The organism is Microcoleus asticus IPMA8, from assembly GCF_013179805.1.
GTDB classification, from domain to species: Bacteria; Cyanobacteriota; Cyanobacteriia; order Cyanobacteriales; family Microcoleaceae; genus Microcoleus; species Microcoleus asticus.
Genome location: NZ_SRRZ01000051.1, coordinates 1 through 46,549 on the forward strand (window position 1 = coordinate 1; position 46,549 = coordinate 46,549).

The window sequence follows — 46,549 nt, forward strand, 5'->3', positions numbered from 1 at the left end:
TAATCTTTGGCGTCATGTGTCCTATTTTATGACACTTTGTGTACTCTGCTTATTTTTTTTTCTGTGCTACCGCTACTTATTGAGCGGATACCTCAAACTTTTACCCTGGGCCCAAGCTTGAGCATTTTTCAAGGCTTGTCCGCGCAACAGTCGGGATTTATCTGTCTGCTGGGAAGTTATCCAAGCATCAAAGGCTTGAGAGTATGGACGCAAGGAAGCGAGATTTTTTTCTACCCATTTTTTGTTAAATACTTCTTGATAAATCTGGTTTCTTACCTGTAAAAAACCCTGGTATTTTACTACCAAACCAGACAGCAATAGTTCTACCTGTTCTCGCGAGTCATCGGTTGGTACTTCCACTCCTTGTAAAATTTTTTGATAGATGCCTAATAGTCTTCCTGCACGTTGCTCATTTCTCAGGATGCGATCGCGGATCGTCTTTAAATGTTCTGGTTCGTCTTGAGATTCCCAATTTTGGATGATGTGCGATCGCACAACCGATTCCACAAAAAATTCTTCTGTTCCCGGTGGAATTATCAGCACGTCAGTGTGAGATTCTCGCGTCGCTCTTACTATCAATTGACACAGCTTTTGGCTCAGAAATGGTTGCCCCGAAGTCCAAGCTAATATTGATTTGATAATTGCCTCGGCATTACTAACTACACTCTCTAACCCTTGAGTTAAAGGAGAGGCTTCTTCCCAGGAAAAACCGTGCAAATCTACTGCTTGTCCGATATTAAAAGGTGTCCGATTTTTATCAGCGATTAAATCGCTGGGTGTAGCTACTCCGAAAATTGCGAAGGTAATTCGGTTGTAGGCGGGATTAATGGCTCGTTGGTTGTAACAATAACGAATCAAGGCGAAAAAGTCATCAACGGGAAAATCTAAGCTTAATATACTATCAATCTCATCGACAAATATAAAAATTCGCTCCTGCGGAAATTTTACTAATAAAATCTCTTCAATAAATTGACTCAATCTTTGCAGGAGAGAAACTTCTTCTTGTTCTTTCCACCAAGTTTTTAAGTTAAGTTGCCCTAAAAGATGGAAGCCGCGCCATAAATCCCCAACGATTCCTTTGTACCACTGTAAGGGAGTAATGTTTTCGCTGCCGATGCGGGTCATGTCGATGGTGCAGCATTGAAATCCTTCAGCTTGCAATCGGTGCAAGGTGCGGACTAAGAGAGAAGATTTGCCCATTTGCCGCGAGTTGAGGACGTAACAAAATTCGCCAGCTTTTAATGCTTCGTAGAGTTCGGCATCGGCTGCTCTTACTACATAGGTAGGCGCATTATTGGCGAGACTGCCACCAATTTGGTATGTAAGCTTGGTCATGCCGTTTATGGGTGGTTTTAAAGGTGAGTATGTAGTAAATTTATTTAAAGGTGAGGATGTGGTAATGGAGCTTGATTGTAATAAAAATTATGCCAATTTTGGGCTAATTACCGCCTTTTTTTATTTAGTCCGCCGACGCGGACTTTGTTTGTATAGCAGCGATTTATCATCGCCAGGACAAGTCTAGTTTTCAAGAATAATTTTGTATGGCGCAAAAAAACAGTAAACCCCCGCTCTAAAGAAAGTTGTGCGAACCAAAATACAGGCGGTACAACTCGCAGCTTAGCGTATAGCGGTTGTTATCGATATGAACCAGCCCCATACTCATTAATTTAGAACCTAATATCGGATCTAATTCCACGCCCCGCTCAGATTTTACCACTTGTTTAAGTGCAACCGCAAGTTCGGGATACTCTTGCAATGTCACCCAAAAATTCTGCAAGTAATCTTTATAAATTCCCGCCAGTGTGGGAGCTTCTTGTAGTAGCGTATCTAGCGTTACAGCGTTTTGACAGAGGTGGTAAAAAGCGAGCCGCACCAGATAAGGATGTCCCCCCACCATTGCCATCAGTCGATCGGCATCGGGGCTATCTTTCCAATCCAGTCCGTGACGCTGCGCTAAAGCAAGTATCTGCTCTTTTGTAAAATAGGGTAATTGCAGCGGCAAACCGACATTAAAAGGCGATTCATTCAGCTTAAAAGGAATATAAACTTCTGTGGAGTGAAGTACGATTAACCGCAGTTTTCCAAAAGTTTCTATCCGCTTTGCTTCTTCATGCCAGCTTCGCAGCAGTGGCAAAAATTCTCTGGCAATTTTTGGATACTCTAAAATTCTATTGACTTCATTTAAAGCTAAGACAATAGGGCTCCTTATTTCGGCTAATACATATTGTTGCAAATAAACGGTGCAGCTTACTTTGCTACCCATATCTTCATCCCAATAATCATCTAATAGAGGTGGCAATTTTAGGTGACGGCTGATGTTGGCACAAAACCAGCGTAAAAATTTATCCAAGTTGTCTAAAACAGCTTCCTCAGCTTGCTGAAAATCCAAACTTACGGTTTGGTAGCCAAGAGAATTAGCGCGCTCTAAAATCCGTAGCAGCAGGGAACTTTTTCCCATCTTCCGGGGAGCTTTAATCCGCAGAACACTTCCAGGTTTGTCAATCTGTCGGTACGCGAGTTCCTCAATTAGCGGGTGATGGATATAAAATGGCGAACCGAGGGGTACTGGAGAGCCGGGATAATCTAAAGGTGTTGCTAGGCATTGGCTGCGGGTAAATTCTTCTATTAATTTTCGTTCCTCTGCTGTCAGGGAACGCGATTCTAGAGAGGATCTAAAATTTGATTTACTAATAGGTATCTGCAAGATATCAGAGAGAGATTGCCACAATGACGAGGCGATGTTTCTCAGGTAATGCTCTCCGTAATGAGAGGCTGATGCTATACTTGTATAAGTCTTTCCTTCCCAAACTTGGCGCAGTATTATTTCTTGTACGGGATATAAATTTTTTTTAAATCGGGTACGAGTTAGCTGTATGACCTCATCTATTGTCATAATTTGCAATTATTCCGTAAGTGTATCGTTGATTTTATCTCTTTTGATTGATTGTAAAGCCCTGAGCGATCGCCTATTGAATTGCGACGCGAGGCGGAAGTAATATTTCTCAGGGGGTAACAGGTAAAATCCGTTAAATGTCACCGAACCCTTCTTTATTCTACTCCCTACGGCGTAATCCCTACGCTCGTCGGCCAAAATGTCATGCAGGTGTCACAGTGAGTAGTAAAGCCACAATTATAAATGTGACACTTGACCTTGATAAATTTTAGTTAATTGATGTTAATTTAATCAGATGTAGTTTCATAGAGTTCTGGTGACTATCGGGTGATTGATATGGCTTAAATTTTTCCGGGCAAGGGTTTCAGCGATTTTATTTAGAAAAATTTGTGTTTCTAAATAAAGTTGAGCCACAAATGTTACGCCACAAATCCAAGAGATCCTTTCATATCGCTGCATCTATTCATCACAATTGTGACAATTGTTAAGTCCAAAAGCCTAATTATTCTTTTTGTGTTAGCAGGTTTTTAAATTTTCCTGTAATCCCCTCTAAAAAATAGTAGCAGATAACCGAGTTGATTTGATGCAAATGGTTCATAAAATGTTTTCTAATTATTTTATTCCTCACGGTCATTGCTACTTGTGGAAGCCTGGATTAGTGGGGCTGCACATTTTGTCCGATGCTTTGATTGCCGTGGCTTATTTTTTGATACCCATCACGCTGATTTATATTGTCAACAAGCGGAAAGACGTGCCTTTTGACTGGGTTTTCATGCTGTTTAGCTCTTTTATTATCTGCTGCGGTATTACCCATATTATGGAAATATGGACGCTGTGGCATCCTAATTATTGGTTCTCTGGTTTTCTTAAAGGGATTACGGCCCTGATATCGCTATCTACAGCAGCAGTGCTGGTGGAACTAATCCCAAAAATCTTGGCTATCCCCAGTCCCGATCAATTGGCGGTGGCAAATGTGGCTTTACAAAATGAGATTGGCGATCGCAAACAAGCTCAGGAAGCACTCTCAGAATTAATGCTGGAATTGGAAAAACGGGTTATTGAGAGGACGATCGCTTTAGAATCCACCAATGAACTTTTGTTACAGGAAAATCGCGATCGCTCCTTGGCTGAAAATTCATTGCGGCGCTCTGAAGCTAAACTGCTTGAACGAACTCAGCAGCTAGAGAAAACTCTGCAACAACTTAAAGGCACCCAAGCTCAACTCGTACAAAATGAAAAAATGTCCTCTTTGGGGCAAATGGTAGCTGGCGTTGCTCACGAAATCAATAACCCTGTTAACTTCATTTATGGCAATCTGATTCCGGCTGAGGAATACATTAAAGACCTTTTGGAACTGATTAAGGTATATCAAATTTATTACCCCACTCCTGCGCCGGAAATTGCAGACAAGATTAAAACCATCGAGCTCGATTTTGTTTTAGAAGACCTGCAAAAACTTTTTAGTTCGATGAAGATAGGAGCAGAGCGGATTAGGGAGATCGTTAAATCTTTACGCACTTTCTCCCGGTTAGACGAAGAGGACATGAAAAAAGTAAATATCCATGAAGGTATCGACAGCACTTTAATGATTTTGCAGCACCGCTTGAAAGAACAACCAAAACGTCCGGCTATCCAAGTTATTAAAGAGTATGGAGATTTACCACAGTTAGAATGCTACGCTGGACAGCTCAACCAAGTATTTATGAATATTTTTTCTAATGCTATTGATGCTTTAGAACAGAGGGCACAGCAGGGACATTCGACCAAAGGCTATTGGGAAAATAATTTCGATGAACACTTACACAACACCCATTGCCAACTGCTAAAAATTCGCATCTGCACGCTTTTGGTTGAGGGCAATTGGGTGCAGATTCGCATTGCGGATAATGGCACTGGTATAGATTCTGACGCGATCGCTAAAATTTACGATCCCTTTTATACGACGAAACCTATCGGTTATGGTACGGGCCTGGGTTTGGCGATTTCTTATCAGATTATTAAAAGCCATGAAGGTTATTTGCGTTGTGTTTCCGAGCTTGAGAGGGGTACAGAGTTTATCATTGAAATTCCCTTGAAATCTCAAAATCCGCAACAGGCAACTTGCTCAAAAAAAGTTTTTGTAAAGCTGTAATTTTTGGTTCATCCCGTTTTGGTGAAGCAACTTGTGGGGTGGGCAGAAAAACCCGCACTAACTCAAATATAGGCCAGGCTCTTGGGTCTAACTCATAAGAAAAATAGGGTAGGCTATTCGACATACTATACAACAAGAAGAGCATTTTAATTAATATTATCTGCAATCAAACATTATGTGGCAAATAGTCAAAAGTATCTTTTCTCCAAGTCAGTATATGCCTCACGGTCACTGCTATCTGTGGCAAACACCTTTGGTATGGCTGCACATCACCGGCGACTTTTTAATCGCGATCGCCTACTATTCAATTCCGGCGATGCTGATTTATTTTATCCTCAAGCGGCGCGATATCCCTTTTTTAGGAATATTTGCTTTATTTGGTGCATTTATTATTCTCTGCGGCACGGGTCACTTGTTAGACATTTGGACGCTGTGGCATTCCGCTTATTGGCTGTCGGGAATTGAGAAAGGAATTACTGCAATTGTTTCCTGCTTCACTGCTGGACAGATGGTAACACTATTGCCACAGTTTTTATCTTTAAAAACCCCCCAAGAATTAGAGGCAATAAATCGCAAGTTGCAGAGTGAGATTGCTGTCCGTGAAGATGCAGAATTAGCGCTGCGACACGCTTATGATGACTTAGAAATTAAAGTCGAAGAGCGCACCGCAGAGTTGAGAGAAACCAACGGTTATTTAGAAGCAGAAATTAGAGAAAGAATAGCCGCTGAATCGGCTTTACGCGAACGAGAGCTTAGGTTAACAGAACAACAAAGTGCCTTGCTAGAATTAGCACAAAATTCTAGTATCTACGAGGGAAATCTTAGCGAGGCGTTGAGAGAGATGACACAAATGGCAACCCGTACTCTGAATGTTGAGCGGGGAAGTGTTTGGTTTTATAAGGAAAATAAATCAGCAATGTGCTGTGCCGATCTTTACGAATTGACAGCCAATCAACACAGCGGGGGTGCAGAACTGAAAGTTGCTGACTATCCTAGCTATTTCCAAGCTTTGAAGACAGAACAGGCGATCGCAGCGGTTGATGCCAAAACCGATCCGCGCACCCAAGAATTTAGAGAATCTTATTTGATTCCTTTAAACATCTCGTCAATGCTAGATATACCTATTACCCATCAAGGACGAATTGCGGGTGTAATTTGTTTGGAACATTTGGGCACGCCGAGGAAGTGGACGCTCGACGAACAAAGCTTCGCTAGCTATTTGGCACAGATGACAGCTTTAGCAATGGAAGCTCGCGATCGCAAGCAAGCCGAGTTAAATTTGCGCTCTGTCACCGAACGCTTGCAATATTTGCTTGCGACTACTCCGGCGGTGATTTTTAGCTGCCAATTAGGAGGAAATTATGACGTAACATTTGTTAGCGAGAACGTTATTTCAATGATCGGCTACGAAGCGCGAGAATTTGTTGATGGTTCTCTTGATTGGCATAGCATCGTTCACCCAGAAGATCGAGAGGTTGTTAATACTTCATTCGCTCAGATATTGGAAAAAGGATCGATTTCCTATGAATACCGCGAACGGCACAAAGACGGTAGTTATCGCTGGATATACGATGAGGTTAAGTTGGTCAAAAATGCTGCTGGCAAACCTGTGGAGTGCGTTGGTTATGCAGTAGATATTACTGCACGCAAACAAGCGGAAATAGCCTTGCAGCAACAACTAAAAAGGGAGCGGCTCGTAAATTCCATTCAAGAGCGGATTCGTTCTTCTCTTAACCTAGAAGAAGTGATGACAATGGCTGTGGAAGAAGTGCGCCAGTTTTTGTCAACTGACAGGACAGTTATTTACCGTTTTAATCCAGATTACAGTGGATTTATAGCTGTCGAGTCGGTAGCAGCCAATACGATGCCGATTTTGGGAATTGATATTAACGATCCTTGCTTTCAGGAACACTACGTCTCTGTTTACGAGCAGGGACACCTTCGCGCGATCGACAATATTTACACGGCAGGTATTTCAGAGTGCCACATTAATTTACTGAGCCAGTTTGAAATTAAAGCTAACCTCGTGGTTCCCATTTTGCAAGGTGAAAAATTATGGGGCCTAGTCATTGCTCATCACTGCCGCAGTCAAAGACATTGGAACTCTTCTGAGATAGAATCTCTCAAGCAAATTTCCGTGCAGCTAGCAATTGCCATCCAGCAATCCACGCTTTTTGAACAAGCCAAAACAGAAATTTCCGAACGCAAATTAGCAGAGACAGCATTACAAAAAGCTGTCGTCGTTGCTGATAAAGCTAACCGCGCCAAGAGCGAATTTCTTTCTTCTATGAGCCACGAACTGCGGACTCCCCTGAATGCCATTCTGGGGTTTAGTCAGGTGATGGTGCGCGATTCATCTTTAAACAATCAACACCAGCAGCACCTAGAAATTATTAATCGCGCTGGCGAACACTTGCTTTCCCTAATTAATGACATTTTGGAAATGTCTAAAATTGAAGCGGGCAGAAGTCAGCTTAATGAAAGCAGTTTTAATTTAATGCGCCTGCTAGAAACCTTAAAAGAAATGTTTCGATTAAAAGCTAAAGCTAAGAAATTGCAGCTCAATTTTGAAGTTGTTGACGGCGTACCGCAATTTCTTAATGGAGATGAAGGTAAATTGCGCCAAATTTTGATTAATATTGTAGGAAATGCGATCAAGTTTACAGAGACGGGTAGCGTTACGTTGCAAGTGAAAAAGAAGGTAGAAGAAAGTTTGGCTGTTGAAACCGCAGAGTTTACGGGTACACAAACAAAACCTGCCTCGGCGGGTTCAGAACATTCCTCGCAGGCGGACTTTGATGGTGTAGAGGCGAATGACCTTCGCCGGGTATTTTTACGCCTTCAGTTTGAAATTGAAGATACCGGCCCTGGTATTGCCGCAGAAGAGATGAATAGGTTATTTGAACCATTCGAGCAAACAAAAACAGGTCAACAATCTCAACAGGGTACTGGATTAGGTTTACCAATTAGCCGCAAATTTGTACAAATGATGGGAGGGGATATTGCTGTCAGCAGTACGCCTGGTGTGGGAAGTAAGTTTGCATTTGACATTGAAATCAGGCTTGCCGATCCAACCGAGATGAAAATGCTTAAACCGCAGAAAAAAGTAATTGGTTTAGCACCGAATCAAGCAGAATACCGGATTTTGGTAGTTGACGATCGCGCCGATAACTGCCTAGTCATAGAGAGATTACTGTCACCGTTAGGCATCATCGTGCGAGAAGCTAGAGATGGTCAAGAAGCTATTGCTGTATGGGAGGATTGGCAACCGCACCTGATCTGGATGGATATGCAGATGCCTGTCATGGATGGCTATGAAGCCACCAGAAAAATTAAAGCTCATCCTCTCGGAAAACAAACTGTAATAGTTGCTCTTACTGCTAGCGCTTTTGAAGAAGAACGACATACTATTTTAGGAGCAGGGTGCGATGATTTCATGCGTAAACCATTTGAGGCAAAGATATTATTTGCCAAAATGGAAGAACTTTTAGGAATGCGCTACATTTACGAGGAATCTGTTGATGCACAACAAGAAAATGAAAGCGAAATTAGCGGAGCGACCAGCAATCAATCTGTAGTAGAATCACAAATCGGTCAAATGCCTGTTGAGTGGGTGGAGAAGATATATGATGCTGCTCATGAATGTTGCGACGATAAAATTGTCAAGTTGATTGAGGAAATGCCTAGACAATTTGCTGTAGCCGCACAAGTTTTAACTACTTTAGTGCATGATTTCCTCTTTGATGATATTATAGAGCTAGCGAAATCCGCAGTTACGGCACGTCAGTGTTAATATCTTTAGATCTTAAAAGAATACCGTGAGCGATCGCATGGACAGCAATGAATATCCTACAATTCAAGCCAACATTTTAGTAGTTGATGATAAGCCAGATAACGTGCGGCTTTTATCTACAATTTTGACGGCACAAGGGTATCAGGTTCGTAAAGCGCTGAATGGGCAAAGGGCGATCGCTACCGTGCAAGAGTTTCCGCCGACTCTAATCCTGCTGGACGTGATGATGCCTGAGATGAATGGATATCAGGTGTGTGCAAAGTTGAAAGCTTCACCACAAACCAGTTCCATTCCCGTGATTTTCTTAAGCGCCTTAGATGACGTTGTAGATAAGGTGAAAGCCTTTGATGTGGGAGCAGTTGACTATATTACTAAACCTTTTAACAGTAAAGAAGTATTGGCACGAGTGGCAAATCAGTTAACAATTCAAAGTCAGCAACAGTTACTTCAAGAGCAAACGAAGCAATTAGAAGAAGTTGTGAAACGTTTGCAAAACGAAATTAAAGAGCGACAGGGGGTGGAAGTAGCTTTGCGCCTTTCTCAAAAAAAATCAGATCATTTATTGTTAAATATTTTACCCGCAGCGATTGTTGAAAATTTGAAAAAAGGCCAGGGTTCTGCTGCCGATAGGTTTGACTCAGCAACAGTCCTATTTGCCGATATTGTTGGTTTTACGTCTCTTGCTGCCAGAATTTCACCTCTGGAATTGGTAAATTTGCTAAACAAGATTTTTTCAAAGTTTGACCAATTAACTGAAAAACACGATTTGGAGAAAATTAAAACGAGTGGGGATGCTTATATGGTAGCAGGGGGGGTGCCGGTGCCGAGGCCAGACCATGCTGAAGCGATCGCGGATATGGCATTGGATATGCAGGAAGCGATCGCAGATTTTCAAACTGACACAGGCGAACCGTTTCAAATTCGGATTGGCATTAATACAGGGCCAGTAGTTGCTGGCGTAATTGGCACTAAAAAATTCATCTATGATTTGTGGGGAGATACCGTTAATGTTGCTTCTCGGATGGAATCTCAAGGATTACCGGGATATATTCAAGTTACTGCTGCTATTTACGAGCTGTTAAAAGATCGGTATTTATTTGAGGAAAGAGGCGCGATCCCGGTAAAAGGTAAAGGAGATATGATCGCCTATTGGCTAAAGGGTAAAAAAGTTAGTTCAAGCTAATTGGTAAGTTATAGCCGAACTAATTATTAAAAAATGAAAATAATTTGCAGTTTCCAACTTTCATTCTCGTGTACTATCTCAATGCGATCGATAAACTCTCGAAAATAGAACCTGCGTTCCGATTCCGACAAGTCCAGCCAAAATTGTGGAAGAGAAACAGTTTGAGCAGTTTCTCGCAAATTCACTGGCGGCAGTTGCGCTAATTTGCTTCGCTGTTCGGCAATTTCCGTGCGGATTTTGTATGCTCTCAACTCTGCCGTTTCAGTGTCTAAAATGCCGCTTTCCATCAGGGCGGGAAGTTGGTCTAGGATTTCTTGTTTCGAGGCGATCGCCCTTTCAATTCTTGCTTTAATTCCGTTGATATCTGGCATTTGCAGCGCGGCGACAGCAGCGGGCAAATCCCGACAGATTCCTTCAATAGTTGATTGCAATATTTCTTGGTAGGAAAAGCCACTGCATTTAGGCTGAGACAGACACTTAATGGGCCGCAAATAAAGGTATTCTCTATCTTTGCGGTAGGAGGTGACTTTGGCAACTGTCATGGGCGATTTGCATTCCGCACAAATTGCTAAACCTGCGAGGGAACGGGGGGCGCTGGCGCTGCGGGGAGAAAGGCGGCCGTTGCGGCGCAGCAATCTGTCTATTTGGGCGGCTTCTTCTCTGGAAATAATCGCGACGTGGGTGTTAGAAATTACTTGGCCGTTTTGATATTCCAAATCGCCTCGGTAGGCGGGATTTGTCAGCCAGCGGCGGCCTGTGCTGACGGAGATTTTTTTGCTGTATTTCTTTGCTAAATACCGCACGGAACCGCGCAAAGACCCGTAGATTAGAAAGTGTTCAAAAAAGTCTTTGACGGCGGCGGCAGCCGATCGCTCGATCGTGTAGCGCTCTTTGCCGCGCCGGTAGCCGTAGGGAGCTTTACCCGGTGGAATCCGGGATTTGATGCGGTTGCGGGCGTGTCCTTTGCGAATGCTCCGGCTGTGTTGGCTGCGCTGGAGTTCTGCGAGGATTTGCAGCAAGTTTTTGCGGTTTCGCGGTTCTGTTTCTGCTTGTACGATGATTTCGACGCCGAGGTTTTCGAGTTGGGCGAGGTGCGAACACACTTGCTGTAATGTGTCGCCGAGTTCTTCAAAGCGCTGAATTAGCAGGTATTTGACGGGTTCTGTTTGGCAGTCTTTGAGGAGTTGTTGCAGTTGTTGCCGCCCTCCTAAGTCTTGATATATTCGATCGACCTCTTGGCCCCAAATTTCGGCTGCCGGCGCAGGTTCTAGCAGCGGTTCGCTGTAAGAGTAGGCAATGATTTTCATCTTTTACTCGCTCAGTTCAATTATATTTCCGTCGGGGTCTTGGGTAAATAATGCCGATCGACCTGACGCGCTCATTTGAAACGGGCAATTGTGAGCAATTAATTGCTCTCTGGCTGCTGCTAAGTTAGCAACAGAAAATGCTAAATGTCGGTTGCGCCCCCATTTGTCATTGTCTGCGGCATCTGGGATAATCGTTGCAACTACAATTAGGTGTATCTGGAAATTGCCGACTTGATACCAGATACCGGAAAATTTTAATTGTCTATCTATTTTTGACAGTCCTAATATGCTGCTGTAAAATTGTTCTGATTTTTCGAGGTTGGAAACCAGTATGGCGGCGTGGAGGGCTTGAGTAATTTGCATTTTTTTGGGGATTTATTTTTTTATTTTAACCGCTGATGCAGGCAGAGGAGCGCTGATGAACGCAGATTGGCTGATGTTTATTCCGTTTTTGATATAATCATAACATTGTCAGTCGTTATTAACATATCTACTGAGCTAGAAGCGAGGCAGCAATTCCAGTTTGTGGCAGCATTTAAAAACTTCTTGATATCATGCTATGGCCTCCACCCTTTGCCAATTCCGCCTCCGCACCGCCCTCGCAGTTTCCTTCCTGCTGCAAATCTTTGCAGCCGTTGGTTTAGTTGGCTATCTTTCCTTCCGCAATGGACAAAAAGCGGTAACAGATTTGGCTAACAAGTTAATGACTGAGGTGAGCAATAAAACCGATCGGCACCTAGATAACTATTTCTCAACCCCTCACCATATTAATCAGATCGACATCGATGCGATCGCAACAGGATTGCTGAATCTAGATGACTTAGACCTTGCTGGACGCTATTTTTGAAAGCAAGTGCAAGCATTCGATCATCTTGGCTCGATCTCCTATGCACTTTCAGACGGACGCTTTATTGGTGCTGGGCCAGTCAGACCGGGGAAAGGCGTCACTATTGACGAGCTTTCAGCAAGGACAAACCGGAAAATTTACGGCTACACAACCGACAACCAGGGGAATCGAACTAAAGTAGTGCAGGTTGCTGCATTTGATACGGTGACAGCAGAATGGTAAACTCAGGCGGCTAAAGCGGGTAAACCCATCTGGACTTCTGTGTATGCGTTAGACCAGTTTGAATTTATTGCTGTAGGGGCCATGCGTCCTATTTTTGCAAAGGGCAAACTAATCGGAGTGATTGGGGTTGATTTACAACTGTCCAATATTACTAACTTTCTGCACAACTTAAGCTTGAGCAAATCCGGGCGAACTTCATCATGGAACGAGATGGGCAGTTGATTGGAAATTCCGGTTCCCAACCCTATTTTACAAGGGTGAACAATCAAGCCCAACGCTTCAGCGCCCTGAACATCTCCGATCCTGTGATTCAAGCTGCTGCTCAAACCCTGCAAAATGAGTTCGGCAGCTTTCAAAAGATTAGAAAAACCCAAAGGCTTAACATTAAAATTAAAGGACAGCAATACTTTGTCCTGGTTGCTCCCTGGCAAGACAAGTTTGGGTTGGACTGGCTAATCGTGACGGTGGTTCCCGAGTCATATTTCATGGCCCAAATCCATGCCCATACCCACACCACAATTCTATTGTGCGCGATCGCATTTACTGTGGCAACGGCAATGGGAATTCTCACAGGCCGCTGGATTACTCGCCCCATTGAAGGCATCACCAAAGCTTCGGAATACATGGCTAAAGGTTATCTCGACCGACAGGTAAAAATTAGTTCGATCGTCGAACTTAAAAAACTAGCCAATTCTTTTAACAGCATGGCAGGACAACTCAAAGAATCCTGTGAAACTTTGGAAGATAAAGTTAAAGAACGAACCGCTGAACTCGCCACAGCTAATACAGAAATTGCGACTCTCAATCACCGACTCAAAGCGGAAAATATGCGGATGAGTGCCGAACTAGACATTCTCACACAACAAATGCAGAAATTGATTTTGCCCAAACGCCAAGAACTAGAGGAAATTAAAGATTTAGATATTGCCGGATTCATGGAATTAGCCGACGAAATAGGCGGTGATTATTACGATGTTCTCCATACCGACGGTGTGGTTACAATTGGCATCGGCGATGTCACTGGACACGGACTAAAAAGCGGCATTTTGATGGTAATGACTCAAGCTGCTGTCCGCACTCTTCAGGAAATGCAATAATCCGAACCTGTGCGTTTTTTAGATACCCTAAACCGCACTATTTATAAAAATGTCCAGCGCATGAACTCGGACAAAAGTATGACGCTAACTATTCTCAATTATGCCGATCGCACAATTAGTATCAGCGGTCAGCATGAGGAAACTCTTGTGGTCAGGAAATGCGGTTAAATCCAGCGAATAGACACAATAGATTTAGGATTTGCGATCGGCTTAGATGAGAATATTTCCGAGTTATCGGCTATGTTTTAGTAGAGTTAGAGCCGGGGGAAGGGGTGGTGCTTGATACTGACGGCATCCCCGAAGCTAGAAATATGGACAAAAAATTCTACGGTATCGAAAGACTTTGTGAAGTGGTTTCTCAAAACTGGCATTTAAGCGCCGAACAATTCAAGGAAGCCGCCATCGATGGCGAGAATTTATGGGAGAACAGAAGGTATTTGATGATATTACTTTGCTAATATTGAAGCAGCAGGGAAATATCGTGCATAATTTATGATTGACTGTCATTAACCCGGTTTCTAGCATCGCTATTGGATTTAGTGGCGAAGCATCTCAGCAGAAGAAGCATCTCAGCAGAAGAAGGAGAAACCGGATTTCTCGCTCCGCCTGTGTAAGTTCTAGTAATTTACAGCGAGCGAGTGAAACAATTTTGCGATCCCAGATTCGAGAGGATAAATTATGAAACCCAAAATAAATTTAGCACAATCTACATCTCCAGAAAAGCTCAATACCCAGCTACAGGATTTGATGCAAAAACTTGAGGAAGCCGAAGATGAAAAAAATAGCTATGAAACTTTAGTAGAAATTATCACGGAACACTCCACGGATCTGGAAAACCAGATCCATCATAAAAATCGAGAGATGCAGACTTACATCGAGCAGGTCAAAAAGGTAATAGATGCAGCTATTGCTGTGAAAAATAACAGCTTTGAACCCCAGATATTGTCAGAGGTGGCAGCGCGTAGTGATGCATTGGGAGAACTGGCACAGGTATTCTCGCATATGGTGCAAACGGTGAAAGCGCGGGAACAAGAATTAGAGAAACTTTTGCAGGCTTACGGACGTTTCGTTCCCGATGAATTTCTCCAATTTCTCGGCAAGCAGAGCATGGTTGATTTCCAGCTTGGAGATCACGTCAGCAAAGAGATGGCAATTATGTTTTCCGATATGCGTTCGTTCACCACGATGGCGGAGCAAATGACTCCTCAAGAAAACTTTGACTTCATCAATAACTATTTACAGCAAATTAGTCCCGAAATTCGCAAGCATAACGGTTTTATTGTCAAGTATATAGGAGATGGAGTCATGGCAGTTTTTCCCGATGGCGTTGATGATGCTATTCAGGCAGGAATTATGAAGTTGGAGCGGTTGCAAAAATACAATCAAAGCCGTGTAATAAATGGGTACGTACCGCTGAATATTGGCATTGGTATCCATGTCGGTGATACAATGGTGGGAATTATTGGAGACGCGAACCGGATGCAAGCCGATGCCCTGTCCGATCATGTCAATCTCACGGCGCGTCTGGAAAGTTTAACTAAGTATTATGGCGTATCTTTATTAGTTTCAGGAGATGTGGTACAACGTTTGACTCAACCAGAAAAGTATCATATTCGATTTTTGGATCGTGCCATTGTCAAAGGTAGACAAGAAGCCATTACTGTTTGTGAGGTGTTAGATGTTGATGCAGAACCAGTGCGATCGCTCAAAATTCAAACAGTGCCTATTTTTGAGGAAGGACTCGAACAATATTGTCTGGGAAATTTTGCTAATGCCAAAGTTTGTTTTGAACAAATAGTGGCACTAAATCCAGGTGACAAACCCAGCCAACTTTACCTAGAACGCATCCAAGCATTTTTAGAAAATAGTATTCCCGCTAACTGGAATGGCGTGTGGAAATTTACCCAGAAGTGACATTAACACATCAATTGAATGGAGAACAATAATGACATCTGGAAGCTTACAATCTGTGACAGAAATCTGTGGAGAATTCATTGACCAATTTCCACCGGAACACGACTCCCTAGAACTTACTTTTACGCCTAGCTCTCGCCCCATCAAGCAGCGCTGGCGCAACAACAGGCTTTCGGCTCATTTTGTAGCCGATTATTTGTCCAGCTTTCTACCAGTGGACGCAGAGGATGCTAGCAGCGAGAAACGGGTTAAACAAAGCAAGGGAGCTGTGAGCTACGTCGCTAACGAACTGTTAGAAAATGCGATAAAATTTAATAAGGATGATACCAATTACAAAGTCAGATTTGGCATACACTTTATTGGTGAAACAGAGGTGACTGCCGTAATTTTTGCCAGTAATAGTGTCAATCCAGAAGGCGCGAATAAGTTAAAGGAGTTTATTAAAGAAATTCTGGCTTCCGATCCCAATGAACTTTATTTGCAGCAGCTTGAAAAGAATGCTGAATCTGAAAGCGACACCTCGGGATTGGGATTGCTGACTATGATTAATGACTATTCAGCTAAGATAGGTTGGAAATTCGACCCAAGGCCAGACAGTGATACGATCGCTGTGACGACTGTGGTTCAAATTAGGGTCTAGTTTCAACCATTTCAATATTTACTCTCTTGTGCGATCGCAGTATTTTACTCAGGAAACCAAAGAACAATGAGCATTCAAGAAATTAAAGGTGAAGATTACAACATTCAGTACGATGGAGAATCAGCCACAATCATTTTCCAAGGCGAACTCAGCCTGGGCGGACCAGCAGAGTATGCACCAATAGCCGAATTGTTAGATGAAGTCGCCAATCCCGAACCGCCTACTATTACCTTGAACCTAAAAAAATTGGACTTTGTTAACAGTTCTGGTATCAGTATGCTGTCTAAGTTTGTCATTAGCGTCCGGAAAAAGAAAACGATTAAACTTTTGGTATTGGGTTCAAATGATGTTCCTTGGCAACAGAAATCTCTCAAAAATTTAGAAAAGCTGTTGCCAACTTTGAAGCTAGAATTAGAGTAGGATATGTGTAAATTTCAACTATAGTTAACATAGGCGGGACGCCCATACCACAATTAACACAGGCGTCCTGCCCGTGCCACAATTAACACAGATAAATTTGGATATTTGTAAATTGCTTAAATTTGCTGTACCGGCAGTTCAATGATAAACTCGGTTCCTTTGGACGGTTCAGACTCGCACCTGAGCGCTCCTCCGTGATTTTCTACTAATATTTTGTAGACAATAGACAATCCTAAACCGGTACCTTTACCGATTTTCTTTGTGGTAAAAAACTGCTCGAACATTCGTTCTTTTATCTCTGCTGTCATTCCCGTTCCCGTGTCAGCAATCCGTACTCTCACGCGATCGGACCCAGCTAATTCTGTGCTGATCGAAATTTTTAGCGCAGCATGGGGCTCATTTTGTGATGCCTCGTCCAAAGCATCGATCGCGTTGGTAATTAGATTCATAAATACTTGATTGAGCTGTCCGCCATAACACTCTACAGCAGGCAATTTTCCATAATTTTTAACTACTTGAATGTCGCGACGGTCTATTTGAGAATTGAGACGGTTTCGCAAAATTAACACGGTGCTGTCAATGCTGTCGTGCAAATCGCACAGGGTCATGTTACTGTTATCGGTTCGCGAAAAGTTGCCCATAGATTTGACAATTTCGCGAATGCGATTGGAACCCATTTGCATAGAAGAGATAACTTTAGGCAAGTCTTCAACTAGAAAATCAAGATCTATCTCTTCGATTAAAGTTTTAATTTCGGGACAGGGATTGGGACAGTATTCTTGATACAGACACAGCAGGTTCAGCAAATCTTGAGTATAAATTGCGGCATGGCTCAAGTTGCCGTAAATAAAACTAACTGGGTTATTAATTTCGTGGACGATACTAGCCATTAGCGCCCCCAGCGAAGACATTTTTTCGCTGTGGAGGAGTTGAGCTTGAGTTTGTTTGAGTTCGCAAAGTGCGCGATCGAGCTGGGCCGTTTGAGCTTCCGCTTTCGCGGTAGCAGCGCAACTTTCTTGATAAAGTTCAACCTGTTTGAGGTCGATTTCAAATTGTTCGATTTCGCTTTCTTGCTGGTATTGACTCACCACGGCATCGAAAGCTTCTAGCAAGTCGCCGCCCGCAGCTTCGACAATGTACAGCATATCGGGATTGTCCAGCCTGATTTCGGCATCAGGAACTTGCACCAATGCTTTTATTCGATCGATATATTCGCGGACTTGTTTGTCTAAATACAGTGGCGGCTCAAAATACATTGCCTTGAGGGTGGCTGAAGGGGGACTGCCTAAGTTGATGCTGCTGCCAATATTAATTAAGTCGCGGTGCGATTTTTCCATAAGCTCGATCGCCTCTAACAAATCCCCGCGCAGTTTTGCTCTTTCTGCCGCATTCTCAGAGCAAGCTAACCTCATGCAAAAAAAAGCCGTTCGTTGGGAAAGCATTCGCTGGCGGCCGCTGATGTTAATTACCGCAGCACTAATTTTTCTGGCTGTCGTAATTTCTTCCAGATTAAAGTAGTTATTCAGTGTCGCCATTGATAATGCCCCCGACTCAACTAAATGTCTGTAGCTCCTGCTGACACAAGATTTAAGAGCCATAAAATTTTTTTGTACAAGACACTAACTAATATATTGTGTAGTTCGTAATAAAGTAGTATACTAAAACACAATTATTTTCATTTTTTGACTTATCACAATTTTCATAATTCGGCTTGTTGCATAGTTTTTCTTAATTATTCAAAAATTTACTAATCAACTTGGCCATGATTTGAGCTTGAGTTTGCGGCAAGCCGTGAGTGGAATTGGGAATAATTGCTAACTCGGCCCCCGGTATCTCGTTGGCATAGGTTTGACAGTGCCATAGAGGAATAGTTTCGTCGCTATCTGCGGCGATTACTAAGGTAGGAATTTTCAATTGGTGAATTTCTTTTTCTACGGTATCAACTGCATCTTCCGGCCGCATCCGGCTCATTAAAAATGACCTTGCTACTGGTTGAGACATTAACTCCCGTCGCCACCCGGAAATTTGCTGCAATTTATCACTTTTTCCGGCTAAACTAGCAAAAGGTTTGGCTAACTGCAAGGCCCAATCAACGGCGGTTGTTTCCCACAGCAGCGGCCGCAAAGCATCGTATTGACCGCAAAAACTATCGTCCCGAATTCCCGCAGGTGCTGCTAATACTAAACTGCTGACTGAATTAGGATATTTTAGGGAATATGCAGATGCGACCCAACCGCCAAAAGAATGTCCGATAATGCAGCAAGGTTCGATATTTAGTTGTTCTACAACTTGCCGCACAAAAGCAACTTCTACAGCTACATCGTAGCGGATTTCTGGTTTGCTGGATTCTCCAAAACCCAACATATCTAAACTGATGCACCGAAACTGAGATTGCAATAACTCAATTAATGGCAGCCAGCAAGTCTTTTCTCCGAAGAAACCGTGCAGCATCAATAAGGGTCGGCCGCACCCGATGTCGAGGTAGGCGGCTGTTTGGCTGCTGCTATTGACAAAGGTACTTAATGTGTGATTCTGTCCTACAAGTGCTTGAGACTGCATGGGCGATCGATTCCTGATAGGTAAGAAATGTTTGTAAACAATTGTAACAAAACCGCAGTCCAAAGGTTAAACTTCATTACGGAGTACACAATTAGAAATAGACCATGATATTCTCTATTATTATTTGAAAATACTGCCAACTCAAAGCAGGAGAACACTTTGAACTCTACTTTAAAACAGTACCCGGCTTGCTCTCTTCGCGAAGATGTCAGTGAGTACGTAGCACACCTACAGCTTCACATGACTTTACAAGCTCGCAACTTGCTCCCTACCATTACCACCGCTAAGGATAGTCGCGAACTACTGTTGCAGCAAACTCAGGCTCATTTTGAGAAACGAGTTTCTCGACAAGCTATTTAAACAAATTTTACGATCGCCCGCGGTCGATCGAATTTTCCCAAATTCCAGCATCGTAGAAACCCGGTATCCCCAAAAATACCGGGTTTCTTTTCGGCTAATTAGGCAGGGGGCCAGGTTTTGGGTAATATGCGTTGGGTTCTTTAATTTTATGTTTATGCGAATTCCGATTATTGCATTTTTGACTTTGGCGTCGGTGGCTGGTGGCGAATTGGGGGCGCGGGCGATCGATCCGAGTGCCGCACTGACTGAGGCGGAGTTTAGAGAAGGAACCGCAGAAATTGACAGGCGAGACGCCTGTCCCACAAGGGCACAGACGGAGGATGAGGTGAGTCTCACATCTGACACCATTCTCAAGAACGGGCAAGATGCCCGTTCCACAAGAGATGAATTGTTTTGTGGAACAGGCATCTTGCCTGTCCATAAAAAGCTGATTGAGAATGGTGCAACCTCTCAGGTGAGTCCAACTGTGGGGGATTTGCCGGCATCCGACGAGCTCGCAGTTGCGGTCGAAGTACCCGCGGCGCAGCTATCCCCTAGGGAATCTCCTTCATATCGTTTCCCGTTGCATCAAAATAATAAAATCGAGCCAACAGTTAACACTCAACCATTGAGTTTTTCCACCCCTCCTTCTACAGTCAACAGTCAACAGTCAACAGTCAACAATCACCTGACGGTGCAACCGGAATTGATATCACTCAAGTCCAGCCACCATAAAGATTTTACATCTCTGTTAAAAACTCCGGCGCTCGCGGCAAAAGCCGAAATCCCCGAAGCAGTAAACAGCAACGCCCAACAGCTAGGCGGTACTCTACAAATCAGTCAAGCGGGCAATGCTGAGGGCGTTTACGTTGCTGAGGTGAAAATTCGCTTTGTCAATTCCAGAGGCGAAGCTGTTGATAAACAAGGGAATCCCATTGAGGGCAGAATTTCGGAAGATTTTATTCGAGGCGAGCTCAAACTCAAGGCGGGGGATAACTACAGCCCGTCCGCTGTACGATCGGATTTGCAGCAGTTGCAGCAATTGGGATTGTTTGACAAGGTTACGGTTTCGATCGAAGAAGTTGGCACGGATATTAATGTAATCTACAACGTTCAAGAGCGATCGGCTCGCTCTTTTAGCGTGAGTGCCAGTCTTAGTGATGATGTTGGCGTTGCTGTTCCTCTTTCCTATACCGATCGAACTTTCGGCCGGGTCCCGCAGCGGCTGGCGGTGGAACTTCAGCCCAGCCTCCGAGGTATCGAGTACGATGTCCAGTTTGTCAGCCCTTACGTTGCCGCCGAAGACCGTTTGGGATACAGTGTGAGAGCTTTTGGCGATCGCAGAATATCGGAAATTTTCAACAAAGATATTGATTTGCCCAACGGGGACCGGGTACGGGAAATTCGGGTGGGGGGAAATCTCAGGTTTACCAGACCTTTGGGCGAGTGGCAATCGACTTTGGGATTAAATTATACAAATATCAGCACGCGCGATCGCAACTTAGATATCGCCCGCCGCGACGAACTCGGCAATCCTCTCACATTCAGCGGCAGCGGCGTTGACGAGTTATACACAGTTTCTTTTGGTGCGATGCTCGATCGGCGCGACAATCCCTTCGACCCAACCAGAGGCTCGATTCTCAGCCTCAGCACCGAGCAGTCGATACCTCTGGGGCGAGGTAACATTGTGAGTAACCGCCTGTTGGCGAATTACATACAGTATGTACCAATTACTTGGCTCGGCCGCAGCGACTCCGAGGCCTTGCCAGAAATGTTGGCTTTTAACTTGCAAGCGGGCACTGTAATTGGGGATTTGCCGCCAACAGAAGCTTTTCGCCTGGGCGGTCGCAATTCCGTGCGGGGTTACGATAGCGGGGATATTGGCAGCGGCCGGAGCTATTTTTTAGCTTCCGGCGAATATCGGTTTCCTGTCAGCAGGGATGTCGGCGGGGTGATATTTGTTGATTTTGCGTCGGATTTGGGAACAGGAGATAGCGTACTGGGAAAACCGGCGGTAGTCAGGGACAAACCGGGGACTGGGGCGGGTGTTGGGGTGGGTGTGAGGGTGCGATCGCGCTTTGGATTAATTCGCTTAGATATGGGGGTTAGCGACTCCGGCGATCTCAAATTTATACTCGGTACCAAGCAACGATTTTAAATTAGTCATCAGTCAGCAGTCATTAGTCACGAGTTAAGTGTAGATACAAGAAGCGATTTTAATTGCCAGTTGCTAAAAAAGGTTTCAGTCTACGGTTTTAAACAGCGCCGTGTCGGTGATTGCTGCGTCTGATCGGGCGAGTTGTCGATCGTATAATTGAGTTTGATTTCGTTCCCCAACCCAAGCTACAAAGTGTTCACTATATATTTGTGGTAGTAATTGAAATTAATTGCCATACAGCACCTCGGTAAGGACATAATATTAAGGACACAACGGGAGCATCTCAGTTTTGCTTTTAAATGCGTGCGAGCCGGACGCTCGCTATATGTATATACTGTGCTGGGCGGGACGATCGCACTCCAAAAAAACGCTTTTTACTCTCTGCTGAGATGCTCCGGAGACAACGTTGTTGTATCCTGCGTTGTAGGTAATTGAGAATTGCTATATTTATCCTAGTAACGACTTAACGCTTTGGTTTCTTCAGATCGACAGTTTTGGGCTTAGCCGCCGGAGTGCGCGGATAAAACTTAAACTTATTGAGCGCAGCACTTGCCGATTTAGCCACACCGCTATCTGTATCTCGCAAAGCTTTTTGCAGCAGCGGAATCACTTTTTCCGACTTAATCATTGCTAGTGCTTCCACAGCGGCTCCGCGCACCTCCGGGTGAATATCTTGAGCTAATTTTCCCAAGGTTTCTATTGCTCGCTGACCTTCTGCTCTCAGAGCATTAGCAGCAGCCATTTTACCTAAAGCAGACGCTGCAAACTTGCGAGTTTCTTTGTCCTGACTTTGAACACATCCCATCAACTGCGGTAGGGAATAGCTTGGTGCTTGTCTGGCAATTGGAAGCTGTTGTTCGGCTTCTGGTTGAGGTAAATCAATTGATTGTGGTTCGGAAAAATCTGTGTAATTTAACTCTTCTTCAAATTCTGTTTGATGTAACTCACTTGGCTGTTCCTGCCAAACTTCTTGTTGTGGTAAATATTCTCCAAATTCTGTGGGATTTAACTGACTGAACTGCTCCTCCGGGACTTCTTGTGGTTGTACGTTACTCTCGTACTGCTGTTGCAAAGACCTGATAGTAGCTTGCATCTGAGCTTCGTGAGCTTTCAACTGCTCGTTAGCCGCTTGCAACTGGCTCTCGTATTGCTCTTGCAAAGCCTGCATATTTAACTGCATCTCAACCTCGCGGTTCTCATATTCCTCAGCAGTTTGCCTCAAGCGAATTTCGTGTTCATTTTGCAGGTTTTGCAAATGTTGCTCCATCTGAGCTTGATAATTTAGATGCAATTCGTCAGCAACTCTGAGTAAATGATGTTCGTGTTCTGCTTGCAGAGATTGTAGATTTTGCTGCATCCTAGCATTGTTAGCAGCTTCTAATTCCTCGCTGATTTGTCGCCGCAGCTCATGCTCGTCTGCGCCAGCAACTTGTTGAAGCTGACTGTCGCGTTCTGCCTGAACTTGTTTGAGCCTGATTTCGTATTGATTCGCAACTTGTTTGAGCTGATTTTCGTATTGGGTAGTAACTTGTCTGAGTAAATTTTCGTGTTCGATAGTAGCTTTTCTAAGCTGATTTTCCCGTTCTCCTTGCTGAGTTTCGACAGCTTGTTGCACGCGAGACATCTGAGCTAATTCTATTTCCTCAGTAATTCTGCGAGTTTGCTGCAAGTATTCTTGCTTTTGCTTGTTTAACCGCTTTTCAACCAACCAGTAAGCAACTGCTATGCCTGCCAAAAAACCTACGATCGCTCCTATGATGCCCACAACTGATATCCTCCCGACAAAATAGTTATACTGAACTTTTTACATTTAACCATACAGCCTCCTGTAACCGCCCAGTAGCAGCAGCCAGGCTGTCACTGCCAGCCAGTGAACCGCCACCGCAGGCCAGATAGAACCGCTTTGCAGGTATGCGATGGAGCACGCAACTCCCAAAATTGCCGCCAGCAGCAAAAACACTGGATTCATAAAGGTCGATCGACCAACTGGGTAAAAAGTCAGCGCGTTCAGCGGGTGGTAAACTACAAAAACCGCCAAACTCGTGCATCCCCAAAACCACAGCATTAACCCAGAAGCATTCTCGAACGGGTGCGGCAGCATTAACACCCGGAACAATAATTCCTCGGTGATGCCCGGACTTAACAAACAGCCAAGAAGCACTCCCACAATTGTACGGCCAGAGGTTTGCACGTCTACTTTCAGAAATCCCGACCATAAACCCACCGAAAGAGCGATCGAAGTGTAAACCAGCGCGAGCATAGCTGCAACCAGCCAATCGGTGAAATCGGGAATAGTTGAAAAAGCCAGGGTGATGCGGCGTATCAGGAATCCCGGCAGCGCGTGAAGCAGAGCTATCCCGAAGGGAATCGCACTAAAATTTAACATAATCAAACTGATCCTTAAAATTTTCCAAGAGATGTTAACAGTAAGTTGACCCGTTTATGCAGAACCAATCATCGCAGCCCGTCAGAGTCCGTCTTTTTGTTTCGGGATTAGTTCAAGGAGTAGGATACCGATATTCAACGATGAATCAAGCAAAGTATTTCGGCCTCAGCGGCTGGGTGAGAAATCTCCCCGACGGCCGCGTCGAGGCTGTCTTTGAAGGCGATAAAAAAGCTGTTGAAGGAATGATTGACTGGTGCCGCGGCGGCCCCACCGGTGCTACGGTTAGTGAGTTGGTTTTGGAATACGAAGACCCGGAGGGCGATCGCACTTTTGAGATCCGCCGATAAAAGAATAAACGGCATAAACTGCGGTTGCAACCGCTACTATACAAACGAGGTCTGCCTTGTATAAGGCAGGCTTCGCTCACGCTGACTAAAGAATGAATCGCATAAAAATCGCGAATTTTGTATTGCCACTTATCAATGATTAGCAAGTTGACTTAATGAGAGCGAACAACTGAGCAACTTTGGTCAAATCTTTATCTCCTGGCGCTATTTCTACGCCGCTAGAAAGGTCAACACCGCTGAAGTTATTGCCGATCGCGCTATCAATTGCATTTAAAACATTATCCGCTGTTAAACCGCCCGCCAGCAGCCAAGGACACTGCGGTCTAAACTCTGATAACATCATCCAGTCGATCGTTTTTCCAGTACCGCCCAATTGCTCTGGATGGTAAGCATCTAGCAGTAAAGTATCGACACGAACAGCGTAAACAGCCGCAGTTTCTAGAGTTTCAGGAGCCTTAACTCTCAAAGCTTTGATAATTTCAATTCCCGGCAAAAACTCCCGCAGCCGATCGCAATATTCCGGCGTTTCATCTCCGTGTAACTGCACCCCGCTTAAATTTGACTCTGCAGCTACTTGACAGATGTTTTTTATTGTGGTGTTCGCAAAAACTCCGATGCGATCGACATTTTCCGGCAATTGCTCGACAATGACACGAATAGTTTCTGGGCTGACATAGCGGGGGGAAGCCGGCACGCAGATAAACCCCAAAGCCTGTGCTCCCAAGCGGGCGATCGCAATTCCTTGGTCTAATTTAGTGATTCCGCAAATTTTAACCCGCACTCTTCCTCCTCGGTTCCGAATTTGTATCAAAATATCAACGAATTGTTAACTATTAAAACAAATCTTAGTTTAATGCAAACCGCTTTTTATAATCTTGGAAATCAATTTATCTGTGAAATCAGGAGATAAAAACATGATGGACTCATCTTTGCTGTTAGCCGTACAATCTACCGTTCCCTCAACGCCGGAGTGGTCGCCACTGGTAGGACTGACAATGATTTTATGCAATTTGCTGGCGATCGCGATCGGCTACTACGGCATCTCCAAGCAAAACCGAGGCAAGGGCCCAGCTTTACCCGTTCAAGTGCCTGGAATGTTCAAAGGCTTCGGCATACCAGAATTGCTGGCAACAGCCAGCTTCGGCCACTTGCTCGGAGCCGGAGTAATCTTGGGCTTAGGTAACGCCGGAGTTCTGTAAAAATCAGGGGAAAGGCAAAGGCAAGGGGTAGAAAAGATATAATAGAAACTCTTTCTTGCTCTCCTTTCCCAGGAAAATTCATGCAGACAGGTTGGCGAATCGGCTCTTTATTTGGCATCCCCCTACTTATAGATTACTCGTGGTTTATAATTTTAGCCTTAGCAACCCGCGAATACGCTAGCAGTTACCGCCTGTGGGGACCTGCGCTCTCCTGGAGTGCGGGGTTGGCAATAGCTCTGCTGCTGTTTGCTTCCGTACTCTTGCACGAACTAGGACACAGTTTGGCTGCCATATCGCAAGGCATTAAAGTTAATTCTATTACCCTATTTTTATTTGGCGGAGTAGCTTCGATCGACTCAGAATCAAAAACTCCCGGTCAAGCTTTTCAAGTAGCCATGGCAGGCCCTTTCGTCAGCTTTGCGCTGTTTTTAATCCTCGGTTTGGGTTCTCAAGTTCTTCCCCCGAAAAGTTTGCTAGCAATTGTCACCGAAAGGGTAGCACTAATCAATCTCGTTTTGGGATTATTTAACTTAATTCCCGGTCTGCCTTTGGATGGAGGACAAGTTTTAAAAGCAGCTATTTGGAAAATCACCGGCTCTCGATTTGTCGGCGTTCGCTGGGCGGCAAAAACAGGACAAGTTTTAGGTTGGCTGGGCGTTGCCTTGGGTCTGAGTTTATGCTTGTTAGCGCGCGATTACGACGGTTTGTGGATTGCGCTGATCGGCTGGTTTGGCATTCGCAATGCCACTGCTTATAGCCGATTTACTTCACTGCAAGAAGCCCTGCTCAAAATTAAAGCCAGCGATGCGATGAGTCGCGAGTTTCGAGTTGTAGATGCAGATTTGACTCTGCGAGAATTTGCCGATCGATATTTGTTAGAAGTCAATCCGTTTCCATTTTACATTGCTGCCACCAACGGCCGGGATTTGGGCTTAGTGTCGATCGACGATATCCGCTTCACTGAACGCAGTCAGTGGCAACTTCAGACTTTGCACAAAATTTTGAAACCCCTGGAAAAAATCCCCACAGTCTCCGAAAAAGCATCCATCGCAGAAGTAATTAACAACATGGAAGCCCGTCAACTTTCCCGAATCATCGTCCTCTCGCCGATTGGTTCAGTAGCAGGGACGATCGATCGGGGTGACGTGGTTAAAGTTTTGGCAAAATACCTCAAACCGCAGATTTCAATCGCCGACATCAAGCGCAGCAAAGAAGAAAACAGTTATCCGCAGGGATTGCAGTTAAGTGCGATCGCCAAAACCGCACAAGAAAACTAAAAATTTGGCATTAGTCAAACAATTTGGGATTTGGGATTTGGGATTTGGGATTAAAAGAAGAAGAACCCCCGGATTCATCTGTGCAGACCATGTAAAATCCAATTCCACGATCTCAAATCAAAAATCCCAAATTGTTTGATTGGATAAGTTAAGAGGGGGTGCATTTTTTCAAGGAAATTTGAAAAAATAATTATCAATATGCCCAAATTTTTGCATCAATTTAATCATAAATTGAAGGATAGAGGCTGGAGTTGGAAAAACTTAACTCATTCCTTCCCCTTCCCTGACTTGCAACCTCTTGCTATTATCTGGATTGTCGTGACGGGAACTCTATTGGGAGTGCGGCATTTAGGCGGGTTGCAGCCACTAGAATTAAATGCTTTCGACCTCATGGTGCAGTTGCGCCCCGATCCAGATGCTGACCCCAGGTTACTGGTAGTAACAATCACAGATCGGGACATTAATACTATTAAAAAATGGCCAATTTCAGATCGGACTTTAGCAAAAGCGATCGCCGAAATAGCGCGTCTTGAACCCACAGCTATTGGCATAGATATAATTCGCGCGACTCCCTACGAACCGGGGAATGCAGAATTAGCAACTCAACTGAAAAACCCCAAAGTATTTCCCATTACCTTCATCGGCAACTCAGAGTACGATCGAGCTCCGCCACCTCCCAACATACCAAAAGAACGGATAGGAATTAACGATTTAGTCCTCGATCCTGATGGTAAAGTGCGTCGAAATTTGATGTTTGCTGGCGATGGTAAAACCACACATACTTCATTTTCAATGCGGCTAGCTTTTGCCTATTTGGATAGCCAAAAAATAGCTTCTAAATTGACAGAAAAACAAGAAATTCAGGCTAATAAAACAGTATTTTCTAAATTGCGCTCTAACTCAGGAGGTTATCAAAACATTAATGCCCAAGGCTATCAAGTCTTACTCAATTACCGCTCTGCTGAAAATATAGCAAAGACAGTGACACTAACTCAAGTTTTGGAGCAAAAAGTCGATCCTAAATTGGTGAAGGGTAAAATAGTCCTAATAGGCGTTACAGCCATAAGTGTCAACGATTTATATTTCACCCCTTACAGCGCTACTGCAAGCGGAAACCAGCCGATGCCTGGGGTATTAATTCACGCAACGGCCACCAGCCAAATTCTGAGTGCAGTTTTAGACGGCAAAGGGCTATTTTGGTATTGGGACGAATGGCAAGAAATTCTCTGGATCGCTGTTTGGAGTGCAGTGGGCGGCTGTTTAGCTTGGCGGCTAGAAAAATCGCTGAGTTTGATGGGAAGTGCGATCGCAGCTTGCGGCTCATTATTCGGATTCACCTTTTTCCTATTCATGCAACAGGGGTGGATACCTCTAATTCCCCCTGCTCTGGCACTTTTAATCACCGCAGCAGTTGCAGTCACCTATAAGTACGAGCAGTCGAGGCAACAGGAAGGGATTGTGATGAAATTATTAGGACAACAAACTTCACCGGCGATCGCAAATGCCCTGTGGAAAGAGCGCGTCCATCTGCTCGAATCAGGGTTATTGCCAGGGCAAAAAGTTACTGCTACCATCATCCTCACCGACTTGCAGGGTTTTAGTACAATCTCCGAAAAACTACCGCCAGAAGTGGTAATGAGTTGGTTAAATGAGTATTTATCAGCAATGGCCCAAGAAGTCCAAGCACATCAAGGCGTGATTAATAAATTTACCGGAGATGGAATGCTGGCAGTATTTGGCGTACCCATTCCGCGCACCACTCCAGAAGAAATTGCGGAAGATGCTCGCCTCGCCGTATCTTGCGCTTTAGCCATCAGTTCCTGCTTGCCACAAATGAATCAAAATTGGAGCGATCGCGGTTTACCGGCCGTAAAAATGCGAGTAGGCATCTTTACAGGGCCTGTTATGGTGGGTAGTCTGGGAGGCGCAACCCGTTTAGAATATGGAGTGATCGGCGACAGCGTAAATATTGCCTCTCGGCTCGAAAGCTGTGAAAAAGATCGGCAAGAGGACACTTGCCGGATATTGATTGCAGAAGAAACCTTACTGCATCTGGCAGACAAATTTGAGGTAGAATCTTGGGGAGCTTTGCTTTTAAAAGGCAGGGAGCAAAAAGTTAATGTCTACCGGATTTTGGGAAGGAAAAATAAAGAAAAAGAGAGAATCTATCCCTAAAAAATCATGGATTTCATATGAAAAAAACTACTAAGTTTCTCATCACTCTGACATCTGTTGGCTCAATAGTATTGATAGCAACACTTAATGCTTCCCAATTAGCAGTTGTGGGACAGCCGACTCCAAACAACGTAGATGGCGGGCCACCCACTCGATCGGGAGGGCCGCGCTTCGTTCAGCCCCGTGAAGATATCGATCGCCCGCCCACTCGATTGGGGGGCCCTGTGCGCGGTGGCTGCGGGAGCATTAGTCAGCTACGTCTCACAGCCTTAGTGCCTAAAAATAAGATCGGACGAACTGTTTCCGACTATCCAACATTCTTGTTCTACTTGCCTCAAACAGATGCGAAATTAGCCGAATTTATCCTACAAGATCAAAGCGGCAACCAAATTTATAAACAGGATGTCACAATTAGCAATTTATCAGGAGTGATCGGCGTTAGTATCCCCGCTAACACAAATGTGCCGCCCTTGGAAGTAGGCAAAAGTTACCGTTGGAATTTTACAGTGATTTGCGACGCTCAAGACCGATCGAGCGATCAGATCGAGAGCGGTGTTGTACGGCGAGTTGAACTCAGTGCAGATATCCGCAGTCAATTAGAGAAGGCCGATGCGCGCCAGAAAACGGTTATTTATGCTGAAAATGGGATTTGGCAAGATGCCCTCAGCACCCTAGCTGCCGCTCGCCGCGTTAATCCTAACGATGCAGAATTAGCTGCTGATTGGGAAAGCTTGCTGGATTCAGTGACATGGGGCGAGATTGCCAAAGAGCCGATCGTTGAAATTGAGCAGCAGCCATAGATGAGTTTTCCGATTTGAGATTGGCGATTTTAGCGAGATACCCGACTTCTTCAAGAAGTTAGGTATCTAGTATCTAATATATTTTCCTTCTTCCTTCTTGCTTCAAAATATGCTATATCCTGCCATTCCCGATCCGAAAGCGGCTGCACTTCCAAATCAATTTCCAAACAGCGACAAGCGGCCGCACTCAAAACATCAATTACAGTTGCAATCAAATCATTCCCATCTGAAGATAGAGGTAATTTCACAGGAATTAATTCCTCCCCAAACACTTGAGAAAACAATTTAACATCTGGCTGCAAACGCATCGAACCGTGCTGCAAAATAGCATCACCCCGTCGCAATTGCGCGCTACCAATTAATTTGTGGCCATCAAGTGTAACTAAATCCGCACCCGTCGCAGTACCAAAACAATTCGGATTGTGAATATAACCCCTTCCAGCTTCCCCGTAGTGCAAATCCAAACCCATCGCCCTCCAACCCTCAATCAAAAACTCGCAAATAGTCTGATAAGCATTCATACGGCTGCTTCCAAATCCCGACGCCACAACTGCATAAGTTAAATCCCCTTGGTGCAACACGGCGCGGCCGCCGCTGGGCCTCCTCACCAACTCCACAGGCATTCCCCGCCAAGACAACTGCTGCCAAAACTCCGGCCACCTGCGCTGGTGGTAGCCCAAGGAAATCGCCGCCGGTTGCCAAGTGTAAAATCGCAGAGTTGGGGGATTTTTGCCCGCTAGATGCTGTTCCAGTAGCCATTGGTCGATCGCCATCTGCACGCTACCAGACGCCGACAACAGTGGAATTAAACGCCATACAGAATTAGCCATCAGTTCCCACTCCTGAGTTCGCACTCAATAATTCGCAGAATGTTTTAAAATTAGTAACAGTTTTTTGGACCTGTCTTGTCAGTTGGTACAAGTTTTACCGAGCCGGTGCTTTAGAAATAAATACAAAAAATAATCGCAGAACCATGAGCAACAGTGTAATTGTCATTAACGACGAAAAATTTGAAACAGAAGTCCTGAAAGCTGAGCAACCAGTGCTTGCATATTTTTGGGCTAGTTGGTGCGGGCCTTGCAAACTGATCGCGCCTTCGGTAGACTGGGTGGCGGCTAACTACAGCGATCGGCTGAAAGTGGTTAAAATGGAAATTGACCCCAATCCTAATACTGTCAAGCAGTATAAAGTAGAAGGAGTCCCAGCTCTCAGGCTGTTTAAAAATGCCGAAGTAGTGCTCTCTCACGAGGGAGCTATTACTAAACAAACTTTGATCGGTTTGCTCGACGCTCACTTATAAAGTTTGGAAATGATTGGGGAGTTTCCAACTCCCAACTCACAATTATAGCAATCGCAATTTTTTTTACATCTCTCTTTTTTCCTCAATGTTTCTCTCTGACTCTGTGCCATCTGCGCTCTCTGTGGTTATTAAAAAGACATTCACAAAGCAAATAAAACTGCTATAAAAAAAATAATAATCAATATAAAAAGATTCCTTAAAATCCCAAAAAGTTACAAAAAATATGCAATTTGCCAAACGTTTAGAGCCACTGCAATTTAATGTATTTGCCGATATGGATCGGGCAAAAGCTCAAGCTAGAGCAGCGGGGCAGAATGTGATTGACTTGTCTCTGGGTTCTTCGGATTTGCCGGCCGCTGCTCATATTACAGATGCGATCGCACATTCTTTGTCGGACTCCAGCACCCACGGCTATTTGCTCTTTAACGGGACAAGAGCTTTCCGGGAAGCCGCAGCTATTTGGTACGAGAAAAAATTTGGGATTTCAGTAAATCCAGAAACCGAAGTGCTGCCGTTAATTGGTTCCCAAGAAGGCACGGCGCACCTGCCTTTAGCTGTACTCAACCCTGGAGATTTTGCTTTGCTGCTAGATCCGGGCTATCCTTCCCACGCGGGCGGCGTGCATTTAGCGGGCGGTCAAATTTATCCGATGCCGATATTAGCAGAAAATGCGTTTTTGCCGATATTTGAAGATATTCCGACAGCAGTGCTGGCTCAGTCGAAGATGATGGTTTTGAGCTATCCTCACAATCCTACAACTGCGATCGCACCTGTTGCTTTTTTTGAGAAAGCCGTGGCTTTTTGTCGCGAACACCGGCTAGTTTTAGTTCACGATTTCCCTTATGTGGATTTGGTATTTGACGATCGCAATTTTGGACTTGAGGCGACTGGGAGCGAGGAAAACCGCAAATTTATGGCGCCGTCAATTTTTCAGGCCGATCGATATAAGACTGTGGCGATCGAGTTTTTTACACTATCCAAATCGTACAGTATGGGAGGTTTTCGAGTCGGATACGCGATCGGCAATTCCGAACTAATTGCAGCGCTGCGACAGGTAAAAGCCGCAGTGGACTTCAACCAATACCGAGGGATTTTGAACGGAGCGATCGCAGCTTTAACAGGCCCTCAAGATACCGTCAGAACAAGCGTAGAAACCTTCAGAAAACGGCGGGATGCCTTTGTAAACGCGCTGCTGGACATCGGCTGGCAAGTCCCCGTACCCCCTGCCACCATGTACGTCTGGGCGAAACTGCCGGAACCTTGGGCCCAAGATTCCGTGAAATTTTGCACTCAGCTAGTACAGAGTACAGGAGTCGCAGCTTCCCCCGGTGCCGGTTTCGGGAAATCAGGAGAAGGCTACGTGCGATTTGCCTTAGTCGAGTCGCCAGCAATTTTGGAAGCAGCAGTTAGAAAAATTGCTGAGTTTTAAAATTGAGCGATGTAATCTGTGTCAACTTAAGCCGAAACACCGTTCTAATACTTAGGTACACCGGACTTGAGCTTTGAGGCAGGGGTTTAACCCCTGCCTGAGTGGGGGGGTTTGGGCGTTTTTGGCGACACACTTTCGGCATGGCGCCTAAGTCCTTACCCGCAGCTCAAGATTGGTTGGTGCAATTGCTAAAATATTGTGATTTATACCTAAAGGAATAGATATTTGCACGGAGTATCTGTCAAAATTTCAGTTAAGAAATGTTAACGCGAGGCATCTTGAGAATTGTCAGTTCCGCTCACCCACTCTAAAAATCCTTGAAATGAATTCTGTCGGGGCAGCGATTGTTCCGTAGCGGCGATCGCACATCCCAAAAATACCATACTCCCCAAAATTGCAATCAGCGGAAAATGCTTGCCCAGCCCAAAATCGCGCTGAATGCGAGCTAGCGGCCTGCTCTCGCGCCTGAGCATCTTTCCCACCGTCAGTTGTTTGAGACAAAAAGGATCGCGCACAAAATGACCGCTCCAGCTAATTACTAAATGAGAATGGCAGTGAGGACAAGTGAATAGTCCGCTAACCATCCCGACTGGGCCTACGACGCTGGAACGGTTGCATATCGGGCAAGTGACAGAATGAGTGTTATAGGTGGGAGCGTTCATAACTGTTTTTCTTGAGTAAAAAAAAACCAACAACTAATAGGGAGCCTGTGTTAACGCCTAAGGTATAGACCTGAAGAGGCACTTTTCCTTAATTCCTAGTTTACCGCTCGGATCGGGTCGATCGCAGCTCATTGCTTTGGAAAACCTTCAAATTGCCAATCCCGCAACGAGTGCAAGTCGGGAGTACAGGTGAGATTGTATTGCAACGGAGTAACCGTTATTCTGTTGTCGCGAATAGCTTGTACGTCTGTAGGAATATCATGCGACAGCGCCGAATCGGGGATTTCTTCTATATCTTCTAACAATTCCCCAGCTAGCCAATAATAAGTTTTGCCGCGCGGATCGGTGCGCTTTTGAAATATGTCGAAATAGCGGCGAATGCCTTGACGGGCGATCGCAACTCCGGTAATTTCTGCTTGTGTGACTGCTGGTATGTTGACATTCAACAGCACCGGTTTCGGCATTGGCTGTTTTTCCAACTGTGCCAGCAAGGTGACAGCGAAATCCACCGCCGGCCCAAATTCCTGCGAAGTAAAGCTCGCGAGGCTGAAAGCAATGCTGGGAATGCCTTCCATAATTCCTTCCATTGCTGCAGAAACCGTACCCGAACAGATGATGTCCGTGCCTAAATTGGGCCCGTGGTTGACGCCGGAAAGGACAAAATCCGGCGGTTTGTCAAGTAAAGCCCACAAAGCGAGTTTCACGCAGTCGGCGGGAGTACCCGAACAAGCCCAAGCTTTGACTGCGGGATCAAAAATAGATTCGACAATTTCGGCGCGGATGGGTTGGTGCAGGGTGAGGCCGTGGCCGGTAGCGGATCGCTCTCTGTCGGGACAAACTACGCTCACGTCGTGACCGGCAGCGGCGAGAGCGTTGGCGAGGCTGCGGATGCCTTGTGCAAAGATGCCGTCGTCGTTGCTAATTAAAAGTTTCATTGAAATTTTTATAGGCCTTATAACAATACTAAACTAGATTCAACTAGGGCGATCGCTCTAATATCCAATTACCTATTACGAATTATCCGTAAATACCGAAAATCTAAAATCTAAAATCAACAAGACTGTCGAGCCAAAATTGCGCTAAACTCAACTTGGCCCAAAACTGCCATCAATCTAAAATCTAAAATCTAAAATCTAAAATCAAAATGACTGTCCAGCTAAGCGACATTGAAACTCAACTAGAAACCCTCAGCCAAGAGTCCAAAAGTGCGATCGCCACTGCCAATACCCTCGAACAACTCGAACAGTTGCGCGTCGGCTACCTCGGCAAAAAAGGCCAACTCTCTCAAATTTTAGGCATGATGGGTAAACTGTCGCCAGACCAGCGGCCCAAAGTAGGTGCGATCGCCAATACTGTAAAAGAAGCCCTGCAAGCCAATTTAGAAGACAAGCGCGCCACCCTCCAAACAGCCCAAATTCAAGCCAAATTAGCCTCAGAAACCATCGATGTCACCATGCCGGGGATTTTTCGCCCCCAAGGCCGCGTTCACCCCTTAAACGCCGTCATAGACCGCGCTCTCGATATCTTTGTCGGCCTCGGATACACCGTCGCCAACGGCCCGGAAATGGAAACAGATTATTACAACTTCGAGGCGCTGAACACCCCGCCCGACCACCCAGCGCGGGATATGCAAGATACATTTTACTTGCCCGGAGGTGACTTGCTGCGGACTCAGACATCATCGGTGCAAATTCGCTACATGGAACAGCACAAACCGCCGATTCGGATTGTCTCTCCCGGCCGCGTTTACCGCCGCGATACTGTTGATGCTACTCACGCGGCAGTCTTTCACCAAATTGAACTTTTAGCAATTGATGAAGGTCTGACATTTACTGACTTGAAAGGCACAATTAAAGAGTTTTTGCGGCAAATGTTCGGGCAAGATTTGCCGATTCGTTTCCGCACCAGTTACTTTCCGTTTACGGAACCTTCTGCCGAAGTAGATTTGCAGTGGAACGGCAAATGGCTGGAAGTTTTGGGCTGCGGAACTGTCGATCCTAACGTTCTTAAAGGAGTCGGTTTAGATCCAGAAAAATATACTGGGTTTGCGGCCGGTTTTGGTGTCGAGCGGTTCGCAATGGTACTTTATGAAATCGACGACATTCGCCGGGTTTATGCTAGCGACTTGCGCTTTTTGCGGCAATTTTAAAGCATGGTTTGGGGTCGGTTCTACAAACCCTCTAGAGATTTTGCTTAAGCTACATCAATTTTTCAGTTTCAAGTAAGCAGACAAGAGCGACAAAACCATAAGATATGGTGGGCGGGTGAGTGCAAGTAACTCTTGCTATCCGACTTCTTGCAGGTCAAAACCCGCCCCCTCACATCAGTTTATTCATGCCCGCTTACTTAAGTAGACAAGGCCTTTGCACTTACCTACTTATTTATTTTCTAATTGCTAAAAACATCCTTGATGCTGTCAACAGCGCGCTCTACAGCATTCTTGGTATTATCTACTGCTTCCTGAGTCCGAGCTGAATCTTCCGATGCTCTTTTCTCAATTGTGGCCGCATCTTTCTTAGCTTTGCGCTCTACGACACTACCATCCTCCGATGCTCGATCGACTTTAGCAGCATTTGTCTTGGCAGTTTCCTTAACCTTCTCTTCTGTATCTCGGATGAAGTTCTTGGCTCGTCCAGCATCTTTGCTGGCTTTTTCTTGAACCTTATCGCCCGCATCTGGATCTGCTGCCATCGAGTTTACAGCAGGAGAGGCCATTGCTGCGGTGTTCGAGAAAAACGCACCAGACCACACGAAGGCCATCGCTGACACGCAAAGCACAGTTGCAGCCATCCAGCGCCCTAAAGTCGAAAGCCGTGTTGTAAAAGAATTCAGTTTCATACAATACACAATGAGATATGACATTCTATTTCTAACCGATCAGAGCGCTCGGCTGAACCGTTCTCTAGAGAGAGGTTATCCGCCGACCAACCGTTAAAAAATTTCCCTCTTTTGATAGATGGACGCAAGGAATGTCAGTCAATTTTAGATTTTAGATTTTAGATTTTAGATTTTAGACTTTACTCTACAACCGCCATTTGGAATCTTGAACTTTGGTGAGCCGATTAAAGATTAAAGATTAAAGATTAAACAATTGATATCAAATCTATTAGAAGCGGAATTATTCATATATCTCTTCTCTGCATCTGCCCTCATCTGCGTCAATCCCTTGTCATCAGCGGTTCGAGAAATTATATTTTTTTAACCGCAAATGAGGGCAGATAAACACAGATTAACGCAGATGAATTAGATCGAGTCCGGTTGCAGCGTCCGTAATTGTTGACTGTTGACTGTTGACTGGATTTTACCAAAACGATGCTGCCGGATTTGATACAGCGCTTTGCATCTAAATGGAGTACACCCCTCCCCAACCCTCCCAGAAGTTCGATGAGGGCGCTCGATAGGGCGGGTGGGGTGAATGTACTTCACTTAGTTGAAATCTGCTGTGTTTACGAATAGGTTGTTTCCGAGATTGTGTGTGGGATGTCAATATATAATACTTAACCAACAACTAATAACTAATCACAATTCAGGAGAAAAGTCAATACTGTTTCATCGATTCCCTTTAGTTTCAAGGGCTTATATTTAACAATTCGATTTTCCTCAACATAATCTGCAACCGCAGCCGAAATTAGCACAGTGTTTGGTTGCGCCACCTCTTGCAGGCGGGCGGCAATATTCACGCTCGGCCCGATCGCAGTATAATCCGATCGGTCGGGGCCGCCAAACATCCCCACCACGGCAGTACCCTGGTGAATGCCGCAGCGAAACCGCACCGGAAGCACCCCATTGTCCCCAACAATTCCCTGCTCCAACCAGCCCTTGTTAAGCTCCTTCAGAGCTTGCAGCATTTGGCCAGCAGCAGCTACAGCGCGGCGTACTTGCTCGTTAGGCGTTAGTTCCTCGGGCGCGCCAAAGAAAGCCATTACCGCATCTCCGACAAACTTGTCCACCGTACCGCCGCTGTCAAAAACAGCCTTAGTCATTGCCGCCAAATATTCATTCAAAAGCTCAGCTACCCGGCGCGAGCGCAGCGTATTTGACATTTCCGTAAAACCGACAATATCGCTAAACAGAATAGTAATCAATCGCGGTTCCGGGCGCAAATCCAAGGCCAAATCTCCAGCCGCTGCGGCCTTCACCATCGACGGCGGCAAAAATCGGCGCAGCACCGACTCAGTTAAATAACTGTTCAACTGCTGCACTCGGCGCTCGTTTTGTTTGAGGGCGAGCAAATTCCGCACTTCCGCCAACAATTCGCGATCGTTAAAAGGCTTGGACAAATAAGCATCAGCACCCCGTTCTACTCCTTCAATTCGAGTATCCTCGTCGGCTTTAGCAGTCAGCAAAATTGCCGGAGTTCCCTGCAATTCCTCATCCTCTCGAATCATCCGAATCAAATCCAAGCCCGAGATCAAAGGCATCATCAAATCCGTTATAATTAAATTGGGGTGGCGTTTTTTTGCCACGGCAAATCCTTCTTCTCCGTTGCGGGCGAGCAAAACTGCAAAGCCGGAATCTCGCAAAATTGCTGACACATAAAAGCGCAAATCGGGATTGTCGTCAACCACCAAAACCGTTCCCACTGCTGTTTCCGATCTAACCGGTTCGAGCGCCTCAAAGTTATAATTTTCTGCCTCACTTTCCGACAAATCCGCCTCCACATCTGCAAGTTCCACCGCAGCTTTGGATGAGTGAAACTCCGCAGGTATTTCTAGTACCTGTTCCGGGGGCAAGTGAGTCGAACCGAAGTGCAGCCAAACGGTAAAAGTAGTACCTTCGCCGTAAACTGACTCAACGGAAACTTGACCGCCGTGGAGTTCGACTAATTCTTTGACAAGTGCCAAACCTAAACCGCTGCCTTCGTAGGAACGGCTAGCAGAACCTTCGGCTTGGTGAAAGCGCTCGAATAAATAGGGAATTTGTTCGGTGCGAATGCCGATACCGGTGTCTTTTACTTGCAACAAGCAGTGAGCGCCGGCTGATTCAACTTTCAAGGTGATATTTCCGCCTTCTGGGGTGAATTTGACAGCATTAGATAGCAGGTTGTAAATAACTTTGTCAAATCTTTCAAGGTCCAAATAAAGTAAAGGACATTCTTGCAGTTGGGTAATTAAGTGGAGTCCTTTTTTCTCGCAGTAGGCGCGAAATGACTCTGCGGTAGAGTAACAGAAACCGACCAAATCGCAGGGGCGAAAACTCGGCTGCATCCGTCCGGCATCGAGCCGCTGCAAGTCCAGCAGTTGATTTACCAAGCGCAGGAGGCGGCGGGAATTGCGCAAAGCGATTACTGCTTGTTCGTAGGGCAAGTCTTCTTGGCGCCTGCAAGCTGATTCCAGAGGGCCGATAGTTAGAGTTAGAGGCGTGCGGAACTCGTGGGAAATATTTTGGAAAAACTCGGTTTTGAGCCGATCGGCTTCCAGAAGCCTTTCTGCCTGCTGTCTGGTAGTCTGGTAGAGGCGCGATTGCTGCACGGCCAGAGCAGCTTGAGTTGCCACTATTTGAGCCAGGTCAATGTCTGAGTTGTTCCAGCGGCGGATGCTTCGATTTTGGCGCAGGGAAATGCTGCCGATGATGTTGCCTTCTGAGAGCAAGGGAACGACTAACAGGGCGCGGGCTGGCGATCGAACTTGCAGTTCTGTAACATTTAATTCGGGGTGTTCGTGGAGGTCTTCGATCGCCACCGGCTCTTTTGATACCATAACTTCCAGCAACACCGGATTGCCCCGAATCGGCACCAAAGACTGGGGTAGGGAAGGATGGGCAAAAACCCAGCCGCGAGCTTTATTAGCAGCATCTGCAGAGCTCGTCTCATGGCCAAGAGGGTTCGCAACTACATCTGGATCGTTAAAACCCTGTTCTACAGTCACGGTATCTCTCTTTGCGTCGTATAGCCCTACGCATTGGACGTATTCATCATCTTCTGTCCACAGAGATAGGGCGCAGCCGTCAACTTGCAAAGCTTGGCCAAGCTGTTGAGTAATGGCTGCAAAAATATTTTGGGGATCAAGACTCGATCGAATTGCCGTAGTAATAGTATTGACTAAGGCTTCGCGCTTAGCCAGCGCCCGCACCTGTTCGTAAGCCCTGGCTTGAGAAAGCGCCAAAGCCGCTTGGTCTGCCACCGTAATTACCAACTGTACCTCGTGGTCTTGCCACTGGCGCGGTCGATCGAACTTGTGCAGCGCCAAGACTGCCATCAGTTCGACTTTGTAAAACAGCGGTACGATCAAGCTCGATCGAATATTCGCAGCTTGGTAAGCCTGCTTTCGCTGTTGATTATCCCAGTTTAAAACTCTATCGTCAGTTTGGGCATCTTGAATCACCTCTACATCCCGAGTTTCCCAAACCAAATTCGGCAGCAAATCCGGGGATAGTTCGGCGGCAGAAGCGTCTGCGGGCGTGACTTCCTCATCGCCGTCCAACCCTTGAGTTTCGGCCTTCTGGTAAACGAACCACTCATCCGCCACCCGGCCGTCTTGGAACGGCCGCAGCAGACAGCAACTCACCTCAAACATCTGCCCGACGCTTTCCACAATTCTTTGCAGCATTTGCTGGTAATTGGGAGCCGATCGGATAGTATTGGTAACCGCATACAGCAGCGATTCTTGGCTCAAAGCCCTGCGCAGTTCATTGGTGCGCGTTTTCAGAAGATTGTGAGTCTCAACAGCTTGACTGACAAGAGTTATGAGTTCTTGAGCATCCCAAGGCTTGGTAACGTATTTGAATACTTTGCCAGCGTTAATAGCTTCAACTAAATCTTCAACATCCGTATAGCCAGTTAAAATAATTCGGATCACGTCGGGGTATTGAGCCGCCGTCAGGCTGAGAAACTCCGTACCGCTCATTTTTGGCATTCGCTGGTCGGAGATAATCACCGCAACTTCTCCCTGTTTTGCCAAAATTTCGAGGGCAGCGGGGCCAGATTCGGCTCTGAGCACTTTGTAGTCTCGATGGAAGGTGCGGTAAAGCAAGTCGAGGTTATCCGGTTCGTCATCGACGATCAGGATTTTTAGCTTAGGATTTTCTTGGGAATTCATGCACCGTTCTCCTGTGCCCCGGGGCAGTTCGATTTAATAAGTCTGATGAAAGGAAGAATTCACCGATTTCAATTGCTCAAGTCATACCATTTTCGATTTTCGATTTTCGATTGGTAATGACTGATGAAATAAGAGTTGGGAGTTTGCCGACAGTGCCATTATTTTGGGAAAATGGTATCACAATAATTCGTAAACCTGAAGTTTTTGTGAGTGTGCCGAGGCAAGCATCAACCTTGATTTTTGATGTCTGGGTTTTTAATTCGGAATTCTTCTGAGCCACAGTTATCTATCGTGCACCCCAATTTTATTATTTAATGATATTCACATAAACTCCTCTCCCAAAAAGTTTTTTGAACCCCTTAAATCTATGCAGCACGAGAGCCAACACGAATCGGGCACTTTTAACTGCCGTCTGGATATCTTAGAATACATAGGAATAACCGTCCTGATTGTGAGTTGATTTGCCAAATTGATGTTTTATTCTGGCTCCTGGGCCTGTTTTATTTGGTATGTGAAAGCTGCCCGCAGCACGATACAATAGACAACCAACATCTTCGCCTGTGTTTTTCCGCACAGGTAACAGCAACTTTAACACTCAGCCAAGGATACAGGTCGCAATCCGGCGCCAAGCCCCTGACTGATATTCGGGGGTGGTCCACAGACAACAGAGCCGTCTGTGGGAGTGACGCAATTGCTGTACCATTTTAGTTAGACTTGCACTTTTTTTCCCGATCGCGGCATTTTTTGTGCCTCCTGCAGACCTTCGACAAGCCAATTACTGCGGCGAAACACCGCAAGCCAGAGCATCCATCTGTTAATCTTAGCTAGGGATGTACTCTGTGGAAACCGGTCAGTCGATTTAGATTTTAGATTTACTCCACAGATGAATCGGGGAGCTTGAACTAGGGTCTAAAATTTTGATCTCTCCACGACGAGTGTCGGGGGGTTGTATCGGTTTTTGGGCGGGGTCAATCAGCTCGATCGAGGTTTTGAATGTCTCGATCGCGCGCAGCGCAGAGTATCGCAGCACAATATCGAGCCGACGGGGGAAAACCCCCGCAGACTGTTTCCCGGCATCCAAATTTAAATTGGACCGTTGGGAGAGTACCCCCTGCCGCAACAGGCATCGGTCGGTTCGATCGGGGACGCGCGATCGATTGCCCAGAACTGCTGAAAGCTGGGTTGCCAGGCCGGGGGCCGGCGGTGAACATCCGACGCGCGATCGCGCCCGGTTTTAGTCTAGCCAGTCGTGGAGTTTTTCAATTACCCCTTGAGGGATAAATTATATTCGATCGGGTATTTCCGCAAGCAAAGAGGGGTAGAATTCCGGGAACCTGACCTTAAAACCTTTTTGATTGTTTTTTATACCTTTCCCGCTAAGCTGTCGCGCATTTAATTGGTAAGCTAGTGTTTACTTAAACTCTTGTGGCCTGGGTTCTCCTGCCAGCGATCGAGCTTCAATTTAAATGCCAAGTAGCCGATCCACAAATCTAGTATTAGGGGAGAGCTTTTATTTGGTCATAACTAGAGTTTGAAACCATAAAAAATTCCCATTTACATCATAAGACTACTTAAAGTCAAGCAAAAAGAATGTAATTTAATCTTGCTAATAAACCATGCCTATAAGTTACGTTATAAGATCAGTATAACATCAGTGAACTTTCTAAGAGGGCAGCTTAGAAACCCGCGTAGAAAAATTAATATAGTGGCCTGGCATTGTGAATCCTTCCTTTTTTTCCTCACCCTCTCACGAACAACAAACTCCCGGACTTTCTGGTTTTTCGATCCGGGTGGCTGCGCCGAACGACTTGACGCAGCTAGCTGATATTTTGGCCATGAGCTTTCACTCCCGCCAGGGGTTTGTAGAATGGGTGTATCCGGTGTTGCGTTTGGGCATTTATGAAGATTTAAAAAATCGACTGCGTTCTAAGGCAGAACATTACATTTGTCTGGTTGCTGAGCTAGTCTCGCGCGAGGAGGGAACCCAGAATTATAGATCGCACCGAGATCAGCGCATGGCAGGAACAGTAGAAATGGCTCTGCGTTCTCGCTTTCCTTGGCAAATCCCGAGTTCTGAGTATCCTTATTTGTCGAATTTAGCCGTTCACCCGGAGTACCGGCGGCAGGGAGTTGCTCAACAATTGCTCAGCAACTGCGAGGAGACAGCCAGAGAATGGGGATTTTCTGAGATTTACCTCCACGTTCTGGAAAATAATCACGCGGCGCGACAGTTGTACTATCAAGCCGGCTATCAGTTGCAACAGGTGGATTGGAATTGGACTTGTTGGCTGTTCGGCCAGCCGCGCCGGCTGTTTTTACGCAAGCAGATTTTGCTCTCATAAGCTAAGTATTTGAATTGATCGTAGGGAATTGGGACGAACCAGGAAAAAGGAAAAAACAGCTATCCGTGCATCTGTGACTTCCGCATCGTGAATTAAGGGAATTGGTAATAGGGAATTGCGACGTAAAAGGAAGAAGTATTGACTTATATACGAGAAAATTATGGCGTTGCTGAGTTAGAGTATGAATAGGAGGGATAATTTATGCACTGCCCAGAATGTAAATCAACCCATATCCGTAAAAACGGCAAGAAGAAAGGAAAACAAAATCACATTTGTGTCCAATGTGGTCGTCAATTCATTAATCAGTATGAACTCCATCGAGGTTATAGCGAGAGCATCAAACGTGATTGCCTAAAAATGTACGTCAATGGTATGGGTTTACGGGCGATAGAACGAGTTAAGGGAGTTCATCATACCACGGTAATAAATTGGGTAAAACAAGTCGGAAAACTGTTACCAGATGTTTATGACCCTGAAGTCATTCCAGAAGTTGGTGAACTCGATGAATTACAAACTTATGTAAAAAAAAACAGACAAAATCTGGTTGCCGACGGCGGTTGACCACTTTCAACCAGGAATTTTAGGATGGGTATTAGGAGATCGTAGTTCCGACGAGACGTTTGAATCGTTGTGGAACAGGGTAAGTGCCTGGAAATGCTATTTTTATGTCACGGATGGATGGCCAGTCTATCCGATGTTTATTCCTGATGAAGATCACATCATCAGCAAGACTTATATGACACGAGTAGAAGGGGAAAATACGAGGTTGAGACATTATCTGGCAAGGCTACATCGCAAGACTCTTTGTTATTCTAAGTGCGCGGAAATGCTCAGGCACTCTATTAAATTATTAATACATTACCTAAAATTTCAGGATGTTCCCGTTCCGGCAGTATTCATACCTTGATTCAGCAACGCCAAAATCTTTAAGCCCAGAGGCTGTCTCCTACCCAGAGACACCTATAAAGCCAAACCTCAGCTAGCGTAGAGATTCTGCAATAACTCACTCACAGAAATTGGATTTTATATCTCCTGGGTTTTAGCAGGCAGTTTATCTGGGAAAAGTGGAGAGGTCATTGGTACATTATATCGCTTAGGGTTGCATTTTATCGTTGCCATTGGCAGCAATCATGGTGCCAGAGGAGAGATCGCGCCTGGAGAACGAGTACGTTATAATAGCTGGAAACCTTACCAACAACAGCTATCACATCGTCAAGCCGAGCTCCGAGTTCTGAGAAAAATTATTTTTGGGAAACGCTATCGGCTGAGATACTACCCAATTCCCTTCATGCCATACTACCGATCGAACTGGTGAAAACTGTTGGTATATTATGACTAATCTTGAGGGAAGATTTACCTCAAAGTTGCTCGATTTTATAGTGTGAGAGATCGGATTGAGTATGGCTTTAAGCAAGCCAATAACGAGTTAGGGGATGGGTCGATAATCGTGGCAGGCATTATCCGAGCAGAGAACGGTGGTGGAAAATCATTTTGAGTGTTTACTTATTAGTATAGTAAGAATTCACGCCAACTATTTCGAGAATGATGATGAGTTAGCTCGGGATTCAACCAATAAATTGACTCTTTCATCTCAGTTTATTCTCCAATTTCAGCAAGATAGTTGTTGGTGGTAGAATGCTAACACATATAAATGTACGATGAATAATTTAAAATAAATCATTCAACCGTACATTTTTGTTATTTAATTTGTCCCTGCTTAGAAGGATTTAAGCTGACAAGTCTGGGACTAAAATTGTGCCAATTAATCCATTATTTGAATTAGTTTCGGACTCTTCTTAATGAACCAGTAGTTATGGATTTGGTTGCTGCGAGGGTCTTATATTCTCCCCCAAGTGACAAAAGAGGGATTAAATATGCGATTTAGATGCACAACAGCTTAATAGTCGCATTAGCAAATTCAAATTTATAGTCAACACGATCGCTCTCTTCTACTGTTCTACAAGTGCTGGAGATAAAACGCCGTCGTCCATAAATTGCAGCAATCGCTGCCTTAAAGTATCTAAACCCAAGCTTTGAGTGGCTGAAATAAATACAGCTTCGGGATATTCTTGCTGGGCTAAAGCTAGAGTTTCGCTATCGACCCGATCCATCTTATTAAAGGCAATCATAGCTTTCCCTGGAAGGGCAGGCATTTCTTCTAACACGTCCATCACTGAACGGATATGGCTTTGCCAAGCTGGATGGGAAAGATCGACGACATGAAGCAGCGCATCTGCCTCAGTAACTTCCTCTAGTGTGGCTCGGAACGCATCCATTAGCGGTGGCGGGAGTTCGTGAATAAACCCAACCGTGTCTGTCAGAAGAACCGATCGCCGTTCCTGGGTTTGCGGATCTGTAATGACAATTTTTCGCGTCGTCGGGTCGAGGGTGGCAAACAGGCGATCGGCTGTGTAAACTTCGGCATGAGTCAACACATTTAACAGGGTGGATTTACCCGCATTGGTATAACCTAACTAATGCAATAGAGGGGATTTCTTGCTGCTGTCGTTGTTGCCGTAAGCGGGCGCGATGTGCCTGTAGTTGGTTCACGGATTGCTGGAGTTGCGCGATTCGCCGCTGAATGACTCGTCGCTCAGTCTCTAGTTTGGTTTCACCAGGGCCTCGCGTCCCAATTCCAGCTCCTAGTCTTGACATCGCCTGACCTCGACCCCGGAGCCGAGGTAGCATATACTCCAATTGCGCCAGTTCCACTTGCAATTTACCGGCCTGGGATTGAGCACGTTGAGCGAAGATATCGAGAATGACTTGAGTCCGGTCTACTACTTCGATTCCAATCTGGCTTTCCAAGTTTCGCGCTTGAGAGGGAGAGATATCTCGGTCAAAGACAATGAGATTGGCTCCAAGCTGATGAGCCAACAGCGCAATTTCTTCTACTTTGCCCTGACCGACGACAGTTTGAGGATGGGGATGCGATCGCTTTTGCTGCACCGTCTCCACTACCTCTGCTCCCGCGCTCTCAACTAACCGGACGAGTTCGTCTAGTCCATCTTGAAACCGTTGGGCAGTAAGATCCTCGGTCATTAACCCAACCAGCAGAACGCGATCACCCTCAGTCTCTATTGGTTGCAATTGAGGAGTTTCAAAGCCTGCTTCTTCAAACTCCCTTTCCCATCCATCAACTAACTCGTCGAAGTCTTGCTCAGTCAGGTCATCCAAACTGAGGGGAGGAGAAACGAGGCAAGGCGTGTCTAAATCGGGTACGAGGTGAGCTAGATAAGCTTCTTTGACATAGCCACTAGCGCTGTCATCTCGTCTTTGGGTTCCATTGCTGTTGGGGATTAACACCACCAAAGCATCTAAGCGTTGCTGTGCCATTGCCATCAGTGCCGCAGCATCAGGTGTCTCTCCTTTGAGTTGAGTGGCAACGCAACGGATTCCACTCAAGTGCCCAGCGCCCTGTTGAGGCAGCTCTTGCGGCGGAATTTGAGTCTGTTGCGGCGTACCTACCGCGACTCGGACTACCTGCCCGCGTCGATTGATGTAGCTGCATACTGGCTGATGAATTTCTGTACTAATGGCTGCTAGCTTCTGAGCAAATTCGGGGGCGATCGAGCGATCGCTTGGCTGCCGCTGCTCGGAAAGCTGCTGTAATTGTTTGATGTGACTCGGTTGTAATCCTTTAAGATTGCCGTAAATATTTTCGCTCATATTCCTCAGAAAACTTGCGTCTGAATCCGTTGACTCTATATGTTTCTATATGTTATTTGTCTTCTCTTTAGATCCTATCTTTCCTCGGGAGTAACTAGGCTATGAATCGACAAGTTGCTGTTTATGAGAAGAAACCATGAGAATCATGTGAAGGTTCTAATAGAGGCATCCCAAATCTTAATAATCAATAAAAAAATACTCGTCTTCCACTTAGAGATTTTCCGGCTCAATCAGCCCCATCTCTGGATAGAAGCACAGTCATTTTAAGCATTTTGCCAGAAAGTCTTCTATTACTAGAATTTTCCGACTTTTTTCCAACCCTTTCCCTATTTACTGTAGTTTAGACTAAAAAATGAGCGCAGCTAAAAGTAGCCACCTTTGAATGTCAGGCAAGCTGTTGCTCAAAAACTCAAAAAGTAGAAG

Annotated in this window: 39 protein-coding genes and 2 pseudogenes; 25 read left to right on the plus strand and 16 right to left on the minus strand. The window is 45.3% G+C overall.

Annotation, left to right across the window (positions count from 1 at the left end; genetic code table 11):
• Positions 1-93 precede the first annotated feature (93 nt).
• Positions 94-1,335 (minus strand): annotated as a pseudogene (locus tag E5S67_RS15020) (AAA-like domain-containing protein); the annotation flags it as partial.
• A 235-nt stretch (positions 1,336-1,570) separates the two neighbouring features.
• Positions 1,571-2,893 (minus strand): AAA-like domain-containing protein, encoded by a 1,323-nt coding sequence (locus E5S67_RS15025; protein WP_172188520.1) that lies wholly within the window; start codon positions 2,891-2,893, stop codon positions 1,571-1,573.
• 583 nt (positions 2,894-3,476) lie between these two features.
• Between E5S67_RS15025 and E5S67_RS15030 the strand changes: the two genes are divergently transcribed.
• From E5S67_RS15030 to E5S67_RS15040, 3 genes are all read left to right on the plus strand, one after another.
• Entirely contained in the window at positions 3,477-5,024 is a 1,548-nt protein-coding gene (locus tag E5S67_RS15030) for a sensor histidine kinase (protein WP_172188522.1), read from the plus strand.
• 175 nt (positions 5,025-5,199) lie between these two features.
• Entirely contained in the window at positions 5,200-8,817 is a 3,618-nt protein-coding gene (locus E5S67_RS15035) for a GAF domain-containing protein (RefSeq protein ID WP_172188524.1), read from the plus strand.
• A gap of 37 nt (positions 8,818-8,854) precedes the next feature.
• Positions 8,855-10,000, plus strand: a complete 1,146-nt coding sequence (locus E5S67_RS15040) for an adenylate/guanylate cyclase domain-containing protein (RefSeq protein WP_172188580.1) — start codon at positions 8,855-8,857, stop codon at positions 9,998-10,000.
• Between the two features lie 26 nt (positions 10,001-10,026).
• Here the strand turns inward: E5S67_RS15040 and E5S67_RS15045 are convergent, their stop codons facing one another.
• Positions 10,027-11,307 (minus strand): recombinase family protein, encoded by a 1,281-nt coding sequence (locus tag E5S67_RS15045; RefSeq protein WP_172188526.1) that lies wholly within the window; start codon positions 11,305-11,307, stop codon positions 10,027-10,029.
• A 3-nt stretch (positions 11,308-11,310) separates the two neighbouring features.
• The gene (locus E5S67_RS15050) at positions 11,311-11,670 is read right to left on the minus strand and encodes a VOC family protein (RefSeq protein ID WP_172188528.1); all 360 of its coding nucleotides are present in this window, start codon (positions 11,668-11,670) and stop codon (positions 11,311-11,313) included.
• A gap of 196 nt (positions 11,671-11,866) precedes the next feature.
• Here E5S67_RS15050 and E5S67_RS15055 point away from each other — a divergent pair, with 196 nt between their 5' ends.
• The 9 genes and pseudogenes from E5S67_RS15055 to E5S67_RS15080 all read left to right on the plus strand — a co-directional run bounded on the left by E5S67_RS15055 (position 11,867) and on the right by E5S67_RS15080 (position 16,447).
• Positions 11,867-12,154, plus strand: coding sequence for a hypothetical protein (locus E5S67_RS15055; protein WP_172188530.1), 288 nt, complete (start codon positions 11,867-11,869; stop codon positions 12,152-12,154).
• Positions 12,155-12,160: 6 nt separating this feature from the next.
• Positions 12,161-12,376 carry a hypothetical protein gene (locus E5S67_RS15060; RefSeq protein WP_172188532.1) on the plus strand — a complete coding sequence of 72 codons (216 nt, stop codon included), beginning with the start codon at positions 12,161-12,163 and terminating at the stop codon, positions 12,374-12,376.
• 15 nt (positions 12,377-12,391) lie between these two features.
• Positions 12,392-12,598 (plus strand): annotated as a pseudogene (locus E5S67_RS34750) (PDC sensor domain-containing protein); the annotation flags it as partial.
• Positions 12,577-13,473, plus strand: coding sequence for a HAMP domain-containing protein (locus E5S67_RS34410; protein ID WP_339382874.1), 897 nt, complete (start codon positions 12,577-12,579; stop codon positions 13,471-13,473). The pseudogene E5S67_RS34750 and the gene E5S67_RS34410, both read left to right, overlap by 22 nt.
• Before the next feature lie 9 nt (positions 13,474-13,482).
• Positions 13,483-13,641: a hypothetical protein gene (locus E5S67_RS34415; RefSeq protein WP_343045294.1), complete on the plus strand. Its 159-nt coding sequence runs from the start codon at positions 13,483-13,485 to the stop codon at positions 13,639-13,641.
• Between the two features lie 107 nt (positions 13,642-13,748).
• Entirely contained in the window at positions 13,749-13,931 is a 183-nt protein-coding gene (locus E5S67_RS34420) for a hypothetical protein (protein WP_339382875.1), read from the plus strand.
• Positions 13,932-14,151: 220 nt separating this feature from the next.
• Positions 14,152-15,387: an adenylate/guanylate cyclase domain-containing protein gene (locus tag E5S67_RS15070; protein ID WP_172188534.1), complete on the plus strand. Its 1,236-nt coding sequence runs from the start codon at positions 14,152-14,154 to the stop codon at positions 15,385-15,387.
• 31 nt (positions 15,388-15,418) lie between these two features.
• Positions 15,419-16,027, plus strand: a complete 609-nt coding sequence (locus E5S67_RS15075; protein WP_172188536.1) for a slr1658 family protein — start codon at positions 15,419-15,421, stop codon at positions 16,025-16,027.
• A 66-nt stretch (positions 16,028-16,093) separates the two neighbouring features.
• Positions 16,094-16,447, plus strand: coding sequence for a slr1659 superfamily regulator (locus tag E5S67_RS15080; protein WP_172188538.1), 354 nt, complete (start codon positions 16,094-16,096; stop codon positions 16,445-16,447).
• A gap of 116 nt (positions 16,448-16,563) precedes the next feature.
• Here E5S67_RS15080 and E5S67_RS15085 read toward each other — a convergent pair whose 3' ends face one another.
• Positions 16,564-17,982 (minus strand): ATP-binding protein, encoded by a 1,419-nt coding sequence (locus tag E5S67_RS15085; RefSeq protein ID WP_246276797.1) that lies wholly within the window; start codon positions 17,980-17,982, stop codon positions 16,564-16,566.
• Between the two features lie 193 nt (positions 17,983-18,175).
• Positions 18,176-19,006 (minus strand): alpha/beta fold hydrolase, encoded by an 831-nt coding sequence (locus E5S67_RS15090; protein ID WP_172188542.1) that lies wholly within the window; start codon positions 19,004-19,006, stop codon positions 18,176-18,178.
• Between the two features lie 159 nt (positions 19,007-19,165).
• Here E5S67_RS15090 and E5S67_RS15095 point away from each other — a divergent pair, with 159 nt between their 5' ends.
• The gene (locus E5S67_RS15095) at positions 19,166-19,366 is read left to right on the plus strand and encodes a hypothetical protein (RefSeq protein ID WP_172188544.1); all 201 of its coding nucleotides are present in this window, start codon (positions 19,166-19,168) and stop codon (positions 19,364-19,366) included.
• Between the two features lie 154 nt (positions 19,367-19,520).
• Positions 19,521-21,503 (plus strand): BamA/TamA family outer membrane protein, encoded by a 1,983-nt coding sequence (locus E5S67_RS15105; protein ID WP_246276798.1) that lies wholly within the window; start codon positions 19,521-19,523, stop codon positions 21,501-21,503.
• Positions 21,504-21,966: 463 nt separating this feature from the next.
• On the opposite strand, the gene E5S67_RS15110 is transcribed toward E5S67_RS15105, so the two are convergent.
• Together E5S67_RS15110 and E5S67_RS15115 are read right to left on the minus strand one after the other, a co-directional pair.
• Positions 21,967-23,268, minus strand: a complete 1,302-nt coding sequence (locus E5S67_RS15110) for a HEAT repeat domain-containing protein (RefSeq protein WP_172188546.1) — start codon at positions 23,266-23,268, stop codon at positions 21,967-21,969.
• Between the two features lie 45 nt (positions 23,269-23,313).
• Complete coding sequence (locus E5S67_RS15115; protein WP_172188548.1) at positions 23,314-23,889, minus strand: CPBP family glutamic-type intramembrane protease; 576 nt, start codon at positions 23,887-23,889, stop codon at positions 23,314-23,316.
• A 56-nt stretch (positions 23,890-23,945) separates the two neighbouring features.
• Between E5S67_RS15115 and E5S67_RS15120 the strand changes: the two genes are divergently transcribed.
• On the plus strand, positions 23,946-24,236 hold the full coding sequence (locus E5S67_RS15120; RefSeq protein ID WP_172188550.1) for an acylphosphatase: 291 nt from the start codon (positions 23,946-23,948) through the stop codon (positions 24,234-24,236).
• A gap of 139 nt (positions 24,237-24,375) precedes the next feature.
• On the opposite strand, the gene E5S67_RS15125 is transcribed toward E5S67_RS15120, so the two are convergent.
• Positions 24,376-25,017, minus strand: coding sequence for a phosphoribosylanthranilate isomerase (locus E5S67_RS15125; RefSeq protein WP_172188552.1), 642 nt, complete (start codon positions 25,015-25,017; stop codon positions 24,376-24,378).
• Positions 25,018-25,150: 133 nt separating this feature from the next.
• On the opposite strand from E5S67_RS15125, the gene psaK reads away from it, so the two are divergent.
• The 4 genes from psaK (at position 25,151) to E5S67_RS15145 (ending at position 29,687) form a co-directional block, all read left to right on the plus strand.
• The gene (psaK, locus tag E5S67_RS15130; RefSeq protein WP_172188554.1) at positions 25,151-25,435 is read left to right on the plus strand and encodes a photosystem I reaction center subunit PsaK; all 285 of its coding nucleotides are present in this window, start codon (positions 25,151-25,153) and stop codon (positions 25,433-25,435) included.
• 80 nt (positions 25,436-25,515) lie between these two features.
• Positions 25,516-26,712, plus strand: coding sequence for a site-2 protease family protein (locus E5S67_RS15135; protein ID WP_172188556.1), 1,197 nt, complete (start codon positions 25,516-25,518; stop codon positions 26,710-26,712).
• Positions 26,713-26,910: 198 nt separating this feature from the next.
• On the plus strand, positions 26,911-28,887 hold the full coding sequence (locus tag E5S67_RS15140) for a CHASE2 domain-containing protein (RefSeq protein ID WP_172188558.1): 1,977 nt from the start codon (positions 26,911-26,913) through the stop codon (positions 28,885-28,887).
• A gap of 17 nt (positions 28,888-28,904) precedes the next feature.
• Complete coding sequence (locus tag E5S67_RS15145; protein WP_172188560.1) at positions 28,905-29,687, plus strand: DUF928 domain-containing protein; 783 nt, start codon at positions 28,905-28,907, stop codon at positions 29,685-29,687.
• A 50-nt stretch (positions 29,688-29,737) separates the two neighbouring features.
• Here the strand turns inward: E5S67_RS15145 and E5S67_RS15150 are convergent, their stop codons facing one another.
• Positions 29,738-30,517: a lipoate--protein ligase family protein gene (locus E5S67_RS15150; protein ID WP_246276799.1), complete on the minus strand. Its 780-nt coding sequence runs from the start codon at positions 30,515-30,517 to the stop codon at positions 29,738-29,740.
• Positions 30,518-30,660: 143 nt separating this feature from the next.
• Between E5S67_RS15150 and E5S67_RS15155 the strand changes: the two genes are divergently transcribed.
• A complete protein-coding gene (locus E5S67_RS15155; RefSeq protein WP_172188562.1) occupies positions 30,661-30,987 on the plus strand; it encodes a thioredoxin family protein in 327 nt (108 codons plus the stop codon).
• Between the two features lie 223 nt (positions 30,988-31,210).
• Complete coding sequence (locus E5S67_RS15160) at positions 31,211-32,416, plus strand: LL-diaminopimelate aminotransferase (RefSeq protein ID WP_172188564.1); 1,206 nt, start codon at positions 31,211-31,213, stop codon at positions 32,414-32,416.
• A gap of 263 nt (positions 32,417-32,679) precedes the next feature.
• Here the strand turns inward: E5S67_RS15160 and E5S67_RS15165 are convergent, their stop codons facing one another.
• Both E5S67_RS15165 and surE read right to left on the minus strand, forming a co-directional pair.
• Entirely contained in the window at positions 32,680-33,078 is a 399-nt protein-coding gene (locus E5S67_RS15165) for a hypothetical protein (RefSeq protein WP_172188566.1), read from the minus strand.
• Between the two features lie 128 nt (positions 33,079-33,206).
• Complete coding sequence (surE, locus tag E5S67_RS15170; RefSeq protein WP_172188568.1) at positions 33,207-34,013, minus strand: 5'/3'-nucleotidase SurE; 807 nt, start codon at positions 34,011-34,013, stop codon at positions 33,207-33,209.
• 209 nt (positions 34,014-34,222) lie between these two features.
• On the opposite strand from surE, the gene pheS reads away from it, so the two are divergent.
• Positions 34,223-35,227 carry a phenylalanine--tRNA ligase subunit alpha gene (gene pheS, locus E5S67_RS15175; protein WP_172188570.1) on the plus strand — a complete coding sequence of 335 codons (1,005 nt, stop codon included), beginning with the start codon at positions 34,223-34,225 and terminating at the stop codon, positions 35,225-35,227.
• Between the two features lie 239 nt (positions 35,228-35,466).
• Here the strand turns inward: pheS and E5S67_RS15180 are convergent, their stop codons facing one another.
• Positions 35,467-35,916, minus strand: coding sequence for a hypothetical protein (locus E5S67_RS15180; RefSeq protein ID WP_172188572.1), 450 nt, complete (start codon positions 35,914-35,916; stop codon positions 35,467-35,469).
• 677 nt (positions 35,917-36,593) lie between these two features.
• Positions 36,594-40,115 carry a response regulator gene (locus E5S67_RS15185; protein WP_172188574.1) on the minus strand — a complete coding sequence of 1,174 codons (3,522 nt, stop codon included), beginning with the start codon at positions 40,113-40,115 and terminating at the stop codon, positions 36,594-36,596.
• Positions 40,116-41,108: 993 nt separating this feature from the next.
• On the opposite strand from E5S67_RS15185, the gene E5S67_RS15190 reads away from it, so the two are divergent.
• The 3 genes from E5S67_RS15190 (at position 41,109) to E5S67_RS15200 (ending at position 43,364) form a co-directional block, all read left to right on the plus strand.
• Positions 41,109-41,396, plus strand: a complete 288-nt coding sequence (locus E5S67_RS15190) for a hypothetical protein (protein ID WP_172188576.1) — start codon at positions 41,109-41,111, stop codon at positions 41,394-41,396.
• A gap of 437 nt (positions 41,397-41,833) precedes the next feature.
• Complete coding sequence (locus tag E5S67_RS15195) at positions 41,834-42,457, plus strand: GNAT family N-acetyltransferase (RefSeq protein WP_172188578.1); 624 nt, start codon at positions 41,834-41,836, stop codon at positions 42,455-42,457.
• Positions 42,458-42,658: 201 nt separating this feature from the next.
• Positions 42,659-43,364, plus strand: a protein-coding gene (locus tag E5S67_RS15200) for an IS1 family transposase (RefSeq protein ID WP_216670474.1) whose coding sequence is annotated in 2 segments (ribosomal slippage) — positions 42,659-42,981 and positions 42,980-43,364 — 708 coding nt in all. Because the reading frame shifts where the segments join, the coding sequence is not laid out codon by codon here.
• Between the two features lie 1,042 nt (positions 43,365-44,406).
• Here the strand turns inward: E5S67_RS15200 and E5S67_RS35015 are convergent.
• Positions 44,407-44,892: a GTPase gene (locus E5S67_RS35015; protein WP_479686967.1), complete on the minus strand. Its 486-nt coding sequence runs from the start codon at positions 44,890-44,892 to the stop codon at positions 44,407-44,409.
• 16 nt (positions 44,893-44,908) lie between these two features.
• Entirely contained in the window at positions 44,909-46,126 is a 1,218-nt protein-coding gene (hflX, locus tag E5S67_RS15205) for a GTPase HflX (protein WP_479686968.1), read from the minus strand.
• Positions 46,127-46,549: the final 423 nt, after the last annotated feature.

Bases quoted from the DNA above. Each gene is read 5' to 3' on its own strand.
- E5S67_RS15025 (WP_172188520.1), bottom strand. From the start codon at position 2,893: ATGACAATAGATGAGGTCATACAGCTAACTCGTACCCGATTTAAAAAA.
- E5S67_RS15030 (WP_172188522.1), top strand. From the start codon at position 3,477: ATGCAAATGGTTCATAAAATGTTTTCTAATTATTTTATTCCTCACGGT.
- E5S67_RS15035 (WP_172188524.1), top strand. From the start codon at position 5,200: ATGTGGCAAATAGTCAAAAGTATCTTTTCTCCAAGTCAGTATATGCCT.
- E5S67_RS15040 (WP_172188580.1), top strand. From the start codon at position 8,855: ATGGACAGCAATGAATATCCTACAATTCAAGCCAACATTTTAGTAGTT.
- E5S67_RS15045 (WP_172188526.1), bottom strand. From the start codon at position 11,307: ATGAAAATCATTGCCTACTCTTACAGCGAACCGCTGCTAGAACCTGCG.
- E5S67_RS15050 (WP_172188528.1), bottom strand. From the start codon at position 11,670: ATGCAAATTACTCAAGCCCTCCACGCCGCCATACTGGTTTCCAACCTC.
- E5S67_RS15055 (WP_172188530.1), top strand. From the start codon at position 11,867: ATGGCCTCCACCCTTTGCCAATTCCGCCTCCGCACCGCCCTCGCAGTT.
- E5S67_RS34410 (WP_339382874.1), top strand. From the start codon at position 12,577: ATGGAACGAGATGGGCAGTTGATTGGAAATTCCGGTTCCCAACCCTAT.
- E5S67_RS15070 (WP_172188534.1), top strand. From the start codon at position 14,152: ATGAAACCCAAAATAAATTTAGCACAATCTACATCTCCAGAAAAGCTC.
- E5S67_RS15075 (WP_172188536.1), top strand. From the start codon at position 15,419: ATGACATCTGGAAGCTTACAATCTGTGACAGAAATCTGTGGAGAATTC.
- E5S67_RS15080 (WP_172188538.1), top strand. From the start codon at position 16,094: ATGAGCATTCAAGAAATTAAAGGTGAAGATTACAACATTCAGTACGAT.
- E5S67_RS15085 (WP_246276797.1), bottom strand. From the start codon at position 17,982: ATGGCGACACTGAATAACTACTTTAATCTGGAAGAAATTACGACAGCC.
- E5S67_RS15090 (WP_172188542.1), bottom strand. From the start codon at position 19,006: ATGCAGTCTCAAGCACTTGTAGGACAGAATCACACATTAAGTACCTTT.
- E5S67_RS15105 (WP_246276798.1), top strand. From the start codon at position 19,521: ATGCGAATTCCGATTATTGCATTTTTGACTTTGGCGTCGGTGGCTGGT.
- E5S67_RS15115 (WP_172188548.1), bottom strand. From the start codon at position 23,889: ATGTTAAATTTTAGTGCGATTCCCTTCGGGATAGCTCTGCTTCACGCG.
- E5S67_RS15120 (WP_172188550.1), top strand. From the start codon at position 23,946: ATGCAGAACCAATCATCGCAGCCCGTCAGAGTCCGTCTTTTTGTTTCG.
- psaK (WP_172188554.1), top strand. From the start codon at position 25,151: ATGATGGACTCATCTTTGCTGTTAGCCGTACAATCTACCGTTCCCTCA.
- E5S67_RS15135 (WP_172188556.1), top strand. From the start codon at position 25,516: ATGCAGACAGGTTGGCGAATCGGCTCTTTATTTGGCATCCCCCTACTT.
- E5S67_RS15140 (WP_172188558.1), top strand. From the start codon at position 26,911: ATGCCCAAATTTTTGCATCAATTTAATCATAAATTGAAGGATAGAGGC.
- E5S67_RS15145 (WP_172188560.1), top strand. From the start codon at position 28,905: ATGAAAAAAACTACTAAGTTTCTCATCACTCTGACATCTGTTGGCTCA.
- E5S67_RS15150 (WP_246276799.1), bottom strand. From the start codon at position 30,517: ATGGCTAATTCTGTATGGCGTTTAATTCCACTGTTGTCGGCGTCTGGT.
- E5S67_RS15155 (WP_172188562.1), top strand. From the start codon at position 30,661: ATGAGCAACAGTGTAATTGTCATTAACGACGAAAAATTTGAAACAGAA.
- E5S67_RS15160 (WP_172188564.1), top strand. From the start codon at position 31,211: ATGCAATTTGCCAAACGTTTAGAGCCACTGCAATTTAATGTATTTGCC.
- E5S67_RS15165 (WP_172188566.1), bottom strand. From the start codon at position 33,078: ATGAACGCTCCCACCTATAACACTCATTCTGTCACTTGCCCGATATGC.
- surE (WP_172188568.1), bottom strand. From the start codon at position 34,013: ATGAAACTTTTAATTAGCAACGACGACGGCATCTTTGCACAAGGCATC.
- pheS (WP_172188570.1), top strand. From the start codon at position 34,223: ATGACTGTCCAGCTAAGCGACATTGAAACTCAACTAGAAACCCTCAGC.
- E5S67_RS15180 (WP_172188572.1), bottom strand. From the start codon at position 35,916: ATGAAACTGAATTCTTTTACAACACGGCTTTCGACTTTAGGGCGCTGG.
- E5S67_RS15185 (WP_172188574.1), bottom strand. From the start codon at position 40,115: ATGAATTCCCAAGAAAATCCTAAGCTAAAAATCCTGATCGTCGATGAC.
- E5S67_RS15190 (WP_172188576.1), top strand. From the start codon at position 41,109: ATGTCTCGATCGCGCGCAGCGCAGAGTATCGCAGCACAATATCGAGCC.
- hflX (WP_479686968.1), bottom strand. From the start codon at position 46,126: ATGAGCGAAAATATTTACGGCAATCTTAAAGGATTACAACCGAGTCAC.